General features: G+C 69.9%; 33 protein-coding genes and 2 pseudogenes. 24 read left to right on the forward strand and 11 right to left on the reverse strand.

The features are described 5' to 3' along the window. Positions 1-15: 15 nt before the first annotated feature. Positions 16-1,896, reverse strand: a complete 1,881-nt coding sequence (locus Manayef4_RS16265) for a chloride channel protein (protein ID WP_070132146.1) — start codon at positions 1,894-1,896, stop codon at positions 16-18. Positions 1,897-1,976: 80 nt separating this feature from the next. Here Manayef4_RS16265 and Manayef4_RS16270 point away from each other — a divergent pair, with 80 nt between their 5' ends. The 4 genes from Manayef4_RS16270 to Manayef4_RS16285 all read left to right on the forward strand — a co-directional run bounded on the left by Manayef4_RS16270 (position 1,977) and on the right by Manayef4_RS16285 (position 6,102). Beyond that, the gene (locus tag Manayef4_RS16270; protein WP_070132147.1) at positions 1,977-2,513 is read left to right on the forward strand and encodes a MarR family transcriptional regulator; all 537 of its coding nucleotides are present in this window, start codon (positions 1,977-1,979) and stop codon (positions 2,511-2,513) included. Between the two features lie 312 nt (positions 2,514-2,825). Then, positions 2,826-3,566, forward strand: coding sequence for an SCO family protein (locus Manayef4_RS16275; protein ID WP_011436909.1), 741 nt, complete (start codon positions 2,826-2,828; stop codon positions 3,564-3,566). Next, positions 3,563-4,891, forward strand: coding sequence for a Dyp-type peroxidase (locus Manayef4_RS16280; RefSeq protein WP_070132148.1), 1,329 nt, complete (start codon positions 3,563-3,565; stop codon positions 4,889-4,891). Before Manayef4_RS16275 ends, Manayef4_RS16280 begins: the two co-directional genes overlap by 4 nt. Before the next feature lie 26 nt (positions 4,892-4,917). Beyond that, the gene (locus Manayef4_RS16285; protein WP_070132149.1) at positions 4,918-6,102 is read left to right on the forward strand and encodes a cytochrome c oxidase assembly protein; all 1,185 of its coding nucleotides are present in this window, start codon (positions 4,918-4,920) and stop codon (positions 6,100-6,102) included. Between the two features lie 83 nt (positions 6,103-6,185). Here the strand turns inward: Manayef4_RS16285 and hpnR are convergent, their stop codons facing one another. Further along, positions 6,186-7,694, reverse strand: a complete 1,509-nt coding sequence (gene hpnR / locus Manayef4_RS16290) for a hopanoid C-3 methylase HpnR (RefSeq protein WP_011436906.1) — start codon at positions 7,692-7,694, stop codon at positions 6,186-6,188. A 414-nt stretch (positions 7,695-8,108) separates the two neighbouring features. On the opposite strand from hpnR, the gene Manayef4_RS16295 reads away from it, so the two are divergent. From Manayef4_RS16295 to Manayef4_RS16350, 12 genes are all read left to right on the forward strand, one after another. Next, positions 8,109-9,908 (forward strand): thiamine pyrophosphate-requiring protein, encoded by a 1,800-nt coding sequence (locus tag Manayef4_RS16295; RefSeq protein WP_011436905.1) that lies wholly within the window; start codon positions 8,109-8,111, stop codon positions 9,906-9,908. Positions 9,909-10,178: 270 nt separating this feature from the next. Further along, positions 10,179-11,999: a glycoside hydrolase family 15 protein gene (locus tag Manayef4_RS16300; protein WP_070132150.1), complete on the forward strand. Its 1,821-nt coding sequence runs from the start codon at positions 10,179-10,181 to the stop codon at positions 11,997-11,999. A gap of 260 nt (positions 12,000-12,259) precedes the next feature. After that, positions 12,260-14,026: a cytochrome c oxidase subunit I gene (gene ctaD / locus Manayef4_RS16305; RefSeq protein WP_254665695.1), complete on the forward strand. Its 1,767-nt coding sequence runs from the start codon at positions 12,260-12,262 to the stop codon at positions 14,024-14,026. Beyond that, a complete protein-coding gene (locus Manayef4_RS16310) occupies positions 14,023-14,466 on the forward strand; it encodes a cytochrome c oxidase subunit 4 (protein WP_011436902.1) in 444 nt (147 codons plus the stop codon). The genes ctaD and Manayef4_RS16310 overlap by 4 nt, the downstream gene beginning before the upstream one ends. Before the next feature lie 89 nt (positions 14,467-14,555). After that, entirely contained in the window at positions 14,556-14,732 is a 177-nt protein-coding gene (locus Manayef4_RS25070; RefSeq protein WP_157493468.1) for a hypothetical protein, read from the forward strand. 92 nt (positions 14,733-14,824) lie between these two features. Then, positions 14,825-15,676 (forward strand): Rieske 2Fe-2S domain-containing protein, encoded by an 852-nt coding sequence (locus Manayef4_RS16320; RefSeq protein ID WP_023841669.1) that lies wholly within the window; start codon positions 14,825-14,827, stop codon positions 15,674-15,676. Then, a complete protein-coding gene (locus tag Manayef4_RS16325; RefSeq protein ID WP_070132163.1) occupies positions 15,673-17,280 on the forward strand; it encodes a ubiquinol-cytochrome c reductase cytochrome b subunit in 1,608 nt (535 codons plus the stop codon). The genes Manayef4_RS16320 and Manayef4_RS16325 overlap by 4 nt, the downstream gene beginning before the upstream one ends. A gap of 1,083 nt (positions 17,281-18,363) precedes the next feature. Then, complete coding sequence (gene pdhA / locus Manayef4_RS16330) at positions 18,364-19,530, forward strand: pyruvate dehydrogenase (acetyl-transferring) E1 component subunit alpha (protein ID WP_011436898.1); 1,167 nt, start codon at positions 18,364-18,366, stop codon at positions 19,528-19,530. Then, positions 19,527-20,531 (forward strand): alpha-ketoacid dehydrogenase subunit beta, encoded by a 1,005-nt coding sequence (locus Manayef4_RS16335; RefSeq protein ID WP_070132152.1) that lies wholly within the window; start codon positions 19,527-19,529, stop codon positions 20,529-20,531. The genes pdhA and Manayef4_RS16335 overlap by 4 nt, the downstream gene beginning before the upstream one ends. Positions 20,532-20,535: 4 nt before the next feature. Next, entirely contained in the window at positions 20,536-21,828 is a 1,293-nt protein-coding gene (locus Manayef4_RS16340; protein WP_070132153.1) for a dihydrolipoamide acetyltransferase family protein, read from the forward strand. 72 nt (positions 21,829-21,900) lie between these two features. Continuing rightward, the gene (gene pheA / locus Manayef4_RS16345) at positions 21,901-22,950 is read left to right on the forward strand and encodes a prephenate dehydratase (protein WP_070132154.1); all 1,050 of its coding nucleotides are present in this window, start codon (positions 21,901-21,903) and stop codon (positions 22,948-22,950) included. A 278-nt stretch (positions 22,951-23,228) separates the two neighbouring features. Then, a complete protein-coding gene (locus Manayef4_RS16350; protein ID WP_070132165.1) occupies positions 23,229-24,632 on the forward strand; it encodes a WS/DGAT domain-containing protein in 1,404 nt (467 codons plus the stop codon). Positions 24,633-24,709: 77 nt separating this feature from the next. Here Manayef4_RS16350 and Manayef4_RS16355 read toward each other — a convergent pair whose 3' ends face one another. Then, on the reverse strand, positions 24,710-25,834 hold the full coding sequence (locus tag Manayef4_RS16355) for a CapA family protein (protein WP_083282505.1): 1,125 nt from the start codon (positions 25,832-25,834) through the stop codon (positions 24,710-24,712). A 374-nt stretch (positions 25,835-26,208) separates the two neighbouring features. On the opposite strand from Manayef4_RS16355, the gene Manayef4_RS16360 reads away from it, so the two are divergent. Next, positions 26,209-26,718, forward strand: a complete 510-nt coding sequence (locus tag Manayef4_RS16360; RefSeq protein ID WP_070132155.1) for a hypothetical protein — start codon at positions 26,209-26,211, stop codon at positions 26,716-26,718. A gap of 262 nt (positions 26,719-26,980) precedes the next feature. Here the strand turns inward: Manayef4_RS16360 and Manayef4_RS16365 are convergent, their stop codons facing one another. Next, a complete protein-coding gene (locus tag Manayef4_RS16365; protein WP_070132156.1) occupies positions 26,981-27,373 on the reverse strand; it encodes an SCO5389 family protein in 393 nt (130 codons plus the stop codon). Between the two features lie 467 nt (positions 27,374-27,840). Between Manayef4_RS16365 and Manayef4_RS16370 the strand changes: the two genes are divergently transcribed. The 4 genes from Manayef4_RS16370 (at position 27,841) to Manayef4_RS16385 (ending at position 31,562) form a co-directional block, all read left to right on the forward strand. After that, positions 27,841-28,815, forward strand: a complete 975-nt coding sequence (locus Manayef4_RS16370; RefSeq protein ID WP_011436890.1) for a zinc ABC transporter substrate-binding protein — start codon at positions 27,841-27,843, stop codon at positions 28,813-28,815. Between the two features lie 115 nt (positions 28,816-28,930). Further along, a complete protein-coding gene (locus Manayef4_RS16375) occupies positions 28,931-29,740 on the forward strand; it encodes an ATP-binding cassette domain-containing protein (RefSeq protein ID WP_035734015.1) in 810 nt (269 codons plus the stop codon). Beyond that, entirely contained in the window at positions 29,737-30,663 is a 927-nt protein-coding gene (locus tag Manayef4_RS16380) for a metal ABC transporter permease (protein ID WP_070132157.1), read from the forward strand. The genes Manayef4_RS16375 and Manayef4_RS16380 overlap by 4 nt, the downstream gene beginning before the upstream one ends. Continuing rightward, the gene (locus Manayef4_RS16385) at positions 30,660-31,562 is read left to right on the forward strand and encodes a metal ABC transporter permease (RefSeq protein ID WP_070132158.1); all 903 of its coding nucleotides are present in this window, start codon (positions 30,660-30,662) and stop codon (positions 31,560-31,562) included. Before Manayef4_RS16380 ends, Manayef4_RS16385 begins: the two co-directional genes overlap by 4 nt. Positions 31,563-31,616: 54 nt before the next feature. On the opposite strand, the gene Manayef4_RS16390 is transcribed toward Manayef4_RS16385, so the two are convergent. From Manayef4_RS16390 to Manayef4_RS16410, 5 genes and pseudogenes are all read right to left on the reverse strand, one after another. Beyond that, positions 31,617-32,822: a TetR/AcrR family transcriptional regulator gene (locus tag Manayef4_RS16390; RefSeq protein WP_070132159.1), complete on the reverse strand. Its 1,206-nt coding sequence runs from the start codon at positions 32,820-32,822 to the stop codon at positions 31,617-31,619. A 43-nt stretch (positions 32,823-32,865) separates the two neighbouring features. Then, the gene (locus tag Manayef4_RS16395) at positions 32,866-34,050 is read right to left on the reverse strand and encodes a lipid-transfer protein (protein WP_070132166.1); all 1,185 of its coding nucleotides are present in this window, start codon (positions 34,048-34,050) and stop codon (positions 32,866-32,868) included. 161 nt (positions 34,051-34,211) lie between these two features. Further along, positions 34,212-34,427, reverse strand: a pseudogene (locus tag Manayef4_RS16400) (hypothetical protein); the annotation flags it as partial. After that, positions 34,424-35,020 (reverse strand): sigma-70 family RNA polymerase sigma factor, encoded by a 597-nt coding sequence (locus tag Manayef4_RS16405; RefSeq protein ID WP_070132167.1) that lies wholly within the window; start codon positions 35,018-35,020, stop codon positions 34,424-34,426. The pseudogene Manayef4_RS16400 and the gene Manayef4_RS16405, both read right to left, overlap by 4 nt. Beyond that, entirely contained in the window at positions 35,017-36,564 is a 1,548-nt protein-coding gene (locus Manayef4_RS16410; RefSeq protein ID WP_011436882.1) for a sodium:solute symporter, read from the reverse strand. The genes Manayef4_RS16405 and Manayef4_RS16410 overlap by 4 nt, the downstream gene beginning before the upstream one ends. 365 nt (positions 36,565-36,929) lie before the next feature. On the opposite strand from Manayef4_RS16410, the gene Manayef4_RS16415 reads away from it, so the two are divergent. Genes Manayef4_RS16415 through Manayef4_RS16425 form a run of 3 tightly spaced genes read left to right on the forward strand, consistent with a single transcriptional unit; the run spans position 36,930 to position 39,801 of the window. After that, on the forward strand, positions 36,930-37,190 hold the full coding sequence (locus Manayef4_RS16415; protein ID WP_076807387.1) for a DUF3311 domain-containing protein: 261 nt from the start codon (positions 36,930-36,932) through the stop codon (positions 37,188-37,190). After that, entirely contained in the window at positions 37,187-37,534 is a 348-nt protein-coding gene (locus Manayef4_RS16420; protein WP_070132160.1) for a hypothetical protein, read from the forward strand. Before Manayef4_RS16415 ends, Manayef4_RS16420 begins: the two co-directional genes overlap by 4 nt. Next, complete coding sequence (locus Manayef4_RS16425; protein ID WP_070132161.1) at positions 37,531-39,801, forward strand: carbon starvation CstA family protein; 2,271 nt, start codon at positions 37,531-37,533, stop codon at positions 39,799-39,801. The genes Manayef4_RS16420 and Manayef4_RS16425 overlap by 4 nt, the downstream gene beginning before the upstream one ends. Before the next feature lie 767 nt (positions 39,802-40,568). Here Manayef4_RS16425 and Manayef4_RS26110 read toward each other — a convergent pair. Beyond that, positions 40,569-40,840 (reverse strand): annotated as a pseudogene (locus Manayef4_RS26110) (IS66 family transposase); the annotation flags it as partial. Between the two features lie 15 nt (positions 40,841-40,855). Beyond that, the coding region (locus Manayef4_RS16430) for an ISAs1 family transposase (protein WP_139140107.1) at positions 40,856-41,426 on the reverse strand (571 nt) is incomplete at its 5' end.

Genomic DNA, 41,426 nt, shown 5'->3' on the forward strand with positions numbered 1-41,426 from the left:
CCTGGCGGTCGCCAACTATGCGAGTGTCCTGGAGCGTGTGCGATGAGTGATCTCACCGGGAAAAGTGACCTGACCCTGAAGGCGGTGTTCGTCGACGCGTTGGACCGGTTCGGTGCGCGTCCCGCCCGTTTYGGCCGGCGGCGGGTAGACGGCGGCAAGTACCGACTGGTGGGTGACCCATCCCGCGACGGTATGGCCGTCGCTGGTGAGCACGGGCAGGCCCGGGGCGCCGGGGTCGTCGGTGAGCGCATGCAGGGCGGTGGCGACACTGTCGTCGACGGTGAGGGCGGGAGGGCGGACAGCGAGGTCGCCAGCGGCGCGCTGCTCGGCCCGGGCGTCGGTCTCGAGGGCGTGGGTGACGGCCGGTGTGGTGATGATCCCCTGGTAGTGCCCGTGTCCGTCGGTGACGGGGCGGGCGGGGAACGGCGAGCCGGCGAGCAGGGCGGCGACCTCGGAGAGGAGCGCGCCGGCCGGGACCGGCGGGGGCGGTGACCGCATCGCGGCGGTGGCCGGGATGGCCCGCAGGCGGCGCAGGTCGTGGGAGGCGTCGAGGTCGACGCCACGGCGGGTCAGCTTCAGGGTGTAGATGGTGTCGGTGCTCAGGAGCCGGCTGGTCAGGGTGGCGACGACGACGGCGGTCATCAGGGGGAGGATGATCGTGTACTCGCCGGTGAGCTCGAACAGGATGAGCACGGCGGTGATGGGCGCGCGGGCCGCGCCGGCGAAGACGGCACCCATGCCGACCAGGGCGTAGGCCCCGACAGGGGCGATGGTGCCCGGGGCGATATGGTGGGCGAGGGTGCCGAAGGCGGCGCCGGTGGACGCGCCGATGAACAGGGACGGGGCGAAGACGCCGCCGGAGCCGCCGATGCCGATGGTGAGACTCGTGGCCACGATCTTCCCGCCGATGAGGACGAGCAGGAACCACAGGGCGTACCCGCCGTGAACGGTGTGTTCGAGGACCGGGTAGCCGACGCCATACATCTGGGGCAGGGCGAGCAGGACGGTGCCGAGGAGCAGGCCGCCGACAGCGGGGCGTAGCCATTCGGGGCCGCRCCAGGCCCAGTCGCAGAGGTCCTCGATGAGATAGAGCAGGCGGGTGAACAGCACGCCGGTTAGGCCGGCCACCACGCCGAGCAGGATGAACAGGGGGTATTCGCCCTGGCTGTGAAGGGCGAAGGTGGGCAGGCTGAGAAAGGGAGTGTCACCGAAGGCGGCGCGCCCGATGACGCTGGCGGTGACGGCGGCCAGCACGACGACGCCGAAGGCCTCGGCGGTGAAGGTCCGCAGGATCACCTCCAGGGCGAACAGGACGCCGGCGACGGGGGCGTTGAAGGTGGCGGCGATGCCGCCGGCGGCGCCGCAGGCGACGAGGATCGGCAGCCGGCGGCCCGGCACGCGCAGGAGCTGGCCGAGAGCCGACCCGAGGGACGCGCCGATCTGCACGATCGGGCCTTCCCGGYCGACCGACCCTCCGGCACCGATGCACAACGCCGAGGCCAGTGACTTCACCGCCGAGACGCGGGGGGAGATGCGGCCGTCGCGTTCGGCGACGGCGGACATCACTTCGGGGACTCCGTGGCCGCGGGCCTCCCGGGCGAACCGGTGGATGAGCGGTCCGTAGACCAAGCCTCCGATCACCGGGACGGCCAGCAGGAACCAGAAACCCAGGTCCGGGATGTGGGGGTTGGGCAGCCGTCCGCCGACCGAGCAGTCCGCCCGGCCGCAGAACACCTCTGTGAAGAGGTTGATCAGCCCGCGGAAGGCGACCGCGCCGAGCCCGACCCCCGCGCCGATCACGACGGCCAGGGCCGCGAGGACGGCGCCGGCTCGGTGCTGGTAGATCTCCGGACGGGCTGCCCATCGGGTGGAGATCCCGCGTGACGTCACCGGCATGTTTGCACCATACAACTGTTGCTTTGTGCTTGTCATGATCCGGTCCGAGTAGAGATCGCGTTGCGCGGTAAAACGGTGACATGGCATGCCCGCCGGATGGCTCCGCCCTGCCGCCCTCGGTTCCCGACCCCGCGGGAGTGCCGGGCGTGGACGTCGACKAGGTCACCGATGCGGTCCTGACGGCATCCCGGCTGCTGGTGGCGGTGTCGGCCCGCTCGATCGCCGCCGTCGGCGAGGATGTCACCCTGCCGCAGTTCCGGATGCTCGTCGTGCTCGCCGGGCGTGGACCGCAACGCGCCGGGGAGCTCGCCGAGTCGCTTGACGTGCACCCCTCCACGGCCACCCGGATGGCCGACCGGCTCGTCGTTGCCGGGCTGATCCTCCGAGTCGGCAACCCGCGTAACCGGCGGGAGGTCATCGTCGAGCTGACCGGGCCGGGCCGGCGCCTCGTCGACGAGGTCACCGCCCGGCGCCGGGCCGAGATCGCGACGATCGTCGCCCGGCTCGCTCCGGACGTGCGGGGCAGCCTGGTCGGCGCGTTGCGCGCCTTCGCGGACGCCGGCGGCGAACCGGCGGCGATATCCGGTCGGGACGCCTCGGCCCTCGGCTGGACCTGACCGGCCTTCGCGGGTGGCCGACAAAATCTTCGACCCAAATCTTCGACGTCACGTAGAACATTCGGTCGGGAAGGCTCCTACACTCTGACGGCATGGAGGCGTCCGCCGGAGCGGGGGCACGCGTGATGCGAACAACCGTGTTCGCCGGCACATGCGTGGCCCTCTCCGCGCTTGCCCATCTCGCCGGGCACGGTTCCGCCCCGGCCGGGCCGGGTGGAGATCCCCTGGGGTATCTCATCCGAATCATCGCCGAAAGTGACGGGTTCGCGTCACACCRTGTCGCCGGGGTGGTACCCAGTCTGGAGTTCTCCCATGCCCTACATGCCGGCGCCTCGCGCCACCCGGTTCCGCCGTGGCCTGTCCACCCCCGCCGGGACCGACCGCCCGTTCCTTCCTCCCGGCCGGACATTCCTCGTTCCCGTCCTCCCCCTCGTCCTTCTCGTCGCTCTCGTAGCGATCTCCAGCTGTTCCTCGGGAGGCTCCTCGGCGGGCCCGTTGGTGCGCGGCGCATCCACGTCACCGAGCGCGGGGATCCGCGGCACCACGCTCGGCGCACCGATCGCGATGCCGGACCTGCGTCTGACGGACACCGCCGGGCGGCCCTACGACCTGCGCCCGCATGCCGCGGGCCGGCTCACCCTGCTGTTCTTCGGCTACACCCACTGCCCGGACATCTGCCCGACGACGATGGCCGATCTCGCCGCCGCGTTGACGCAGGTCTCCCCGGCCGTGCGCCGGCAGACGAGCGTCGTGTTCGTCACCTCGGACCCGGCGCGGGACACCCCGCCGGTGATCCGCCACTGGCTGGACATGTTCGACCACACCTTCGTCGGCCTGACCGGTGACGTGAAGACCATCGACACCGCCGCGCGCAGCGTCGGGGTGCCGCTGGAGCCGCCGCGACGGCAGGCCGACGGGAGCTACACCGTGGACCACGGTGCTCAGGTCCTGGCATTCACGCCGAAGGGCCAGGCGCGTGTCGTCTACCTCGCCGGCACCCCGGTGGCCGACTACGCCCATGACCTCCCGCTGCTCCTGCGGGGCGACGCGTGACCGGCGACGCGCCGACCGACGTGCCGACCGGAAGCCCGGGAGCCGCGCCGGTCGACGAGCGCGGACGGCCGGGGCCGGACCGCCGTCGGCTGCTGGGCGGCGCCGGGCTGCTCGGCCTCGGTGGCGGAGTCGTCCTCGGCACGGGGGTCGCCCTGGGCACGCAACGCCTGCTACCGGACCGGCCGAACCCGGTCGAGGCGGCTCGCCGCGCCGCGGTGGCCGCCGTGGCCGGTGACGGCCGTCACCAGCCCGGGATCGCCGAACGGGCCCCCGCGCATCTGATCTTCACCGCCTACGACCTGATCTCGACCGAGCCGACGGCGGTCCGATCCGCCCTCGCCGCGCTGCTGCGGACCTGGACGTCGGCCTCGGCGGTGTTGATGCGCGGCGAACCGACCGCCGGCGCCGAGCGGGACACGGCGGGGCTCGGGCCGGCCGCCTTGACGGTCACCGTCGGGCTCGGCGCGTCAGCGTTGCGCCGCGCCGGCCTCGACACGCGGATTCCCGGTCCGCTCGCGGACATCCCTGCCCTGCCCGGCGACCGGATCGACGCGGCCCGTGGCGGCGGGGACCTCGCCGTGCAGGTCTGCGCGGAGGACCCGATGGTCGCTTACTCGGCGGCCCGCCAACTGCGTCGCATCGCCGCTGCGTACGTCCAGCCCCGCTGGGTGCAGCGAGGGTTCCAGCGCACCGCGGCCGGTGCCGCCGACCCCGATGCCACCCCGCGTAACCTGATGGGGCAGGTCGACGGCACCGACAATCCCCGGCCGGGCACGGCACAGTTCGACCTCGCGGTGTGGGCCGCCGACGGGCCGGCATGGATGCGAGGCGGGACCTACGTCGTCTGCCGGCGGATCCGCATGCTGCTCGACAGCTGGGACCGGCTGACCGAGGCGGCGCAGAGCGAGGTCATCGGCCGGCGCAAGTCCRATGGCGCACCGCTGTCCGCCCCGCCCGCCGACCAGGGCGGGGGCGAGACGACAGCGCCGGACTTCGCCGCCCGCACTGCCGACGGCCGGCCCGCGATCGCCGTCAACGCCCACATCCGACTGGCCCATCCGCAGTTCCACGGCGGCGTCGCGATGTTCCGCCGCGGCTACTCCTACGACGACGGCCTCGACGCCACCGGTGAACCGGACGCGGGGCTGTTCTTCCAAGCCTACCAGGCCGACCCACGTACCGCCTTCGTTCCCGTCCAGCGCGCCCTCGCCGCCTCCGACGCGTTGAGCACCTTCATCCGGCATACCTCCAACGCCCTGTTCGCCATCCCACCCGCCCCGCCGCCGGGCGGCTTCCTCGCTCAGCAGCTCCTCGATGGCGCATGAGCGCACCCCGACCTCGCGGAGACACCATGACCCGGGACACCTCATCTCTGATCGATCTCGGCGAGCGCGGAAGGCGTGGGCGCCGTGCCCGGGTCGCGCTGGCCGCTGTCACTGTCATGGCGGGGGCGGCGGCCGCGGCCACCTGGTGGACCCGCCGCCAGCCGACGACACCCCTGTTGCCGGTTTCGTGGTGCCGCTGGGGCCAGGGCGACGGGCCGCCCCCGCTGACCCCGGCGCGTCTGGTGGACACCTGGCAGCTTGACGCGGCCGCGCTCGCCTTCCTCGTGCCGGTCACTGTCCTGTACCTGTGGGGCGTCGCCCGGGTCCGCGCCCGCCATCCCGCGCGGTCCTGGCCCTGGCCCCGCACCTGCGCCCACCTCGCCAGTGTCGCGGTGGTGGTCCTCGCGACGAGCAGCGCCGTCGGCGTCTACGATGAAGCGCTGTTCAGCATGCACATGGTCCAGCATCTGATGCTGATCATGGTGGCRCCACCGCTGTTCGTCGCGGGCCGGCCCCTCATCCTCCTGCTGCACGCTGTCGGCAACCCCCTGCACACCAGGGTCCGTAAGATGATCCGCTCATGGCCGGTCAGCGTCCTGGTCTCCCCGCCCGCCGCCCTCGCCGGCTACGCCATCACGATCATCGGAACCCACCTCACCGGCTTCATGAACGAGGCGATGGCCCGGCCCTGGCTCGGCCAGCTCGAACACGTTCTCTACCTCGCTGCCGGCTACCAGTTCTTCGTGCTGCTCGTCGGCGACGAACCGATCCGCTGGCGGTTGTCCATGCCCGGCCGGCTCGCGCTCGTCATCCTGTCCATGGGCGTCGACACCCTCGTCGGCGTCGTCCTGCTACAGTCCCGCACCCCGATTGCCATGGCACCGCACACCTGGGGCAGCAGCCCCCTGCTGGACACTCAGACCGGCGGCGCTATCATGTGGGTCGTCGGTGACGGGATCATGGTTGTGCTCATCGTGCTGCTGTTTCGGGTATGGACGCGTAAACCCGAGCCGGTGCGCCGGGCCCGTTCGAGCTGGCTGGAACGGGCCCGTACCGCGACCTTTGCCACCCACACCGGCCACGAACCCGCCCCCACCACCATGGTGGTCGCCAGACCGGCCGCCCGGGCGCGATCCGTCGACCTCGACGAWGATGAGGCGAGCTGGCGGGCGTACAATGACTGGCTCGCTCGCCTGGACACGACCCGTTGACCTGGGCGGGCACGACCGTTGACCGGTGCGACCGCGGTAGCCGAGACCGTGGCAGCCTCAGCGGCAGGACCGCCTCCCGGTCGTCATGGATCGGTCCTCTCCCGTTCCCTGCTCGCCACTGGGTGGCGAGCGGCGGGCTGATGGACGTACAGCTCGCGCCGCCGCGGGGTCATGGCCGCGGGGACGGGCTCCGGCAGCCGGTAGCGGGCGGGATGCTGGTGCTCGGCGTACAGCCGGCCGGCATTGTAGACCCGGGGGAATTTCCAGAGCATCCGTGGGAAGTTCGTCTGGCCACGCGCCAGGTTCGCGGCGACGATCCGGGCGGTCGCGGCAAGCGCCTTCGCGCCCAGGTGTTTGCGGTTGAGGACCGCCTGGGTGGCGACGAGCTCGCGGTAGAAGCGGTCGAGGGGGAGCCGGGTKGGGACGACGGCGTGCTGGATGTCGAACAGCCGGTAGTCCAGGGTGGTGAGCCGCCGGGACTGGGTGTGCCAGATCTCCGTACCCGGATAGGGGGTGCACACCGTGAGATGCACGATTTCCGGCACCGACAACGCCCATTCGCGGACGAGACGGAACTGCTTCTCGTCCCAGTCCGGGTCGGCGATGAGGTTCACCGCGACCGTGATGCCGATCTTTCGGGCAACTTCGAGGGCGCGGATGTTCTCGTCCGGGGAGATCCGCTTGTGGTAGAGGTCCAAGCCGTCCGCGTCGAGGGCTTCCATGCCCAGAAACATGTATTCGAGGCCGAGGCGGCGCCAGCGCTCGAACACCTCGGGATGGCGCAGCAGGACGTCGCTACGGGTTTCCAGATAGTACCGTTTGCGAATCCCTCGGCGTTCGACCTGATCGGCGATGGCCATGCCGTGTTCAGGCCTGATGAAGGCGACGTCATCGACGATGAAGACGTTCGGTTCCCGGATGGCGGACAGTTCCTCGCCGGCCGCGTCCGGGGAGAGGCGGCGGTAGCTGCGGCCGTAGAAGGTCCAGGCGCTGCAGAAGGAGCAGTCCCATGGGCAGCCGCGAGTGAACTCGACCGAGGCGCACGGGTCCAGTTCCCCGATGAAGTAGCGGCGGCGGTGGGCCAGCAGATGGCGGGCCGGTAGCGGCTCGTCGAGGCCGGGTAGCAGGGCCGGGGTCGGGCCCGCCCCGTCGGCGGTGACCGCGCCCGGGACGTCCGCGAGACGGGCGCGGTCGGCTTCGAGGATGCGTGGGGCGACCACTTCGCCCTCGCCGCGCGCGACCACATCGAGTGCGCCGTCGCACTGCTTCAGCAGGTGCTCGGCGATGAAGGAGACGCTGTGGCCGCCGGCCACGACCAGGCAGTCGGGCAGTTCCCGCTTCGCCCGGTGCGCGAACTCGATGACCTCGGGGACGTTCGCGAGATAGTTCACCCCGAACATCACCGCGTCGGGACGGCACTTTCGCAGGTGGCGCGCGTAGGCGGCCGGTTTCTCCACCTGAAGATCGAGCATGCTCACCTCGTGGCCCGCGGCGAGCAGCGCGGCCGCCACCCGTTCCAGCCCCAGCGGTTCGAGCCGTAGGAAGATCTTCGAGTACATCAGCGCGCTGGGATGAACCAGCAGGACACGCATGTTGCTCCTCTCGCCTGTTCGGGGACGGATCTAGGTGTTCGAGGGCGGGCCTGGGCGGATCGGACTGATGCGGACTGATGCGGTCCCGCCCCGAACGTGCGTGCCGGGGACCCTGCGTGCCGGGTACTGCCCGTGGGTCRCCCGTGGGTCGCTCTCCGCCCGGGCGCCGACTCCGCGTCGCCTGTCATCTTCCTGTTCCTGCCCCGGGATGYCGGCATGACTCGGGAACGAACCTTACATTCGGCTGACAATGACGTCGGTGCGTCGGGCGACGGTCCTTCAACGGCACGAGAGACCGGCCGGGACCGGCCGCGACGAACGGGTTTGACGGTGGCGTGCACCGTCCATACCCAGACTCACGGTGCTGGTGCGAGCGGCGGTCGGCTGATCGATGGGTGGGAGGGAAGCGCAGCTATGTCACAGGTCGCGGACTATGTCCTGCAGCGGTTGACCGGCTGGGGTGTTCACCGCATATTCGGCTATCCCGGGGACGGCATCAACGGCTTCCTCGGGGCTTTCGACCGGGCCGGCGGTGATCCTGGGTTCCTGCAGACCCGGCACGAGGAGATGGCGGCGTTCATGGCCTGCGCGCACGCCAAGTTCACCGGTGAGGTAGGCGCGTGTGTCGCGACCTCCGGCCCGGGGGCGATCCATCTGCTCAACGGTCTCTACGACGCCCGGCTCGACCATCAGCCGGTGCTGGCGATCGTCGGCCAGCAGCGGCGGACCTCCCTCGGCGCCCACTACCAGCAGGAAATCGATCTGATCTCGCTGTTCAAGGACGTCACCGAGTACGTGCAGTACTGCATGGCCCCGCCCAGCGCCCGTCATCTCGTCGATCGGGCGATGAAGACAGCGCTGTCCAGYCGGGCGCCGGTCTGCCTGATCTTCCCGGAGGATGTCCAGGAGGAGAAGTACACCGAGCCTCCGCATGAGCACGGGGCGGTGCGGACCAGCATTGGCTGGACGAAACCACGCATCCTGCCGGATCCGGACGAGGTGCGCCGCGCCGCCGCCGTRCTGAATCGGGGCCGCCGGGTGGCGATGTTGATCGGGCAAGGGGCGGCCGGMGCCCGCGAGGAGGTGACGGAGGCCGCCGACCTGCTCGGCGCGGGTGTCGCCAAGGCCCTGCTCGGCAAGGATGCGCTCCCCGATACCCTGCCGTTCGTGACCGGCCCCATCGGGCTGCTCGGCAGCGAAGCCAGCCACAAGATGGTGATGGGCGCCGACACGCTCCTCCTGGTCGGGACGAGCTTCCCCTACTCGGAGTGGCTGCCGCGGGAGGGCCAGGCCGCCGGCGTCCAGATCGATATCGACGGCCGGATGATCGGTATTCGTTATCCGATGGATGTTCATCTCGTCGGCGACGCGGCCGAGACGCTGCGCCAGTTGATTCCCCTGCTCATCCGCAAGGAGGACCGTTCCTGGCGGCGGTTCATCGAACGGGAGGTGGCGACCTGGCAGCGGGTGCTGGCGGACCGGGCCAGGCTGCGGGCGGATCCGATGAACCCGCAGATCGTCGCGTACGAGTTGGACAAGCGACTGCCCGATAACGCGATCCTCACCGCGGACTCCGGGTCGGCGACCACCTGGTGGGCCCGTTACCTGCGCATCCGTGGGGACATGAAGGCGTCGTTGTCGGGAACCCTGGCGACCATGCTGCCCGGAGTGCCCTACGCGGTGGCGGCGAAGCTGGCCTATCCGGAACGACCGGTGATCGCGTTCGTCGGCGACGGGGCGTTCTCGATGCTGGGCATGAACGAGCTGTTCACGGTCAAGCGGTACTGGGAGAGGATGAACACCGATCCGCGGCTGGTGTTCACCGTGTTCGTGAACGAGGACCTCAACCAGGTCTCCTACGAGCAGCGGGTGATGGCGGGTGATCGGATCAATGTCGAGACGCAGAAGATCCCGTATGTGCCGGCGGCGGATTTCGCCCGGCTCCTCGGTTTCACCGGGATCCGCTGCGACTCGCCGGACAAGATCGGTGCCGCGTGGGAACAGGCGCTGGCTGCGGACCGGCCGGTTGTGCTTGAGGTCGTTGTCGACGCGAAGGTGCCGCCGCTGCCGCCGCACGTCCGGCCCGAGCAGATGCGCAAGACCGCCCGGGCGTTCCTGCAGGGCGACCCAGAGGCCGTCGGCATCGCCGTGCAGGGCTTCAAGGGCAAGTGGCAGGAGGCGAGGGAGCACCTCCCGCACGCCGCCCGCAGGTAGTTTCCCCACCTGCGATCTGCCCGTTCCCGCCACCCCGCCCGGGGAGGCCATCCCCTACCTCGGGCCCCTACCTCGGGAGGTAGCCGCTGTGCCGGCGATCGAGCGCCTGGGCATCGCGGCCTGTGCCGTGCCGAGGTGCCGTGTCGGCAGCTGTCGTGCCGGCAGCGGAACCCCTACGTCGTGCCGACAGCCGAGGGAGTGACAGCCCGGTCCGGGGAGTGGCGGGGCAGGGAAGGGGGTGGGCATGCCGGATGTGGAGGGCACGCGCCGATGACAGCGGAGCGGAGCGAGCGGGACGATAATCCGGGGCTGGTGCCGACGCTGCGTGAGTTCGCCCTGCTCGCGGACGGGGAACGGGGTGCGCTGATCGGCCCGGACGGCCGCGTGTGTTGGATGTGCGTGCCCTCGTGGGCGGACGACGCGGTGTTCTCGACGCTGATCGGTGGCGCCGGCTCCTACTCGGTGACTCCGGCGACCGCCTTCACCTGGGGCGGTTACTACGAGGACCGGTCGTTGATCTGGCACAGCCGGTGGGTGACGCGGGCGGGYGTGGCGGAGTGCCGGGAGGCTCTCGCCCTCCCCGGGCGGCGGCACCGTGCGGTGCTGCTGCGCCGGATTCTCGGGGTCGAGGGGACCGTGCCGGTGCGGGTGACGCTGGATCCGCGTCCCGGGTTCGGCCGGCGGGCGGTGGCGGGGCTGCGGCAAGACGGGCTGGACGGGCTGGACGGGCCGGACGGGGTGGAGGCCTGGTGCGGGCGAGTCGGCGAGCTGGAGCTGCGCTGGTCGGGACGGCTCGCGGCGGTCGCCCGGATCGACCATGATGCGGGCGGTGGCAGTCTCGTCGCGGAGYGCCTGGTGCGGGCCGGCGACTGTCTCGATCTTGTGCTGGAGCTCGGTGAGCTGCCGGCGGACCGTCCGGTCCCGGACGTGCTGTGGGCCGAGACGAAGCGGGCCTGGCGGTCCGCGGTACCGGAGCTGTCGAGCCTGGCCGGTGTCCGCGACGCTCAGCACGCGGTCGCGGTGCTGCGCGGGCTGACCGGCGGCGGGCACGGGATGGTGGCCGCGGCCAGCACCTCCCTGCCCGAGCGGGCCCGTCAGGGCCGCGACTACGACTATCGGTATGTCTGGATCCGAGATCAGTGCTACGCGGGGCTGGCGGCCGCGCGGGCCGGCCTCGACGGGCTGCTCGACGACGCCGTCACGTTCGTCACCGAACGGCTGTTGGCGGACGGCCCGAACCTGCGTCCGGCCTACACCGCCCGCGGTGGCCCGATCCCGGACGAGCGCCGACTCGATCTGCCGGGGTACCCCGGCGGCGACGACGTGGTCGGGAACAAGGTCGGCCACCAGTTCCAGCTGGACGTCTTCGGGGAGGCGGCGCTGCTGCTGGCGGCCGCGGCGCGGCGGGGCCGGCTGACCGATGACGCCCGGCGGGCCGCGGCGGTGACCGCCGGGGTGATCGCGGCACGCTGGCGGATCCCGGACACAGGGGTCTGGGAGCTGGAGCCGCGGCACTGGACGCACAGCCGGTTGACCTGCGCGGCAGGGCTGCTCGCCTTGGCCGGCGTGGACGGCGCCGGGGTGGGGGAGGCCGACGGCTGGCGGGCGCTGGCAAGGCGGCTGCTCAGCGCCGCCCGCGAGGAGATGCGGCATTCGAGCGGGCGCTGGCAGCGGGCGACCGACGACCCGCGGGTGGACGCGGCGCTGCTGCTGCCCGCGGTGCGGGGAGCGGTCGACGTCCGCGACCCGGTGTCGGTGGCGACGCTGCGGGCGGTGGCCGAGCAGCTGACCGACGACGGCTACGTCTACCGATTCGATCATGCCGGGATCCGGCTCGGGGTGGCCGAAGGGGCCTTCCTGCTGTGCGGCTTCTGGCTGGCGCTGGCCTACCACCGTGCCGGCCGGCACGATCAGGCCCGGCGGTACTTCGAGCGTGGCCGCGCCGCCTGCGGGCCGCCCGGCATCTACGCCGAGGAGTTCGATGTCACTCAGCGCCAGCTGCRTGGCAACATTCCCCAGGCGTTCGTCCATGCCCTGGTTCTGGAGACTGCCGCCACCCTCCGACCCCTCGACGGCACCGACCCGGGATGAGGCGTCTCGGTCACGGCCCGGCGGCGGTCGCGGATCTGTGGGGAGTGGATTTTCCGGTGGCCGGGCGTTTCAACGCGGCGGAGGTTGGTAGAGACGTGATGCACTGCCGGTACATCCATACGCCGACGAGCGGGTGAGCCATTCGTAGCGGGTGATCCTGGCGGCATGTCCGGTTGTCGAGACCGCCCGTTTTCGCTGGCTTGAATAGTATGCGAGGAGGAACTCGTGCCCGACGTGGCCGTGTCTGGTCGGATGGCCCGATGACGGTCGAGGTCCGTCCTTTTCCRCCGAGTGTCGGGGAGCAGCGAGGGGAGCCGCCGAYGGCCCTGGACATCCTCGGTACGACCGATCACAAGTCGATCGGTCTGATGTATCTGGTGACCTCGTTCGGGTTCTTCCTATTCGCCGGGATCCTCGCGATGCTAATGCGGGGGGAACTGGCCCGGCCCGGTCTACAGATCGTCTCGARCGAGCGGTACAACCAGTTTTTTACGATCCACGGCACGGTGATGATGCTGTTGTTCGCGACCCCGCTGTTCTCCGCGTTCGCGAACTATCTTGTCCCGTTGCAGATCGGGGCGCCTGACATCGCCTTCCCCCGGTTGAACGCCTTGGGCTACTGGCTGTATCTGGTCGGCGGTCTGATCGTCGTCTCCGGGTTCCTGACCCGGGGCGGGGCGGCGGACTTCGGCTGGTTCGCGTACTCCCCGTTGACCTCGGCGCAGTACTCGCCGCACCTCGGCGGTGATCTGTGGGCGGTGGGCCTGGTGATGTCCGGGCTGAGCACCGTGCTGGCGAGCGTCAACTTCATCACCACGATCATCACGCTGCGCGCGCCGGGCATGCTCCTGTTCCGAATGCCGATCTTCACCTGGAACGTGCTGATTACGTCGGTGCTGGCGCTGCTCGCGTTCCCGGTACTCACCGCGGCCCTGCTGGCGCTGGAGGCCGATCGCCGGTTCGGCGCCCACGTGTACGACGCGAGCAACGGAGGAGCGATCCTCTGGCAGCACCTTTTCTGGTTCTTCGGTCATCCCGAGGTCTACATCGTCGCGCTGCCCTTCTTCGRCATCGTCACGGAGATCCTGCCGGTGTTCAGCCGTAAACCGATTTTCGGGTACCGGGGKTTGGTCTTCGCGACCGTGGGAATCGGCGCGCTGTCGATGGCGGTGTGGGYGCACCACATGTTCGCGACCGGTGCCGTGCTGCTGCCGTTCTTCTCTCTGCTGTCCTTTCTGATCGCCGTCCCGACCGGGGTGAAGTTCTTCAACTGGATCGGCACCATGTGGCGCGGAACGATCATCCTGAACACGCCAATGCTGTTCTCGATCGGATTCCTTATCACCTTCCTGTTCGGTGGGCTGACCGGGGTCACCCTGGCCAGCCCACCCATCGACTTTCACGTCACCGACAGCTATTACGTCGTGGGTCATCTGCACTATGTCCTGTTCGGGACAATCGTCTTCTCCGCGTTCGCCGGTGTGTACTTCTGGTTCCCCAAGGTGACGGGAAGGTTCCTGAACGAGAAGTTGGGGAAGCTGCACTTCTGGAGTCTTCTCGTCGGTTTCCACGTGACGTTTCTGCCGATGCACTGGCTGGGTGTCAGGGGAATGCCGCGGCGGGTCGCCGACTACCTGCCCACCGACGGTTTCACCACGCTGAACACGATCGAGAGTGCCGGCTCCTTCCTGCTCGGCCTGTCCACCCTACCGTTTCTGTACAATGTTTGGCGGTCGCTGCGGCATGGTGACCCGGCGACCAGTGGTGACGCCTGGGGCTACGGGAACTCGTTGGAATGGGCGACGTCCTGCCCACCACCGAAGCACAACTTTCACCAGATACCCCGTATCCGATCCGAGCGGCCGGCCTTCGACCTGAACCACCCCCGGCAGGGGCCGGAGGGGCGGGAAGGTCGCCAGCGGCAGCCGCGCCGGGTCGACCAGAGGCACCGGCGCGAGCTGGCCTCCGTCGAGGGGGAGACGGCCTCGCGGCGTGATACCGCGGTGGACCCGGACGCGGCCGGGTGATTACCTCCGCCCGGCTGTTCGCCGTTCTGGCTCTGTTCTTCCTGGTCACCGGCGGGGTGTACCTGTTCACCGGACATGACCCGGCAGGTGCGGCCGCGCTCATCTTCAGCATGGTGATGAGCCTGTTGGTCGCTGGATTCCTCTGGTACACCGGCCGGCGCAGCCGCCTGCCCGCCGACGACAGCCAGATCGAGATCCCCGAGGGGGCCGGTGACATCGGCTTCTTCAGCCCGTTCAGCTACTGGCCGGCGGCGATTGCGGTCAGTTTCGGGCTGCTCCTGCTGGGGCCGATCATCAGCTACTGGCTGCTGTTCATCGGTGGCGTGCTGACCGCGATCACCATCGTGGGCCTGGTGTTCCAGCACGAATCCACCGATGAGAAGAACTCGCAGGACGCCGCCCGGGGTCACGGCACCTCCGCACCGGGCGAGGGCCGGTGATGGTCGATACAGGGGCGCCGGTGAAGGCCGGTGAAGGCCGGTGGGGGCCGCCACGGCGGCGTACGGCGATGAGCCCGAAGGAGGAGTATATGATCTTTCCACGCGGTCTGGCGATCTCTGCGGCGTTCGCGACGCTTGCCGGTGCGCTGTTCGCTGTCGATGCCGTGGTCGTGACGAGCCGGGCACTGGGTGACACCCTCGTGCTCGCCGGCGCCGTGTTCGCCTTCGGGGGCGTGATGGCACTGCTTCCGCGGGGACGGCGTTGACTCCGGCGGGCTCCGCCGACGCGGAGCGACCGCAGCGACCGCAGCGACCGGCTGGACCAGACGGGGCAGCCCGGCCCGGCGGGCCCGGGGGCGTGGCGGGGATAGCGGCCTGCCTGTCGCTCTCGCTCGTCGGCGCGGTGGCGTTCGCGGTGGTGAACTTCACCGGCCGGACGGGCACCGTCGGCTACAACGCGCTGCTCGGTCTCTCCCTGGGGTTGGCCATCATCGCCGCCGGCATCGGCGCGGTGCTGTGGGACAAGCGTCTCATCCCCCAGGAGGAGGCGGTCGAGGAACGTCACCCCATGGTCTCGCCGGGCGCCGAGGAGGCGGCCACCCAGCAGACCGTGGACCGGGTCGTGGCCGAGACAGGGCTGCGCCAGTTGCCGGTGCTGCGCCGGCTCGTGCTCGCCATGCTCGGCGGTTTCGGGGTGATAGCCGTGGTGCCGCTGCTCAACCTGGTCAGGCGGGCCCCGCATCGGGACCTGTTCACCACCCGCTGGTCACCCGGGGCGCGGCTGGTGACGCCGGAGGGCCGGCCGGTGCGCCTTGGCGACCTGGCGATCGGCGGCATCCTCACCGTGCTGCCTGAGGGGCATCTCGGCCTCGACGCCCAGGCGGACAGCGCGGCGCTGCTGATCAGGCTGCCCCCGGGACTGGCCACCCCGCCCCGGCAGGCCGCGGCCGGGTACGACAACCACGTCGCGTTCTCGAAGATCTGCACCCATGCGGGCTGCCCGGTGAGCATGTACATGAGCCAGCCGCATCAGCTCCAGTGCCCGTGCCACCAGTCGGTCTTCGACATGACCGACCTGGCCAGGCCGATCTTCGGCCCGGCGACCCGTGCCCTGCCCCAGCTGCCCGTCACGGTCGACGCCGATGGGTGTTTCCGAGCCCGGTCGGATTTCCCCGAACCGGTCGGGCCCGGCTTCTGGAGCCGCTCATGACCGCCACCACCGGCTCCGGGACCTCCACGCGGCGCGCGGACCGTCCCGGGCGGGAATCGCCGGGCCCCGGGCGGGAATCGCCGGTGACCGCTGCCGGTCACAAGGCGGTCGGATTCATCGACCGGCGCCTGGGCAGCGCGAGGTTCCTGCGCAGCGTGATGAACAAGGTCTTCCCCGACCACTGGTCCTTCATGATCGGCGAGATCGCGCTCTACAGCTTCGGCGTGCTCGTGGCCACCGGGGTCTACCTGACGTTCTTCTTCGAACCCAGCGAGCAGCAGACCGTCTACGACGGCTCCTACGTGCCGCTGCGCGGGGTGACGATGAGCCGTGCCTACGCCTCGACCCTCGACATCTCCTTCGACGTCCGCGCCGGCCTGGTCATCCGCCAGATCCACCACTGGGCGGCGCTGCTGTTCGTCGCGGCGATCATCGTGCACCTGTGCCGGATCTTCTTCACCGGCGCCTTCCGTCGCCCCCGGGAGATCAACTGGCTGATCGGGGTGAGCCTGCTGCTGCTCGYCATCGCCGAGGGCTTCGCCGGCTACTCCCTGCCCGACGACCTGCTGTCCGGGACCGGGGTGCGTATCGCCTACGCGATCGCCGAGTCCATCCCCGTCGTGGGAACCTGGATCGCCTGGGGCTTCTGGGGTGGCGAGTTCCCCGGCACGCACTTCATCACCCGGCTCTACGTGGTGCACATCCTGCTCGTCCCGGGTCTCCTCCTCGCGCTGATCGGCGCCCACCTGGGGATCCTGTGGCACCAGAAGCACACCCAGTTCCCCGGCCCTGGCCGGACGGAGGACAACGTTGTYGGTAGCCGGCTGTTCCCCGGCTACGCCGCCAAGTCGGTCGGTTTCCTGCTCATCACCGCCGGCCTGCTCGCGGTGCTCGGCGGCGTCGCGCAGATCAACCCGGTCTGGGCCTACGGCCCGTACACCCCCATGGACGTCTCCTCGCTGGCGCAGCCGGACTGGTACGTCGGGTTCCTCGAGGGCTCGCTGCGGCTGTTCCTGCCCTGGGAGTACCGGGGCCTCGGCCACGACGTCCCGCCCGTACTCTGGCCGGGGGTGGTCCTGCCGGGAGTGCTGTTCGGCCTGCTCGCGGCCTACCCGTTCCTGGAGGCGCTGGTCACCCGGGATCATGATCAGCACAACCTGCTGCAACGCCCCCGCCATCACCCCGACCGCACCGCGTTCGGGGTGATGGCGCTGACCTTCTACGGCGTCCTGCTGCTTGCCGGCGGCGACGACGTGTTCGCCCTCGTCCTGCACCTGTCCCTCAACGCCGTCGTCTGGGCCGGCCGCATCGGCCTGCTGGTGCTRCCACCCTTCGCCTTCTATGCCACCCGCAGGCTCTGCCGCGCCGCTGCCGCCCGCGAACGCCGGCAGGCGGCCGCTCCCGAAGAGACCGGCTGGATCCGCCTCGAACCCGCCGGCCGGTACACCGAGGTCGAACTGCCGAAACCCTCGGCCCCGGCACCCGCCCTCGCCGCCGCCGAGCGAGTCCCACCCGCCATCGAAGGCCCCACCAGTCGCCGCCAGCGCGGGCAGGCCCGCCTCCGTCGCGCCGTCGTCGGCTTCTTCACCCGTCCCCGCGCCTAGCATTCGGCCGGCGGGGGCCCATAATGGGTATTCCCGGAACGCAAGCATCAGCCAACAGGCGACCACCATTTGAACGGCGCGCCGAGAGGATCAACTCGCCTGGCCCAACCAATAAAAACTTGGCGCGGGCTCGGAGAGCAACGTAACAGCCGTCGAAGGCACTTTCGGCGGGCTCCCACGAGACGCTGGTCACAGCGGAGAACCGATGTCCAGGGAAATTCAACCGACAAACATGGCATCGAAACAGCCGGGTACTTCCGCGGCGAGCGGTACTGGCCGGCTCGTTCGGTGAACGTCGCGCTGCGCACTTCACGCCCGCCGGGGCCCGACTCGGCGAGGATCGGGCCCGCACGGCCCTGACCAGGCAGATTCACTCCTGTCGCCGGTGAGATGACAATCACCTCAAGCCCTCGGGGTCGGTTTTCCACCGGTTACGTCAGACTCGCTACCCCCGCCTCTTCGGCGAGTCGACCTACGAAAGTATTTCTACCTGATGCGCGGCGCGCTCCACGCATTAATGCCATGCCGGAGCCCGCACGATGACTATCAAGGTGATTATGGACACGATCCAGCCGCCGACGGGGGATGGAAAATCAGAGGACCAGAGCCGAGAAGTYGAGCGGAGGAGGATCGTGACCACGGACGGCGCCCGAACCGGGCAAGCCGGCGAACCGGGACAGCTCAAGCGAGGCCACGGCTCCCCGTACCTCGCTTCCTGATCGTCGAACCTGGCCTGGGCGKCTCATCCGGACGGTGAGAAGCACCTCTCGTCCTGGCCAGGCTGTTACTCAGGTCCCGCAGCTCGACTCGGAGTCCGACGTCCGAGGTCCGGCGTCCGCGTCCGGAGCTCGAGACCGCGAGCCAGCACGCATCGAGGACCGCTGGCCGAGCGGACCTTACTGCTGATCRTGCACCGGCGCTCCACTTCCGCGAGACCGACCAGGCCCGATGGTGGACGACTCCTCCCCAGTTCGTCCGCCAGCCCACGGACAGCTCCGACCTGCATCAGCAGCCGGTCAACGGCGGCGTAGACCTGACCGGAATCCCCGAACCCTTTCCGCCACCAACTGCCGAAGGTGGACCATGACAATCCTCGACGACAGCACCGCGCCCGGCTTCGTCGGGCCGCCGAGCTCCCACGGTCCGCGTCGTGACCCGGCTCCGCTCCTGCCCGACCCCGAGCCGGTCCGGGTCCTCGGCACGGAGGCGGCGGGGAAGGTCGACACCGATCTGCTGCGCGTCCTGTACCACCGTCTGGTGCTGGGACGGCGCTTCAACCAGCAGGCCACGACCCTGGCCAGGCAGGGCCGCCTCGCCGTGTACCCGGCGTCCACCGGCCAGGAGGCATGCCAGATCGCCGCGGCCATGGTGCTGCGGGAGTCGGACTGGCTGTTCCCCAGCTACCGCGACACGCTGGCGGTGGTGTCGAGGGGCGTGCGCCCGGTGGACGCGCTGACGCTGATGCGCGGGAACGCGCACAGCGGCTACGATCCGCGGGAGCACCGGATCGCGCCGCTGTCGACTCCGCTGGCCACCCAGGCCTGCCATGCGGTGGGCCTGGCCCACGCCGCTCGCCTGCGCGCGGCCTCGGATCCGTGGGCGGCGGAGGACGTCGTGGCGCTTGCCCTGATCGGCGACGGCGGCACCAGCGAGGGCGACTTCCACGAGGCGCTGAACTTCGCCGGGGTGCTGAACGCGCCAGTGGTGTTCCTGGTACAGAACAACGGCTATGCGATTTCGGTGCCGCTGGCCCAGCAGTCCGCGGCGCCGACGCTGGCACACAAGGCGGTGGGCCATGGGATCATCGGTCGTTTGGTGGACGGCAACGACGCGCCCGCGGTGCACGGTGTGCTGCGCGCGGCGGTCGAGCACGCGCGGTCGGGTCGCGGCCCGGTGCTGGTCGAGGCGGTCACCTACCGGCTGGAGGCGCACACCAACGCCGACGACGCGACCCGCTACCGCACCTCGGAGGAGGTCGCCGCCTGGCAGGCCCGCGATCCGCTGACGCTGCTGGAGCGGCAGCTACGCAAGGCCGGTCTCCTCGACGACGCCGGCGTCGCCGCAGTCGCGCGGGCTGCCGAGGAACTCGCCGCCGAGATGCGCGCCCAGTTCGATCGTGTGCCTGATCTCGATCCGGGCTCACTGTTCACGCACGTCTATGCCCAGCCGACCAGCCAGCTTCGTGAGCAGGCCGCCGAGCTGATGGCCTGGCAGGCCGCGGACGCAGCCAAGAGCGACGACGCACGATGAGCGCCGCGACCATGGTGCGGGCCCTCAACGCCGCGCTGCGCGACTCGCTGCGCGAGGACGCGCGCGTCCACATCCTCGGCGAGGACGTTGGCACTCTCGGCGGCGTCTTCCGAGTCACCGACGGCTTGGCTGCCGAATTCGGCGCGCAACGCTGCCTGGACACCCCCCTGGCCGAGGCAGGCATCCTCGGCACCGCCGTGGGCATGGCCATGTACGGCCTGCGGCCCGTCGTGGAGCTGCAGTTCGACGCCTTCGCCTACCCCGCGTTCGAGCAGCTCGCGTCGCATGTGGCCAAGATGCGTAACCGCACGGCCGGGAAGACCACGCTGCCGATCACCATCCGCATCCCGTACGGCGGCGGCGTCGGCGGCGTCGAGCACCACAGCGACTCCAGCGAGGCATACTACGCGCACACCCCCGGCCTGCACGTCGTCACCCCCGCCACCGTCGCCGACGGCTACGGGCTGCTCCGCTCGGCGATTGCCTCGGACGACCCGGTGGTGTTCCTGGAACCCAAGCGGCTCTACTGGTCCACGGACGACCAGTCCATGGACCAGCGGTCCACGGACGACTTCTCTGCGGCCGAGGTGCCGCCGATCGGCCGGGCGGTGGTCCGCCGGACCGGTACCTCGGCGACCCTCCTGACCTACGGCCCCTCGCTCCCCGTGTGCCTCCAGGCGGCGGCGGCCGCGCGCTCGGAGGGCTGGGACCTGGCGGTGGTCGACCTGCGCTCGCTGGTCCCCTTCGAYGACGAGACGGTCTGCGAGGCGGTCCGCGCCACCGGGCGCGCCGTTGTGGTCCACGAGGCCGCGGGTTTCGGCGGGGTCGGTGCGGAGATCGCTGCCCGCGTCAGCGAGCGGTGCTTCCACCACCTTGCCGCCCCCGTCCTGCGGGTCACCGGCTTCGACATCCCTTACCCGCCCCCCATGCTCGAACATCACTACCTTCCCAGCGTCGACCGCATCCTCGACGCCGTCGCCCGACTCCAGTGGGAGCAGTGACACCGTGGCCGCGGTACGCGAATTCCCCCTCCCCGACCTCGGCGAGGGCCTGACCTCCGCCGAGGTCGTCCGCTGGCTTGTCGGCGTCGGGGACGTCATCACCGTCGACCAACCCGTAGCCGAGGTCGAGACCGCCAAAGCCGTCGTCGAGGTGCCCTGCCCCTACGCCGGCGTCGTCACCTCCCTCGCCGGCCTGGCCGGTACCAGTGTCCCGGTCGGCACACCACTGATCACCGTGGCCGTCAGCGAGCCGGCAGCAGGGCGAACGGGTTCCGGGAACATCCTCGTCGGTTACGGCACCAGCACGGAACCCTCCCGAACCCGCCGCCGACGACGCGTCGGCGCTCCCGAAGCGCCCCCCGTACCGGCGCTCACCCCGACTCCCGGACCGGCGACGCCACTCGGGCCTTCCGCCCAGACCGTGGTCAAGGTCGTCTCGCCCCTCGTTCGCCGCTTCGCCCGCGAGAACTCCGTCGATCTCCGAAAACTCGTCGGCACCGGCCCGGACGGGCTGATTCTGCGCAAGGACGTGGAGAGTGCCATCGCCCCGCGTTCCGCTCCGTCGCGCCCGGCGGAGACCGACTCGACCGTCGTCCCGCTGGACCCGCTGGCGCGGCGCGCGGCGGAGACGTTCGCGCGCAGCAGGCGCGAGGTGCCGGACGCCACCTGCTGGGTCGACACGGATGCCACCGCGCTGCTCGCCGCCAAGGACACCCTCAACGACACCCGCAACGCGGGGGGCGCCGAGCCCAGAATCGGTCTCCTGGCGATCCTGGCCCGCATCTGCGTCGCCGCCCTGGTCCRCTTTCCCGCACTCAACTCCGCCGTCGTCACCGACGCGGACGGCCGCGCGACCGGCGTGCGCCACCACGCCGCCGTCCACCTGGGATTCGCCGCCCAGACCCCGCGCGGCCTGGTCGTGCCCGTGGTGCACCACGCTCAGGGCCTGACCACCGCTCGACTGGCCGCCGAGATCGCCCGGTTGACCGCCGCCGCCCGCGCGGGCACGCTCACTCCCGCCGAGTTGACCGGCGGCACGTTCACGCTCAACAACTACGGCGTCTTCGGTGTCGACGGCTCCACGCCCATCATCCACCACCCCGAGGCCGCGATGATCGGCATCGGCCGGATCGTCCCCAGGCCCTGGGCGGTGGACGGCGAACTGGCGGTCCGCAGGATCGTGCAGCTTTCGTTCACCTTTGACCACCGAGTCTGCGACGGCGCCACCGCCGGGTCCYTTCTGCGCTTCGTCGCCGACGCGGTCGAAGACCCCACGGTGCTGCTGCGCCACCTCTGACCACCGCACCTCTGACCACCGCCTTACCAGCAGGCGATGACCGTTGCCCGCCCCGGTCCTAGGAGGTCTGTCTTGCCTGCTTACCCCCCCCGCTACACCTACCTCGGCCCCGAGGGGACCTTCACCGAGGCCGCGCTGCGGACGCTGCCGGATGCGCGGACGCATGAGCTGTTCCCCTCCCTCTCCGTGGCGGAGGCGTTGGACGCGGTGCGCAACGGGGACGCGTCCGGCGCGCTGGTACCGATCGAGAACTCCGTCGAGGRGGCAGTTACCGCCACGCTGGACGAGCTCGCGACCGGCAGGCCGCTGATGATCTGCCGCGAGGTGCTGCTACCGATCAGCTTCGCGCTGCTCGTGCGGCCGGGAACCACGCTGGAGGACGTCAAGACCGTCACCGGCCACCCGGTCGCCCGGGCCCAGGTACGCCGCTGGCTCGCGRCTCACCTGCCGTACGCGGAGTGGGAATCGGCCGCGTCCAACGCCGAGGGGGCCCGGCTGGTGCGGGAKGGGCGCTTCGACTGCGCCTTCGCCGGGGAGTTCACCGCACGGCGCTACCGACTGGAGGCCCTCGTGACCGACATCCACGACGTCCCCGACGCCACCACCCGTTTCGTCCTGCTCGGCCGTCCAGGCCGCGCCACCGCGYCGACCAACACGGACAAGACGTCCATCGTGGTGTGGCCGGCCGCGGACGAGCCGGGCGCGCTGCTGGAACTCCTGCAGGAATGGGCCGTTCGCGGGGCCAACCTGATGCGGATCGAGTCCCGGCCGACCGGCGAGGGCCTGGGCCGGTACTGCTTCTCGATCGACGCGGAAGGGCACATCAGCGACCGCCGGGTGCGCGAGGCCCTGATGGGGCTGCACCGGATCTGCCGGAAGATCCGTTTCCTGGGGTCTTACCCCCGCGCCGACGAGGCCGCCCCGTCCGTACCCCCAAGCATGACGGATCACGAGTTCGTCAGGGCCGCCGACTGGCTCGCTCGCTGCCTGGACGGCCGTGGTGAGGACTGGGAGGCGTGCGGATCTGGGYGGCGTGCGTGCCTGGGCGGCGTGCGAACTGGGCGGCGTGCGGACGCGATCCGGCGGCCATTGTTCGGTGCGCCTGATGAAGCGGTGCCATAGCCCTTTCGTGGTGATGTCGTAAACGTGTCATTATCTTGCGCTGGCGACGCCATATCTGATTGTTGCTGGTGATGGTGCTCTACGGTGTTCTTTTCCCCATTCGGGTCTGTTCCGTGGAGACGTGCGACACAGACCCCCGGTGGCCTGCTCGGAATCAGGAGTAATAGGTACATGGGCCCATGTGTCTTTGGCGTGTTGACGCGTCAATCTGGTGAAGTWGTTCAGCCCGATTTCCAGGCCCGCGCTCCGCGCCCCAGGACGGGGTGGGGGAGCGTCTGATGGCCCTGCTCGACGTGGTCACGAAGGCCGGTCCCGAGCGGACATACGCTCGTCCACTGACCTCGGGTGACCGGGCCTACCTCGCCTTCAGCCGGCTCAATCCCGGGGAGTTCCAGGACGTCGGTGCGCTGCTGTTCGTCGACGGCCCTCCGCTGGAGCTGGCGGACCTGCGTGCGCACGTCGCCGAGCGGCTGCGCGACCCCCGGGCACGGATGCTTACCGACCGTCTCGAGACTGTCGCGGTCCGGTTCTCCGGTCGCCGCTCGACGGCGAACGAGACCCTCTGGGTCCGCGGTCCGGRCCTGAACGTCGACGACCACGTTGTCGCCATGGACCTACCGTCCGCCGACGGTGTTGGCGGTGTTGGCGGTGTGGGCGGKGGCGACGGTGGTGCCGGCGATGCGCGGCTGCGTGCCGCCRTCGACCGCATTGCCGCCCAGCCGATCGACCTCAGCCGGTCGCCGTGGATGCTCTACCTGCTGCGCGCCCCGGGGTCGTCCGGCACGGTGCTGGTGTATCGGACCAGCCACATCCAGCAGGACGGCTTCGCGCTCTACCAGGCGCTGCACCTGCTCTTCGGGGGGGAGGACGAACTCGACCTCGGTCTGCCTCCCGCTGTCCGCCGGCCGCGGCCCTCGGACTATGCGGGTTTCGTCGGCCGGGGGCTGCGTTGCCTGGCGCCCACCCGCGCCCTCGACGCCTGGGGCGGGCCGCCGGCCGGGCCGGCGCGACATTCCTGGGTCACCACCGATCTGGGCACGCTGCGAGCGGTGGCCCGCCACCACGATGTCACGGTCAACGACGTCTATCTCGCCGCGCTCGCCGGGGCGCTGCGGACGTGGTCCCTTCCCGAATGGCGCCGGGACCGTCAGCCCATCCACGCGCTGATGCCCATCAGTTTCCGGACCGCCGCCGAACGGAACGTGCTGTCGAACTATTCCTCGGGCGTGCGTGTCCCGCTTCCCTGCGGGGAGCCGGACCCCGGCCGGCGACTGGCGTGGATCGCCGCGGAGACCCGTCGCATGAAGAAGGGCGGGCTGGGGGTGGTGGAACGTCACCACTTCTCCACCCTGGCGACGATCGCCTCGCCCCGCATGCTCGCGGGCGCCGCCGCTTACCCGGCCCAGATCCGGAAGATGGCCCTGGTGGCGAGCAACGTCCGGACGATGCGCGGGCCGCTGGCTGTCGCGGGACGCGCGGTGACCGGGCTGGTCGGCACGGGCCAACTACTCGTCGGACGTCAGCATCTGGCCGTCGCCATGCTTGGCATCGACGAGCGGGTCGGTGTCACGTTCGTGGCCAGTGCCAGCGTGCCGAACCACGCCCGGTTGGGGCAGCTGTGGCTGGCGGAACTCGACGTGCTCAGCCGGCTGGTGCCCTCACGCCGGCGTGAGCGTGCCTGACGGACCGGTCCTGACCTTCCGGCCTTCGTCGCTGGCCGAGGCTGTCGAAGCGCTGGAGCGCACCATCGAGGGTTCGCTCATGGCTGGCGCAGCGACAGCACGCCGGGCGCGTTGAGATCGAACCGTGTCCCGAAGCCACGGCTGATCCTGGTGAGAACCCCCCGTAGCCACCCGGCGTCTTCGGGTGCGGCGCGCCACAACCGCATCCGCCGTGTCTGCAGGGGCACCATCCGCAGGCCGGTCAGCGTCGCGCCGGGCGGATCGACGGAGACCCYGGCGGAGACGAAGTACGCCAGCCRCAGATCGTCCCGGTACATTTCGTAGCCGGTAATGCCCTCGTAGTCGTTGATGAAGTCGCCACAGCCGTACAGGACAAGCCGGTCCCGGTACACCTCGACGGGACGCGGATGGTGCGACGAATGCCCGTGCACGACGTCGACACCGCCATCGATGAGCCGGCGGGCGAAGCGGATCTGGTCGTCGTCTACGTCATAGCCCCAGTTGGATCCCCAGTGGACGGAGGCGACGACGAGGTCACCGGGGMGCTTCGCCCGCCGGACGCGGGCGGTCACCTCCTCGGCGGTGGCGTCCGACAGTTCGGGGATGACGTCGATGCCGGCCCGGCCCGGGGCCGCGGCCCACGTCCGTGGAATGCCGCTGGAGGACAGGCCGAACGAGGAGACCAGGACCCGCCGGCCCCCGCCGAGCGGGACCATGGCCGGTTTGCACGCCTCGTCCGCGTCGCGTCCGGCTCCCACCGCTCTCAGCCCGGCCGTGAACAACGCGTCGAGGGTCTCGACGAGCCCGCGGTGGCCGAAATCCAGCAGGTGGTTGTTCGCCAGCACGCACACATCGGGCCGGCCGGCGGCCAGACAGGGAAGGTTGTCCGGACTCATCCGATAATGAACCTCCTTTCCGGCGGCGAAGTCATCGCACCGGGTGATGCTGTTTTCCAGGTTCACCACCCGAACATCGGCCCGGACCTCATCCAGCACGGGCAGCGCGTCACCCCAGGGCCAGGAGAATTCGACCGGACGAGGAATCGGGCCGTTCACCGCCTCCGCCAGCTCRACATAGGCGCGGGCATCCTGGACATATCCCTCGGAAAGCCTCGGATCGCCCGGATGCGGCAGAATCTGGTCGACACCGCGACCTAGCATCACGTCGCCGCAGAGGAACAGCGTCACCACGCCATCGTGCACGGTTCCAGCCTAGGCCACCGGCCCCCGGCCACCGGCCCGGATTCCGCCGGTTCGCCAAATTGACACCCCCCAGGGCAGGGCGGAACCTGTAGGCCGCGAGCGGAACCCCCCGAGGGGGTGGCCTCATGCACGGAGTAAGGAGCAACGCCTTCGCCGAGACTCATAACGGCGATCCGTGTCTCCCTCCGTGGCAGGGCCCTGACTCATACCGATTGCCGTGCGCCAGTTACCCGGAAGCGGTCCGCGCGAGCGGCGCACACGCCCCGCGTGCGGTGCCCGGCCCGGCCCGGGCGCCACCACGGGACGCTTGGCCATACGTATCAGGTTGGACGCCTTTCGGTGCCCCTCAAGCAGCGAAGAAAAAGGAACCAGCAATGAGAAGGATCGCCGCAGCCATAAGCGCCGTCCTGCTCCTCACCCTCAGCTTGGTCTTCACCGAGGCGGGGGTTTCTCGGGCGGCGGCTCCACCGGTCACACCCGTGCTCATGCACATCCGCTTCGCCCACGCGGCCAGCGCCCGGGTGGACATCGTCACCTTCGTCTTCCGGCCGTCAGCGCCGAAAGATGTCAGAGCCGAGTACGTGCCGAGATCGGGGCTGATCCAGGACGGATCCGGTAATCGAGTCTTTGTGCTGGGCCGATCCTTCGTGAAGGTCACCTTCCACAATTCCGCCGCGCACAACATCGAAGGTCGACCCACCGCTCCAAGGAACCTCTTCCCTCTCGRCCGGACAACGAATGTCGTCCACGTGAAGCAGGGCGGCGACTTCGAGGGTGTGGTGACCTACTACCTCGGGCTGTGTGGACGCAGGCCAGCACCGCCGGCGCATCCGACCGTGAGCAGCGTGGGCCGCGACGTCATCCTGAGCATCCCAACGCGGTAGCGGTAACACGCCACAGCGCCCTGCCCCGTTGCGCGATCGACGCTTTGGTGTTCGTGGCGTTGATGAACGCGAGGTAGGAGGTCCGTCTGCCTCGACGCTTCCCCGATCGACGCCACATTGTGGGCGTTACCCGATTCTGATCGATGGGCCAGGCGGGCCGGTGGATGAACGTCCAGGACAGATCCGGTACAAAAAATCCGGTACAAAATGGACAACACCGGCCCACCAGGCCATCGGGATCAAAATATCCCGGGAGCCCAGGCTAGCAGTTGACGAACTCCGGTTGCTGGTTGAGGACCTGGCTCTCCGGGGAGACGAAGCGGCGGTACTGCTCGCCGCTCGTGGCCTGGGGGCGGAAAGCGGCCAGCCGATGGCAGTTCTGGAAGGCCAGCGCCACGCCGAAGTGCCGTTCCAGAGCCGCGCGTATCGAGGTGCTGGCCATCGCCCGCAACAGCTGGCCMTGCTCGGCGTCGTCCGCGGGCGGGGTCTGGTTGTCGGCGAAGTCGCGGGTTGCGGTGGGCAGCTCGCCGGCGAGCCGCTCGACCAGGYCGTAGGCGTAGGGCAGGGAAGTGCGGATGCAGGCGAGGAAGTCGGCCTCGTCGACGTGACCTTGTTCGGCCTGCTCCAACAGGTCGGGCGACACCGTCAGGGACATGGATACCTCCTGGGCTGGTGGCAGCGACAACGATCACCACTGTCTTGGATGTAACAACCGTTGTCAATACCAACAGTAATACTCCGTATGCAGATCGATTGCGCCGCGACGGGGCGCCCCGACACCCCGCCGGATCTRCCATGCGATGCGACGCGTCCGCCTCCATGCACCCGGCGCACGCCCCGGTGGACGGTACAGGACGTCCGACCCGACAAAGCACCTGGTCGATCATGTGGACGGTTGGACGGACGGTTGGACGGTTGGACGGTTGGACGGGTGGACGGACGGGTGGACGGACGGGTGGACGGGTGGACGGGTGGACGGGTAGGCGGCGGGGAGGCTCGCCCCGCGTCATCGCCGACCGCTCGAACTCGAACTTGTAACGGTTTCCATTAGCGACTACCTTTGCGGCAATGAATACCGGTCCTGCTAGCAGGACCGGTCGGGTAACAAGCAGGGAGATCGTGGTGGATGGTGCACGGCTGGTCACGGTGCGGCGCTGGCGGGTGCGGCCCGGGCGGGTGCCGCGCGGCCTGGGGGTAGTGGCCGCCGGCGTGGCGATGGTCGTGGCCGCGTGTGGGACGTCCTCGTCGGGGAACACCGGGACCGGCGCCACCGGCGGCAAGAAGATCACCGTGGTGGCGGCCGAGAACTTCTGGGGCAGCATCGCCGCCCAGCTGGGGGGCGACCGGGTGGCGGTCACCAGCATCATCGACAATCCCGACGCCGACCCGCATGACTATGAGCCGACCCCCGCCGACGGCCGGGCGATCGCCGGTGCGCGGCTGTTCATCGACAACGGCGTCGGCTACGACCCGTGGGCGGGCAAGCTGGCGGCGGCCAACCCGGCGACCGGGCGGGTGACGCTGACCGTCGGCGACCTGGTCGGCGCGAAGGACGGCGACAACCCGCATCGCTGGTACAACCCGGATGACGTCGCGAAAGTGATCGACCAGGTCACCGCCGACTACAAGAAGATCGACCCCGTCGACTCGGGCTACTTCGATCAGCAGCGGGCATCCTTCACCGCCACGACCCTCAAGCCGTACACCGATCTCATCGCGACAATCAAGAAGAAGTATGCCGGGACGCCGGTCGGGGCCTCGGAGAGCATCTTCGCGATGCTGTCCCCAGCGCTCGGGCTGAACCTGCTGACCCCGCCGGCCTTCCTGCGTGCGATCTCGGAGGGCAGCGATCCGACTGTCGCGGACAAGAGCACCAGCGACAGCCAGATCAAGACCGGGAAGATCAAAATCTACGTCTACAACAGCCAGAACGCCACCCCGGACGTGCGGCGGCAGATCGAGGAGGCGAAGGCGGCCCACATCCCGGTGACCACCATCACCGAGACGCTCGTCCCGGCCGGAGCGTCGTTCCAGGACTGGCAGGTCGCCCAGTTGGAAGCCCTGCGCGGGTCGCTGGCGCAGGCAACCGGAAAGTAAGCGGAAGGTGACGAGAATGGCGGCGGTGGCGCACCCTCGAACCGACGGCGCGAGCGCCGAGGTTGACGCGGCGGTGGCGCCGGTCAGCGCCGGCAGGCCGGCCGCGCCGGCGGTGATGTTCGAGGGTGCGGCGGTTCGTCTCGGTGGGCGGATGGTGTGGAGCGGGGTGAACGTCGAGGCCGGCGCGGGGGAGTTCGTCGCGATCCTCGGTCCCAACGGCGTCGGTAAGTCCACCCTGCTCAAGGCGGCCCTTGGCCTGCTGCCGCTGGCCGCGGGGCGGGTGGTGGTGCTGGGCCGGCATCCCGGGCGGGCCCGCACCGAGGTCGGTTATCTGCCGCAGCGACGGAGCTTCGACCCGTCGGTACGGATCCGGGGGCTTGACATCGTCCGCCTCGGTCTCGACGGCCACCGGTGGGGTCTGCCGCTGCCCGGCGGAGATCGCGCCCGGACCGCGCGGCGGCGCGTCGCCGAACTCGTCGAGCAGGTCGGCGCCACCGGCTACGCCCACCAGCCGATCGGCCGGCTGTCCGGTGGGGAGCAGCAGCGGCTTCTGATCGCCCAGGCGCTCGCCCGCCGGCCCCGGCTGCTGCTTCTCGACGAACCGTTGGACAGCCTGGACCCGCCCAACGCCGCCTCGGTCGCGACCCTCATCCGCACCATCTGCCAGACGGCGGGGGTGACCGTGCTGATGGTCGCCCACGACGTCAACCCAATCCTGTCCAGCCTCGACCGGGTCATCTACCTCGCCGGCGGCGGCGCGGTCTCGGGCCCTCCCGCCGAGGTCATCACCAGTGCGACGTTAAGCCGGCTCTACCAGGCCCCCATCGAGGTGCTGACCACCTCCGACGGGCGCCTCGTCGTCGTCGGCCAGCCCGAGCCGCCCGCCGTACACGCCGACCGTCACGACGGGACCGGCCACCTGTGATCACTGCAGCGGTGGTCGCGACCGACGCGGGCCTGTCGTGGGACCTGGTCCGCGACGTTCGGCAGATGTTCGCCTACCCGTTCATGGTGAACGCGTTCCGGGCCGGAACCATCGTCGCGCTGACCGCCGGGGCAACCGGATGGTTCATGGTCCTACGCCGCCAGGCCTTCGCCGGCCACACCCTCGCCGTGGCCGGTTTCCCGGGCGCGGCCGGGGCGATCTGGCTCGGCTTGGGCGCGACCTACGGCTACTTCGCCTTCTGCCTCACCGCGGCGCTGATCATCGCGGCCATCCCCGGGGCGGGCGGGGCAGCCGCCGGGCGGGCCGCGGAGTYGGCCACCATCGGTACCGTCCAGGCGTTCGCGCTGGCCTGCGGATTCCTGTTCGTCAGCCTGTACAAGGGATTCCTCGGCGGGGTCAACACGCTGCTGTTCGGCAGCTTCCTGGGAATCACCGACGACATGGTCCTCACGCTGACCGCCGTCGCCGTGGCGGTCCTGGCAGTGCTGGCGCTCATCGGGCGGCCGCTGCTGTTCGCCTCRCTCGATCCAGCCGTGGCTGCCGCCGCCGGAGTGCCGGTGCGGGGTCTGTCGGTGGCTTTCCTGATCATGCTCGGGAGCACCGCCGCGGAGGTCAGCCAGATCACCGGAACCCTCCTCGTCTTCACCCTGCTGGTCATCCCGGCCGCGACCGCACAGGTCCTCACCACCCGACCGGCCCTCAGCCTCACGCTCACCGTGCTGCTAGGCCTGCTGGTCACCTGGGCCGGGCTGACCGTGGCCTACTACTCGCCCTATCCGATCGGCTTTTTCATCACCAGCTTCTCCTTCGGCCTGTACCTCCTCGCCCGTCTCGCCGTCGGCGCGCACGACCTGCTCGGCCGGGCCGCCCGCGTCCCCCGGATGACCGGAGCAGCAGCATGACCGCGGCCACGGCGGACACGGGACTGACCGCGATGTTCGAGCACCCGTTCATGCAGAATGCGTTCATCGCCGGAACGGGGATTGCCATGGCGGCCGGACTCGTCGGCTACTTCCTCGTCCTGCGGGCCCAGGTCTTCACCGCCGACGCGTTGTCCCATGTGGCGTTCACCGGCGCACTCGCCGCCCTGGCCACCGGGATCGACGCCCGAGTCGGCCTGTTCGCCGCCACCGTCGCCGTCGGATGCGCCCTCGGCGCCCTCGGCCCCCGCGGCCACGCCGATGACGTCGTCATCGGCAGCGTGTTCGCCTGGGTCCTCGGCCTCGGGGTGCTCTTCCTCACCCTTTACACCACCCACCGCAACACCGGCAACGGCACCGCCGGTGTCACCGTCCTGTTCGGCTCGATCTTCGGCCTGGACGCCTCCCACGCCTGGGAGGCTGCCATACTCGCCGTAATCCTCTGTCTCGCCACCATCGCGATCGGGCGTCCCCTGCTGTTCACCAGCCTGGACGGCGCGGTCGCGGCCGCCCGAGGTGTCCCCGTCCGCCTCCTCGGCGTCGGTTTCCTCGGCCTCGTCGGGGCGACCGCAGCCGATGCCACCCAGGCCGTCGGTGCCCTGCTGCTCCTCGGTATGCTCGCCGCACCCGCCGGCACCGCCCACCGGCTCACCGCCCACCCTTACCACGGAATGATGATCTCCACCGCGGTGGCGGTCGCGGTGACCTGGGTCGGGCTGACCACCAGCTACCTCGCCCCGCGGATCCCCCCGAGCTTCGCCATCCTTGCCACCGCCACCGCCACCTACACCGTCACGCTGATCGTCACCCGACTGGTCGCGGACTCGGGCTTGGCGCGGCCGGTGCGGCATCTGTCCGCGGATGCGCCTCGTTCGGCCTGATCGAACCCACCGGCGCCACCAGCGCGGTCGCGCGCAATCCCGGGAGGCGCCAGGTCAGAGCCCGAGCAGCCGGCCGCAGATCGACTCGACCGCGCCCGGCACGCCCGGGTTGTGCCGCAGGTGCGGGGTGCGGGCCGTGTCGTTGACGACGGCGACCGCGGCGTGCACCCGGATCCGGGCGGCGGTGGGGTCGAGCTCGGGGTGCACGAGCCGGAGCAGGTGAACCCATTCGGTGAGGTAGTCGTGCTGGGCCCGACGGGCGGCGTGGCGTTCGTCCTCCGGCAGATGCTCGACTTCGGTGATCAGCAGCCCGATCAGGTCGTGGTGGGCCTGGGTGAACCGGATGTAGGAGCCGACCAGTCGGCGCAGGGCGTCGGCGGCGCCGTTCGAAGTCCGATAGATCGCGCTGACGTCCATCAACAGGGCGGCCGTGCTGCGCTGGAACGCGGTGCGCAGCATGTCCAGCTTGCTCGGGAAGTGGTGGTAGACGCTGGGGCCGGTGATGCCGACGGCGTTGCCGACGTCCTCGATGCCGACGCYGGCGTAGCCGTGGGTGGCGAACATCCGCACCGCCTGGGTGARCAGCGCCTCGCGGCGGGAGGCCAGCCGCAACGGCGGTCCGGCCGGTGGTGGCGGTCCGGCCGGTGGTGGCGGCGATGCGGCGCAGGTGCCGGGCAGCGGGGTGTCCAGCACGAGGTCGGTGAGCTCGGCGAGCAGGTCGTCGTAGGCGGGCCGGGGCAGGTCCAGGTGGTGGAAGGACGGGCTCATCAGCACGGCCAGCATCGCCCAGGTGAGCAGGTCCGCGGTGGGGGCGTCGAGCTCGGGGCGGGCGGCGCGCACCCGGCCGGTGAGGCGGCGTCCGATCTCGCGGWCCTCGGCGCGCAGCAGGGCATGGTCGTCAGGGGTCAGATGGCGGGCTTCGCGCTGCCAGAGCACGCCGATATGGCGTTCGTCGAGGCAGCGAGCGGCGAGCCGGGCCGACGCCGTGGCGTGGTCGGCGCGGTCGGCGAGATCGAGATCATCGAGCAGGTGCCGCAGCGGGGCCAGGCCTGCGGCGATGACCTCGCGGAGCAGGTCCTGTTTACCGGAGAAGTGCCGGTACAGCGCGGACGGGCCGACCGCCACGGCTTCGGCGAGATCGGTCATGCCGATCTGGTCGTAGCCGCGGCGGGCGAACAGGTCCGAGGCGGCGCCAAGGATCAGCGCCCGCCGGTTACGCGGGCGGGTGCCGCGCGGCGGCGCAAGCGTGCGGTCCGGCAGAACAACCCCCTCGGTACAACCCCCTCGGTCTCCTCGGTGTGGATCAGCCTACCTTCTCGTAGAGGGTGACCACGGCGGCGCCGCCGAGGCCGATGTTATGCTGCAGCGCCACGGTCACGTCCTCGACTTGGCGCTTGTCGGCCTCGCCGCGCAGCTGCCACACCAGCTCCGCGCACTGCGCCAACCCGGTCGCGCCCAGCGGGTGCCCCTTGGACAGCAGCCCACCCGACGGATTGGTCACCACCCGGCCGCCGTAGGTGTTGTCGCCGTCGACGATGAACTTCTCCGCCRTGCCCTCCGGAGTCAGCCCCAGCGCCTCGTAGGTCATCAGCTCATTGGTGGTGAAGCAGTCGTGCAGCTCCACCACGCGCACATCGAGCGGGTCCACCCCGGCCACCTCGTACACCTGCCGCGCGGCGGCCGCGGTCATGTCGTAACCGACCAGGCGCATCAGGTCCCCGTCGAACGAGGACGGGGTATCCGTGGTCATCGCCTGCGCGGTGATCGCCACATCGGCGCGCAGGCCGTRGGCGCGCGCGAAGTCCTCGGAAACGACCACCGCGGCGGCCGCGCCACAGGTGGGCGGGCAGCACTGCAGCCGGGTCAGCCAACCGAGGATCCGCGGCGAGGCAAGAACCTCCTCCACGGTCACCGGATCAGTGAACACCGCATACGGGTTGTTGGCCGCGTGCCGGCGCGACTTCACCGAGATCCGCGCGAATACCGCCGGGTCCATCCCGTACTTCTCACAGTAGGCCGCACCCGCACCGGCGAAGTACCGCGGTGCGAACGGCACCCCCTCGACCTCGCCCTGCACCTTGGTGACCACCTCGTCGAACCGCTCGAAGGCGTTGGGCCGGTCGTCCCACTGCATCGTCAGCGYGCCGCGCCGCATCTGCTCGAACCCGAACGCCAGCACGCAGTCCGCCGCCCCGGAAGCCACCGCCTGCCGCGCCAGGAACAGCGCCGACGACCCACTAGAGCAGTTGTTGTTCACGTTCACCACCGGCGCCCCGGTCATCCCCACCCGGTACAGCGCCTTCTGCCCGCTCGTCGAGTCGCCGTACACATAGCCGGCGTACGTCTGCTGGACCGCCGCCAGGTCGATCCCGGCATCGGCCAACGCCGCCCTGACCGCCCCCTYGGCCAGCACGTCGTAGCTGTCGCTCCTGCTCGGCGTCGCGAACGGCACCATGCCGACGCCCGCCACCATCACCCGACCGCTCATCACCACTCCCTAGGCTAGCTGCTGTTCACTTAATACCGTGAGCACCACAGTAGCGCACGTCAGGGGGAGAGGTGTGGCGTAAGCATGCTTGCGAGGATTCACAAGGCGGAGCGATGCGGATGCGTCACGGCCTGCGGTCGAGCGAAGTTCCACGCCGGTCAGTGGTTGAGCGCCCACAGGCCGACCAGGTTCGCGAAGGTGAAGACCACCGCGATGACGACGGCGAGGATGAGCCGCCTGCGGCGCTCGCGGCGGCGCCAGGTGGCCCGCGCCCGCCGGTAGGCGTCGGGCGACACGGGCACGCCGCCGGCGAGAGCGTCCAGGGCGTCGTGCAGCCGTCGTTCGGTGTCGCTGAGCGGCCCGGTGTGATATATCATGTCTGGGACTCCATCGCGCGGGACAGCGCCGTCATTCCTCGCGCCACATGGGATTTCACTGCGCCGCAGGAAATCCCCATGACTGCGGCTATCTCGGATTCCTTCAGATCGAGCCAGTACCGCAGTACCAGGGCCTCCCGCTGGCGCGGCGACAGCCGCTGTAACGCGACGACTACAGCTCGCTGTTCGTGCCGCAGCAGCRCTTGCGTCTCCGCCGATTCTACCTGGTCTGATGGCCATCCCATGTTTTTTCGGACAACCTGGAGATGGCGCAGTCGCATTCGGGTGAGATTGCAGACTATGCTACGTAGATACGGCAGGGTGGCGGTCGAGTCCCGCAGTTTTCGCCAGCGCCGGTAGAGCTCGTAGAACGCCTGCGCGGCGATATCCTCCGGGTCGTCCGCGCCGAGGAGGGCGGCCAGTCGTACCAATGAGACGTAGTGGGTGTTGAAGAGCCGCGCGATGGCGGTCTCCCGATCAAGATCGTGAAGATTCACCTGGATCTTGTCGGCCGGCAGCAGAGTGGCGGCGTCGCCGGCAGTGACGGCTGCTGGATCTTTGGGAATGCCCTGCACCGCCCGCACCGCCCTCACCGCCATCCCGGCGCGTCCGGCCGGGGGAGTCGGTCCACCTGGGATGTCCGGCTGCTCCGGGCCACGCCGACGCGGTGAAGGACCGGGGTGAGCGCGGTGGCGACCGCCAGGTTCAGCCCGAGYGCGAGGAGCGCCGTGTACAGCGGCACGGACGCCCCGAACAGGTGCAGGTTCACCACCGCGGAGAATTCGCCGGAGGTTACCAGGCAGGTTCCCGCCGCCATTCCTACCGCCCATCCGGCAAGCAGCGCACCGCGATGCAGCCAGGTGGAGAACAGGCCGATCCCGACCGCCGGGAAGGTCTGGAGTATCCAGACCCCGCCCAGCAGCTGCAGATCGATGGCATCCTGGTCGCGCAGACCGAGCACGAAGGCGAATGCCCCGATCTTTGTCACCAGCGAGACACCGCGAGCCACCCGGACCTGATGCTTAGGGGTGGCCGTGGGGTGAAAATACTCGACGTATACGTTGCGGACGAAGAGCATGGCGACCGCCACCGACATCACCGCCGCGGGGACGAGCGCCGCGACAACGAGCGCGCCGAATACGACGCCGGTGACAACCGGTGGGGCCAGCTGCTGGACGAGCAGAGGGACAGCTGCTTCGGCCTGCCCGCGGGGTGTGCGTACCCCCGTGGCCAAGGCGGCAACGCCGAGCAGCCCGAAGAGTCCGAGCAGGCCCGTCCATGCGGGCAGGGTGACCGCCGAGCGGCGCAGGACGTCGGGGTCCTTCGCCGCAAATGCGGCGGTGAGCACGTGCGGGTACACCAGCAGGGCCATCGCCGAGCCGAGCACGAGGCTCGCGAACGAGGCGAACGTCGACGGCTCCAGCGTGAGCGACGGATCCGGCAAGCCGTCCGTGGCCATGTTCCGCCGTGCTGCGGCAAARATCTCGCCGGGTCCGCCGAGCCTGGCTAGGACGAGTCCGACCACGGCGAAGACCGCCAAAAAGATCAGAATTCCTTTGGCGACCGAGACGAGTGCCGGAGCGCGGATGCCGCTGCGGTAGGTCGCGACGGCGAGCACCCCGAACACCGAGGCCAGCACCAGGTCGCCGGGCAGCCCAGGCGGGGTGAGGCCGCCGGCAACGAGCACCGCGCGGACGCCGACCAACTGCAGCGCGATGTACGGCGTGGTGGCCACGATTCCGGTCAGCGCCACGGCGAGCGCGAGCAGCGGCGACCGGTGGCGTTCCCGCACGTAGTCGCCCACCGTGACGTAATCATGGCGCCGAGCCGTCTCCGCCAGACGTGGGAGGAGCACGAAGGCCAGCGGATAGACGATGATCGTGTAGGGCAGCGCGAAGAAGCCGAGAGCGCCCACGCCGTAGACGAGGCCGGGCACCGCGGCGAAGGTATATGCGGTGTAGATCGCACCGCCGAGCAGGAACCAGGTCAGAACGCCACCGAACGGGCGCCCTGCGAGCGCCCACCCTTCCGGCGAGGGGAGCTCGTCCCGCCGATGGAACGCGCGCGCCCTTACCGATAGTAACGAAGTGCCTGCTATCGCGACGGTGAATCCYGCCACGGTCGTCCCGTCGGCCATCCGACACCTTCCGTTGCACGCGGCTTCCCGTACGGCGCGGCGAGGTCGCCGGTGGAAGCCCGCCCGGTCGTCCCCCGGTCCTTATTCCAGTTGCGCACCGAGCCGGCGCGGTTGACACGACATCATCCCGCAACAAGTCGTAAACCTGTAGCTCACCAAGTCGTAAACCGCGGAGGCGCGGCGAGCAACTCTCCCGGTGACACCATCGCGGCCTGCGTGACCACCCGGCCTGGGTACCTGGGCCGGCCGGTGGTCCACCAGGAAGATCAAAATGCAGGGAGATCAGGATGTGGCACGATGAGCAGGGCCGGGACACTCCGCTGGRTGTCCCGGCAAACTCCGCGGCAGGAATCCCGGCAGGGCCCGTGCCTGCAACAGACCGGCCGGCCGCCGGTCGTCCGGCCCGCGCGGCGGCACGTCGGCGGCAAACCGCCGCGGTCGCGTGTCTCGGGACACCGTTCGCAGCCCTGCTGGCGGTCCCGCTTTATGCGCATGATGAGCCACGGCTGGCCGGGGTGCCGTTCTTTTACTGGTATCAGCTTGCCTGGGTGCCCTTAAGCGCGCTGCTGACCGCCGCCGCTTGGCGGCTGGACAGCCGGGGGACGGCGCCGGAAGGCCTGCGGTGATCCAGGTCACCGACCGGGCCCGGGCCGCGCTCCGCGAGGGCGAGGTAGTTATTTTTGACTGGGCCCCGCTGGGGCTGTGCTGCGCCTGCACCGGTCAACTGTGGCTGCGCCCCGCGCCGCGGGCGCTTGTGCCGCGGCACCGGGGCTTCCGCCCGGTGGACGCGGATCCCGGTGGCAGCGCCGTAGCCCATCCACTCGCCTATCCGTTCCTCCTGGGCCGCGATGYCACAATCGACTGCCGCTCGCGGCTCGGCTTCCGGCGCTTCAGCACCGACCTGCCGCCCGATGTCGGGCTCGCTGACCTGCTCGGCCTGGCCGCTCTCGCCAAGGGACGCATCGTATGACTACCCATCTCGATACTGCCGGAACCGGTCTTCCGCCTGGCGGCGGTCGTGCGCCTGGCCATGGCCGGAGGRCCGGCCGGCTCCGATCGATAGCCATCTGGACCACGGTGTCGGCGGTCGGCGCGATCAGCTGGGCTGTGCTCGCGATGTCCCGCCACGAGTCGATCTCTGCGGCGTGGATCCTGCTCGCCGGCCTGGGATCCTTCGCCATCGCCTACCGCTTCTACGCCCGGTTCATCGCAAACCGGGTGCTGCGGGTGGATGACAGCCGGGCGACGCCGGCCGAACGCCTCGACAACGGCGTCGACTACGAGCCGACCGACCGGCGGGTCCTGTTTGGCCACCACTTCGCTGCCATCGCCGGGGCCGGTCCGCTCGTCGGCCCGGTGCTCGCCGTACAGATGGGGTATCTGCCCGGGACGATCTGGATCATCGCCGGTGTTATTTTCGCCGGTGCCGTGYAGGACATGGTGACGTTGTTCTTCTCCATGCGGCGGGACGGCAAGAGCCTGGGCCAGATGGCGCGCGACGAGATCGGCCCGGTGGGCGGGACGGCGGCACTAGTCGCCGTCTTCGCCATAATGATCATTTTGCTGGCGGTGCTGGCRCTTGTCGTGGTGAACGCGCTCGCCGCCTCTGCATGGGGCACCTTCTCGATCGCGATGACCATCCCGATCGCCCTGTTCATGGGCATTTACCTGCGGGTGCTGCGACCCGGCCGGGTCGCTGAGGCCACCGCCGTCGGTGTCGCCGGACTGTTCGCGGCCCTTGTCGGCGGCCGCTGGATCCAGGACTCCGCCCTCGCCTCCGCCTTTACACTCAGCCCGAAGGCATTGGTCGCCTGCCTTGTCGGCTACGGCTTTGTCGCCTCGGTGCTGCCGGTGTGGCTCCTGCTCGCGCCCCGCGACTACCTCTCGACCTTTATGAAGGTCGGCACCATCGGGCTGCTCGCCATCGGCGTTCTCGTCGAATTTCCGGTACTTCAGGCGGACGCAGTCAGTACTTTCGCGACCAGGGGAAACGGGCCGGTGTTCGCCGGCAGCCTGTTCCCGTTCGTCTTCATCACCATCGCCTGCGGTGCCCTGTCCGGATTCCACTCCCTCATCGCGTCCGGCACCACGCCGAAGATGATTCAGAAGGAGTCCCAGGTCCGGTTCATCGGTTATGGGGCGATGCTGACCGAGTCCYTTGTCGCACTGATGGCGCTGATCGCGGCGGCGGTGCTCAGCCCGGGCCTCTACTACGCCATGAATGCGCCCGGTGGGGTCGTCGGCAAGACCGCGGCGTCGGCTGCGTCCGCGGTCACCGACCTCGGTTTCACCATCACCCCGGACGCCCTCGACTCCGCGGCCCGGGCCGTCGGTGAATCGACGCTGGTAGCCCGCACCGGAGGTGYACCGACGCTCGCTGTCGGCATGTCCAACATCCTTTCAGGCGCATTCGGGGGCGGCCGCCTCGCCGCCTTCTGGTACCACTTCGCGATCATGTTCGAGGCGCTGTTCATCCTGACCACTGTCGACGCCGGAACCCGGGTCGGCCGATTCATGTTGCAGGACATGCTCGGGAACGTATGGAAGCCAATCGGCCGGGTGAGCTGGTGGCCCGGGGTCTGGCTGAGCAGCGTGCTGGTGGTCGGCACCTGGGGCTACTTCCTCTGGACCGGGGCAACCGACCCGCTCGGCGGCATCAACCAGCTGTTCCCGCTGTTCGGGATGGCCAACCAGATGCTTGCCGCCATMGCATTGGCGGTCGTCACCACCCTGTTCGTCAAGAGTGGGCGAGCGCGGTGGGCCTGGGTGCCCGGCGTCCCGCTCGGCTGGGATGTCGCCGTCACCTTCACCGCGGCCTGGCAGAAGGTTTTCTCGGACGATCCCAAGCTCGGCTTCCTCGCCCAACGGCACCGCTATGCCGACGCGCTCGACGACGGCAGGGTTCTGGCGCCCGCGAGGAGTATCAGCGACATGCACAAAGTCGTCCAGAACTCGACCGTGGACGGGATCATAGCGATAGTGTTCGCTCTGCTAGTGCTYGTCGTGCTCGCCGATGCGGTACGGGTGTGCATACGGGCTGTCCGCACCCGGGCGCCGATAACCACCACCGAAGCGGACTATGTAGCCTCCCGTTTTGTCGCGTCCGGGGGATTGTTGGCGATCGCTGAAGAGCGCCAACTGCTCGCGGATGCGGTCCAGGCGGYCGGGGCCCCTCAGCCCGAGCCCGTCACACCGCCGCTGCGCCGCTGCGCCGCTGACAACATTCCGCGAAAATAGCGAGAGTTGAATCTGTTTGCGCCRGGACGAGCTGGCGACGGCCATCAGGCCGGAACCCGCTCGTCCCGGCGCGACCAATTGACGGGCCGGCGGCCGACGGGGCAATGGCCGTACGTTAAATGGCTCTTCGCGGTAGGCTGGAATGCGTGGTCACACGGCCACGGGCTTCGGTCAGGCTGTGTTCACGAGGTGTACTGATGGTCAATGTGTGGGGTTAGTGTTCCTGGTGATGGCTGTGGGTGTGTGATAGATCCTTTGCATGAGGCGTGCGACGGGTTGACGCCCGCGGAGCAGGTGGAACGGGAGCGGGTCCRGATGGCTGCGGCTGACCGGTTCGCGGCGGGAACGACCCGAACGGAGATGGCGCGGGAATTCAAGGTGACCCCGAAAACGGCGGGCTGCGGGTATCGCGCCTGGGAATCGAGRGGCGTAGCCGGCACGGCTGGTCGGTCAGATGCCGGCCCGTCGTGCGCTGGAACGCGACGACACCGCGGCGCGGGAGTGGGTCAAGTGGGAGTGGCCGGCGCTACAACCACGGCGGCGGCCCGGGATGCCCGGGTCTGTTTCCTCGACGAGACAGGGCAGGGCCTGAGGCCGCCACGGGGCGGACGTGGGCGCGGCGTGGGGTGACCCCCGGTGGTGCGGGTACCCGGTCGGGGTGGGCCCGGGCGGGTGAGTGTGGTCGGGATGGTCTGCTACCGGTCCGGCTACACCCCCCGACCTGAACCAGCCCGAGAGGGTATCTGGTCCCATCTGAAACGCGCAACCGCGCCGATCGGCTCCTTCGACGACAGCACCGAGGGTTTGTGCTGTCCATCGACAACCGCCGCCGCAGGTTGGCAACATCGAGCTCCCCGACCCGCTCACGTGCCCGGTCTCGCTCGGCCCGTGCCGCGCCCAACTCCGTCTCGTGACGCTCGGCCGCGTCCGCCACGGCCCGCCGCAGCCGTTCGTTCGTCGCGGCCAGCTTGTCGTTCACCGCCCGGGCCGCGACCTACTCGCCGGCCAGCTCCTCGGCTGCCGCGAGACGCGGCCCCATGACATCAGGGCTCCGTCAAAGTCTGTTTTGGCTGGTCAGGGCGATGATCTGGAGGACGAGCCCAGGGTCTCTGATGGTGGCTCGGCGGGCCTGTCTGATGTTCTTGTAGCCTGCCAGGCGTAGTGCGCTGATCGTGGTATCGCGGGCGATGGCCCAGTTCAGGGCGGCGTTCTTGGTGCGGATGGTGTGKCGGTCCTCGTCCATGGTCCGGTYGCGGACATGGTGAATGGCCTCGACCGTCCAGTGGCCACGAGCCCACCGGGCCAGCTGCGCGGGGCTGGCCTGGTCGGTGGACAGGCTCGTGACCAGGTAGAACTCCTCGGTCGAGGTCGCCGCCGGGCTGGTCGTGGTCTTCTTACGGCGGGTGGTCCGGGCCAGCTTGACCACCTGCCGGGTACCTCGGAACCCGACCAGGGACGGCGCGGAGGGGGTCAACGCCTTCAGCGCGCGTTCCTCGATCCGGCCGTGGGCCTTCTCCCGGGTCACGTGCTGGTTTCCGAACTCGTCCCACGGCAGCCCGGCCAGCTTCGCCCGCACGGTGGGCTGGTTGCCCTTGATCGAGAAAAGCCAGTGGCCGCCCTTCGCC

Source organism: Frankia sp. CgMI4 (genome assembly GCF_001756285.1).
GTDB lineage: Bacteria > Actinomycetota > Actinomycetes > Frankiales > Frankiaceae > Frankia > Frankia casuarinae.

Bases quoted from the DNA above. Each gene is read 5' to 3' on its own strand.
- Manayef4_RS16275 (WP_011436909.1), top strand. From the start codon at position 2,826: ATGCCCTACATGCCGGCGCCTCGCGCCACCCGGTTCCGCCGTGGCCTG.
- Manayef4_RS25070 (WP_157493468.1), top strand. From the start codon at position 14,556: ATGATCTTTCCACGCGGTCTGGCGATCTCTGCGGCGTTCGCGACGCTT.
- pdhA (WP_011436898.1), top strand. From the start codon at position 18,364: ATGACAATCCTCGACGACAGCACCGCGCCCGGCTTCGTCGGGCCGCCG.
- Manayef4_RS16375 (WP_035734015.1), top strand. From the start codon at position 28,931: ATGTTCGAGGGTGCGGCGGTTCGTCTCGGTGGGCGGATGGTGTGGAGC.
- Manayef4_RS16385 (WP_070132158.1), top strand. From the start codon at position 30,660: ATGACCGCGGCCACGGCGGACACGGGACTGACCGCGATGTTCGAGCAC.